We start from the raw sequence: 44478 nt of genomic DNA, 5'->3' as shown, positions 1-44478 counted from the left end.
CCAAACCAAACCGGGTCAAGCATTTCAAGCACAACCGGCTCTTGGTCTTCATCAAAACGATCAACGACAGCGATAGCTCTGGGATCAAAGTTCATCTTCGAACTTTGCCCAATGGCGAAGCGCATCGTCAATGCGGGGCTACAACCTTCTTGGCTGACTTTTACCTTGTGCGAACAGGGTCTCGCTTTCAAGCCATTCTCGCTCAGCCTCATGAAGGAGATTGGCAAACGCGCGCAAATATTGTTGTGGCCTATCGATGTTGAATTGATCTTCAACGCATACGTCGCGAAGTTCTAAGATCGAGATCTCAATGCCGGCCTTTGGAACGTCAGTCCATAGGTCATCGGCCACTTTGAACGCCGAACGCCAGTCAGAGCGTGAGAGGACAGACCAAGGCCAGGGAGACGGCGTGGCGACTTCTGGCAAGATCGCTTCGCTCTCCACCCAGCGTTGAAGAGAAAAGCGTGCTTGCCCGCCTTGCCCAAACGCCTGATCGATCAACGCCCTAGCACAGATTTTCTGCCAGGCGAATTGGCGCTGCTGGCGGCACCATGCCCGCCAAAGCTCTCGTTCTGATCCAAAAATACAGTGCCCGTTTCCTACCCGGTAAAGTCGCGAGCCATTGATCACAGTCAGTGACAAACACTCCTTCCCGCACACCATGCGCCGATCCAGTCGAGCACCTTGTTCTTCGAAGTAGGCGTCCAGCGAATGAGGCTTAGTATTTCGCCGAATCGAATGTCGAGCCGCCGCCATGGAGGATGGCACTCTACTCCCAACATCGTTCGATCCGTACATTCACCACCTCCACCCAGAAACCTAGGGCGAAAGTGGGGCCTGTCAATGGTGCTTTAATCACTCCCGCCCGGCTGCGCCAGCTGTTCATGGAGAAGCGCGTTCAGCGATTGCCCCGCCCTAATGCACCGATCCGAAAATTCATTGGTATTGTCGATCGACCACACGTGGCCATGACGAAATAGCCGCTGAGCCCGATCAGGAGCCGTGCCGGGCCTGGCGTGAAGCAGCCCGTTTCGCAGCTCCCACGACAGCTCCAAACTCCTCTGCTAACGGAAGGATGGGTTCACCCAGCACTTTGTTAGATAGGTCTCTCGCAAGCTTCTTCAAGTTACCGGCCGTCATGCTTGCCGTATTATTCCTCGGCTTGATCGCCCCACAAATTCTCCCACTATGTGCAAGACAAAAAGATGCTTCGGAACTCCATGCGTTTGCATTTATGGATCGTCATGACTAGGACTGATCCCCAAGAATCTTGTTGGCACTGATCAGATTTTAGCGCTTGCGAATAAATGCGTAGAGATCCTCGTAAACCCAGCTAAAAGTTAGATTTGGCTCCCTATGATTCGCCAATCTGCTTCAAGTTTGCTTTCAGGCGTGTTGCAGCGGCTTGCTCATTGACCTGCCAAATCTCAGCAAGGCTAACCACAGCCTGCGCGGCCTCCCAGGGCCAAATCGACCGAGAATCCATCTTAGCAAAAGGTCCGTCCGACTCAGTAAGAATACGGTCCTGCGGTATAGCCGCAGCAAGTTTTCTACCTTTCTCGCCGCGCAGCATTGCAGGCCCAACGCTAAACCAGCACCCCATCTCGACTGCGCGATCCAGCTCGCGTTGAGTGCCTGAAAACCAATGCAGGATCGGAACACCTGATTTTGGATGCTTTTCAAGCATATCCAAGACCGCCTTTGTGGCCCTCCTGCTATGCAGAGACATGACCCTACCATCAACCCCCTCGCACAAATCCAAAATTTGTTCGAACACAGCCAGTTGCGTATGCCAGTGCTGTTTCAACTCCGGACTGCCGTCCAATCCGATCTCTCCGACATATCTCACTCGACCTATGAGCTTCTCAAATAACGGCAGCTCAAACTTCCTTTCGTGCGCAATCTGCGGGTGCAAGCCTAGGCTGGTACGTATACGAGGGGCAGCGCCAGCCAGGGCAGAAGTTCCTTCCCAAGCTGACGGCGTTGTGGTTACTGACAAAACATACAAACCTCTCTCGACGCATTGCGATACAACCTGACGAGGGTCGGCATACAAGTCTAGGTGGCAGTGAAAATCGATCAATGCAACCCTACCGATTGATGCAGCGCCATCAATTCACCAAGCCCTCTCTGTATCACATCTCGAAGAGGTGCTCGTGGCCCCGCATGCGGGTAAGACAATGCGGAACGCAGCCATGCTTCCAAACCTTCGCTATTGACTCGCGAGATGGCCATTGCAACCGATCTCACATCATCGAAATGCGCGTAATCCGCTTCTCGACGGCCAATGTCCTTGAAGACGTAATCGGTAGGATCTGGCTGCCCCCAGGCCAGGTAGGCTGAACGACGAATTTGACATGGAATACAACGCCCGCATTGATTGTATCCATATCGACGATAGCGTCCGCAGCTTACGGAAGACGCTGCCAAATTACGTAATAAATCCTGATCTGCGCACTCGCGCGACATCTCACCCTTCGTTTTGTGCTGATATGGGTTAATCAAATTGACGCGCAAACCTGCGGCATCTAGCACTGACTGAACGCCATGAAGGAACTCTGGATGAGCTGTCCTGGTGCTCAGACTGCCAAGCCGCGTCCCTGTCAGTGGCGGATTGAGTGCAATGAAACCATTCTCACAGATGAACAACGGAACTTGCGCCCCATCCTGGTAAGCCTGCAAAGAGGTCGCAGCTAGAACTCCGAATGCCAGAAAGATGATCGACCGAGCACGCTGTGATGGTTCTCGACTCCCATCAGAAGGCGGGCTCGCATTGTGATTCAGAGGGAGATGTTTGAAACCTACGGCCTCAGCAAAACTGTGCTGATTGTGGCCATCGCCAGGCACTGTATTGCTGACCGCGATTGATCGACGCCCCGATTCAGCGAGGTCAATAGCACCGATTAGACTATCCATCCCCCCCGAGAGCAGACACACGCTGTCTTCAGTCGGTCGGAACAGTTCGTCCGGAGGATCAGGACGCCGCCCTTCGCCAACAAACTCCAACGTCCAGAGGTCTGTCGACAAGAACCGAAGCGCCGCTTCGATTGTGTGCGCCTCGGAGTTCCAGAAATCTGGCTCCCCAACTGCTGTTATCAAATCGATTTGGCGAGTCCAGCCATCAGGACTTCCCGCCCTATGAACACTAAGATCCGCCACGACGACAGAGAGGGCAAGCGAAAGAAAGTCCCATGCTCTTGGAGCAGGCGCATATCGCAAACGCTGTATTCGTGTCTCGATGGCCGCGCCTGCACTCCCAACAGAGCGAGCCCCATCAGCGTGCCGATCTGGCTGACCGTAGAGAATTAGTTGAAGATCGGAGACAGCTGGCACTGCAACGCCCCGAGGGGCAGAGAAGATTTTCATTCCATGTATCCCTCGAAAACTTCAAAAGTGTCCCTGAGCGCTTCTCTTACCGCTTGCGACACGTTCGCATCCGTCAGCCCTCTCCCAGACTCGCGTAGCTTACGAAACGACGCGGACACTGTTTGCCTCACGTAGTCTTTGACCTCCTTCAAACGGGCAAGCCCCTCACTAACCGTGGGAGCGTTGTCTTGAATATGCTGGCCGACATCTAGCTCAAAGCGTTGAAAAACGTCGTATGCAACGAATCGTTCAATCGCGAACTCTCGTTGGTCCATCGACAGTTCCATCAGATCTGCATCCTGATATTGCGTCAGCAAGTCGGTAAGAGCGTCTCGGATGGCCGCGCGTGAAGCTTCGGCATCTTGTGTTCCATCGACGGGTCGAACCGCATCTACTACACGATCCATCACCTCTTCGGCGGATCTACCCGTCAGGAGAGATCGTTCAAGAAGCGTGCCTGTCTGCGCGAAACCACCAGCGCCTAGACCTGCCAGCGCATTGCCGAGCGCATTTGCAGTGCTGCCAGTGCTACTCATACGGCGGGACGCTGTTGCAGCTCCTCCATAGCCAGAGCGCACATAGTGTTTGACGGCTCGTCTTAAAGAGCGGCCATCGCCGTTTCTAGCAAAATCCCCCAGGTTCCGGCGCACACCCGTCCATCGCTGGGGCTGCGCTTGCGGCGACGGAGCGTCCGGTTCAGGTGGGGTGCCTGGTGGAGGTGCAGGTGTGTCGCCACCGCCAGCGGGAGGCGCATCGGCCCAGGGTGGAATCATTGGCCCGCTGGCGGGTGGTCCGCCGCTACTTTGAGAAGTGCCCATCTACTTGACTGTCCTTGTTTTTATGGCTGCCTTTACAGGCTTACTCGTGTCCCCAGCGTCCCAAGCGCCGAATACGTCTTTCGCCCAAGAGTAATCTGCGATTCTCGGAATGATGTTCGGACGGATCTGAGCTACAGGTCGATCTCGCAGAAACGCAGCTAGGCGCGCTCCCAGCGCAGGGTCGGACTCAGCCAGCGCCACGGCAGATTCAAGAATGGCAGGAACGCCCCATTCCTGCTCCTGGCGCGCCTTCTCTAACACGCGATCCATTAGCACGGTCGTCTCTGCCCGAGCTAAGCCAGATAGGCGCGCCTTCAAGCTGCCTGCCATCTCCGGCTGAGTAAGCAAAGCGGTGAGAACTTCGGCGGCATCCGACGACAAGCGGTCCTCGGGTGAGATTAGCGGCGCATGCTCACGACTTACGTAGAGAGCCCCACGCAAATCAATATCTGATAGTGCAGGAGGCAGTCGCAACCACTCTTCGATGAACGGCGCCTTCCAGGGATCTTGAAGAGCAAACTCGGCACCTGCAATTGCGGATTTTTCCCACTCCGCGAGGAACGCTGGCTTTCCGTTGTCGCTGGTGCTCACCTTGGACACCAAATCTGCGAAAGCCTTACTGTCCCCCAGCCGCTCAAACAACATCAGCTTGGCCAATACTGCTTCGTCAACACCAACGCCTTGCGCGTTGGAAATGGCCATCCGGATGGAGAGTGCGTTTAGAAAGCGCTTGATCAGACGTGGGTTGCCCAAAATTCCCGATGCGCCAACCATCAAGGGCGCGAGCCGGTCAGCCGTGTCTAGCTTACCGACAAGTTCTCCTGGCAAATCCGGATGCAGACCTGCAACGAAACCTCGATCCACCCGATTGCCCTGCCATGTCTTCCGCAATTGCTCGCATACACCCAAACGGATCTTATTCTTATCTTCTTGATCCAAGCTACTGTTGTCTACGAACAATAGCATCATGTAAGCGCGAACTTCCTGGGTGCCCAAAGGTGGAACGCGGATGGGAACCTGAATCAGTTTATCGAAATAGTTGATGACTAGGTCATCGGTGATGCCGTCAAAGTGGCGCCTGACGGCGTGCTTGATCATGCCATCATCCGCTGCAATCACGAATGCGGTGTGGCGAAGAAATAGAAACAATCGGATTGCTTCTAAGGTAGAGATCGTCGTCGGCGGTAAGCACCGATCGAGATCGTCTATCAGAACAACCAGCGTAATTCCTAGCTCTTCTAGCGCCTGTTCAAAGCTGTTGCGTAGCGCTTGAATTTCCTTTGGTGGCGAGATTTCGAGTCGAGGGTCCAATAGACCAGCGACTTCCTTTCCTGCCTTCTTGACTGCTTTATCGGCAGCCTTCAACTCATCCTCGTTGACTCCATCGGCCATATCCCCGGCAGTATTGAACACCCCGCCAAGAACGCCAATTGGCGGCAACCCCAATGTCAATGCCGCCACATCGGTCGCCACGAGCTTGCCAAGGCGAAGCCACCGGATCCTCTTGACGAATTCCGTGACCTTATCCCCCGCCGTCTCACGCTTCTTGGCTTCTTCCGCAAGTTTATCCGCGATGACATCCATGAGTGCAGCACGCGCGTCATCATAGCCTTGGTACAGCCACGCATTGAATTCAACGACGACGAATTCTCTATCGCCTTCCTGTCTCGGCCGGGCGGAGAGCGAGGCATGGGTAAGCTTAATCATAGAAGACTTGCCCACACCCCATGATCCCGATACCCCAATCGATACTGGGCGCCCGTTGGCCTGCGCGATGATCTCTGCAACCGTATCTGCGATTCCAGAGAAGTTAAGAAAATCTCTCTCTGTCTCGTTGTCAGCCCACATGTCCACCTCAACCTTAGAAAATTCAAAGATGTTCAATGACTATTGGAAATTGGCGAGACAACCCTTCCTGTTATTCGCAAATTACTGCTTCAACTTGCGGATCGTCTTGCATGCAAGCAAGCGTCAGACAGACGATTCAAGTTCGCGCAGGCGTAAATGTGCGTACGAAAGATGATGACCTTGCTAGCGCATAAGTTCATAGCGTTGAGCGCGTGATCTGGCCTCAGCCTCCTGATAGCGAAGTTCCCTCAGCACCCGCGCCGTAGCCTCCCCCAGCTCATCGGCCAATGCCTGCTCGCCAATGGCCCCCATCACTTGTTCCCAGAAACCTGCCGCCCGCACGAAACCCAGACGCGGCCCAATGGCGGATCGTCGTCGCGAGGATGAAGGAGTGATGATGGGGGCAACCGGCTGAGGTGCGGGCGCTGGATCCAAGATCTCGGCCAACGCTTCAAGGGGCATCTGGATCAATCCGTCGATCTTGCGGGCGCCCGGATAGCGCCCTGACTGCATCCCTTCACGCACGCGCTGCACCACCCCTCTCGTGCTCTGACCACGAAGCACATGTGCGACCTCTTCGGGCCGAAGTGCATATCGCTGCGGATACAACTCTCGAAGCGTTTGAAGCGCGCTTGCAGACATGTGCGATGGGCCATCCCTAGACTCATTACAACTGTCTTATAGCGCAGCCTAGGAGACCTTGGAAGCCGTGGCAATGCTGTGGCGAACAAGCGCTGTTAGAAGCTGCTTTAGGTTGTCTAGACCTGCGTCGCGCCCATTGAGTGGTCAGCCGTAGGCCTTATGAAACAGTAGGTTAGACCAGATAAAGGTAGACCCTCAATTTCCCCTCTTCCTTAGGAGGGGGACGCTCTATCCAGCTGAGCTACGGGGCCAAGGGCGGCATTGTCGCACGATCGTTGCGATTGCCAAGCCGGTAGGTGGCCGGCGGAGCCTGCTAAAATCGCCGGCTACCGTGTTGCGGATGGCTCGGCCACCGCGACCGCCACTGTTTCCAGGAGATCCCATGTCCGCTGACCTGCTCAAGGCACTCGACCTCGCTGCGTCCAATTCCGGCACCTATCTTGGCGAGGCGACCTGGTCGCAGGCCGCCGGCGCCGGGTTGCTGCAGCCGCTCAATCCGACCACCAACGCGGTGATCGCCGAGGTGCAGGCCACCACGCCGGAAGACTACGAGCTGATCGTCCAGCGCGCGCAGGCAGCCTTCAAGGTGTGGCGTACCACGCCGGCGCCGCGTCGCGGTGAGGCCGTGCGCCTGTGCGGCGAGGCGCTGCGTGCGCACAAGGATGCGCTCGGTTCGCTGGTGGCGCTGGAAATGGGCAAGAGCAAGCCAGAAGGCGACGGCGAAGTGCAGGAGATGATCGACATCGCCGACTTTGCCGTGGGCCAGAGCCGCATGCTCTACGGCTACACCATGCATTCGGAGCGCCCCGGCCACCGCATGTACGAGCAGTACCAGCCGCTGGGGCTGGTGGGCATCATCAGCGCGTTCAACTTCCCGGTGGCGGTGTGGGCCTGGAATGCGTTTTTGGCGGCGATTTGCGGCGATATCTGCATCTGGAAGCCGTCCAACAAGACGCCGCTGACCGCGATTGCGACGATGAAGATCTGCAACGCGGCACTGAAGGACGCCGGCTTCCCGGACATCTTCTTCCTGATCAACGATGCCGGCACGGCGCTGTCGGAAAAGCTGGTCGAAGACACCCGCGTGCCGCTGATCAGCTTCACCGGTTCGACCCAGATTGGCCGCGTGGTGGCAAAGAAAGTCGCCCGTCGACTGGGCCGCTGCCTGCTGGAACTGGGCGGCAACAATGCCATCATCTTGGACGAAACCGCCGATCTGAAGCTGGCCATCCCGGGCATCGTGTTCGGTGCCGTCGGCACTGCCGGGCAGCGCTGTACCACCACGCGCCGCCTGATCGTGCACGCCTCCATCTATGACACCGTGCTGGCGACGCTGGTCAAGGCGTACAAGCAGCTCGACAGCAAGATCGGCGACCCCACCGACCCGGCAAACCTGATGGGCCCGCTCAACAGCCAGGGCGCCGTTGCGCAGTTCCTGGACTCGATCGCCAAGGCCAAGGCGGCCGGCGGCACCGTCGAAGTGGGCGGCACGGCGATCGATCGCCCGGGCAACTTCGTGCTGCCGGCCATTGTCACGGGGCTGCAGAACAGCGACGCAGTGGTGCAGCACGAGACCTTCGCGCCGATCCTGTACGTGATGAAGTACAGCACGCTGGATGAGGCGATCGAGCTGCAGAACGGCGTGCCGCAGGGCCTGTCGTCGTCGATCTTCACCCAGAACCTCAAGGCCGCCGAGAAGTTCCTGTCGGCGGCAGGCAGCGACTGCGGTATCGCCAACGTCAACATCGGCACCTCGGGTGCGGAGATCGGTGGCGCGTTCGGCGGCGAGAAGGAAACCGGCGGCGGGCGCGAGTCTGGCTCGGATGCGTGGAAGGTGTATATGCGTCGTCAGACCAACACCATCAACTACTCCGATTCGCTGCCCCTGGCGCAGGGCATCAAGTTCGATCTTTGATCGAGATTGCATGGCGCGCCGGGCATATGCTCGGCGCGCCGCATGGTCGCAACGAGCCTGTTGCAGCGGCCCGCGCTGCGTAGCCGACGCACACAATCCGGTGGTTCTCGCCATCGCAGCGGCAGTGGCAGCCAGGAAGCGCCGGCGGCGGCAGGCGACGTTCGCCGATCCGGCTCTGTGCAACGTACGCCACCTCTGCACGGGGCGCAGCGTCCGCCGGCGATACAACGCAGGCGCCCCGTGGCACCGGCCCGGCTTGAACCCGCCGGGCCACATGGCGCCCGTTCGGCACCACCGACAGCCAGCGTCCGGCAGGACGCGTCTCGACGGGCATGACCACGCCCTACCCGCACGAGCAGCCATTTCAGCCGCTCCCGCCCGCAAAACCAGCCCCGCAACGACGTTTGGCCGCAAACGGCACGCCTTTTGCCCGGCGGCTCTGGGATAATCATGCGACGCCAGCCTTCGGCTGCCCGCCCTTCAAGGAGTTCATGATGAACGTTGTCGTTCGACAGACCAGCGCCATGGCGATCGTCAGCCTGGTTGCGGGCATTCTCGGCTGGACGCTGATCCCGTTCCTGGGCAGCATCTGCGCCATCATTACCGGGCATCTGGCCCGCGCGGAAATCCGCCGCAATCCCCAGGGTCTGGACGGCGACGGCCTGGCCATCGGCGGCCTCATCATGGGCTGGCTGGCGGTGGCGCTCTGGGTGGTGGGAATCGCGTTTTTCCTGCTGTTCTTTGGCGGCATGGCCTGGCTTGCGGCCGCCAACAGTTGAGCATGGCCACGCCCTCCTCCGCCCAGCGCTTCAACGACCGCGTGGCCGCCTACGTGCGCTACCGGCCCAGTTACCCGCCGCAGCTGCTGCGTTGGCTGCATGACGAACTGGGCGTAACGCCCGCAACGGCAGTGGCCGACATCGGCGCCGGCACCGGCATTTCCAGCCGCCTGTTTCTGGAAGCCGGGCATGCGGTGACGGCGGTGGAGCCCAACCAGGCCATGCGCGACGCGGCGCTGCAGTGGTTGGCGGAATTTCCCAAGTTTCAGGCGATCGACGGCACCGCCGAAGCCACCGGGCTGGCCGATGCCAGCGTGGGCCTGGTGTCTGCGGCGCAGGCCTTCCACTGGTTCGACATGCAGGCCGTGCACGCCGAATGGGCGCGCATCCTGCAGCCCGGCGGGCTGGCGGTGGTGTACTGGAATTCGCGCGAACTGGACAGCACCGCGTTCCTGCGCGGCTACGAGCAGTTGCTGCTGGATTACGGCACCGACTATTCCGCAGTGGCCGAGCGGTATCAGGACGATGCCACCATGCAAGCGTGGTTCGGCGATGGCTTCTGCGCGATGGCGCGCTTTCCGAATGTGCAGCGGCTGGACTTCGAGAGCTTGCGCGGCCGCCTGCTATCGTCCTCGTACGCCCCGCTTGCGCACGACCCACGTCATGCCCCGATGCTCGCCGCACTCCGCACGTTGTTCGATGCATATGCGCACGATGGGCTGATCGACTTCCAATACCAAACCCGCGTGTTCGCCGGGAGATTGAACTGACCCGCATGTATTCGCTTGCCCGCCCCTTCCTATTTTCCCTGGATGCCGAGCGCGCCCACGCGCTGGCGTTGCGCTCCATCGACACCGCCTACCGCACCGGCACCACGGCATTGCTGGCCAGGCGCCCGGTGCCGCTGCCCACTCCGGCCTTCGGCCTGATATTCCCCAACCCGGTCGGGCTGGGTGCCGGGCTGGACAAGAACGGTGAGCACATCGATGCGTTGTTTGCGCTGGGCTTCGGCTTTGTCGAGATCGGCACGGTGACGCCGCGCGCGCAGGAGGGCAACCCGAAGCCACGCATGTTCCGATTGCCGGAATACCAGGCGGTGATCAACCGCATGGGCTTCAACAATCTGGGCGTGGATGCGCTGGTGGCCAACGTGCAGCGCGCACGCCGCACGGGAGGCCTGCTCGGCATCAACATCGGCAAGAACAAGGACACGCCCAACGAGGAGGCCACCAGTGACTACCGTTACTGCATGGAGCGCGTGTATCCGCTGGCCGACTACATCACGGTCAACATCTCCTCGCCCAATACTGCGGGCTTGCGCGAGTTGCAGGAAGAACAATCGCTGCGCCGTCTGATTTCCGACTTGCGCGAAACCCAGGAAGTGCTAAGCGCGCCACACGGCAAACGGGTGCCGATGCTGGTCAAGGTGGCGCCGGACCTCAACGACCGCGACATCGATGCCGCCGCACGCGTGCTGGCCGACCTGGCAGTGGATGGCGTGATCGCCACCAACACCACGGTGACGCGCACGCTGGTGGCCAATCACCCGCTGGCTGCCGAAGCCGGCGGTCTGTCCGGCGCGCCGCTGCTGGGGCAATCCACGCTGGTGCTGCGGCGCCTGCGCGCGCGCCTGCCCGAATCGATTCCGTTGATTGGCGTGGGCGGCATCAACTCCGGCGCCGATGCGGTGGCCAAGATGGCAGCCGGTGCGAGCCTGGTGCAGTGCTACAGCGGGTTGGTGTATCGCGGCCCGCAGCTCATCGGCGAATGCGTCAACGCCATCCGACGCCGTCGCGAAGCACCCAGCGGCGGTGCGGTGTCGCCGTTATGAGCGATGCAGTGCACACAGGCTGGCAGCTGAGCGAACAGGCGCCGCTGCGCGCGCTCAACACCTTCCATGTGGAGGCCACCGCGCGCTGGTTGCTCAACGTCCACGCGCCCGAGGCATTGCCGCAGGCATTGGCCGCGCCCGAGATCGCCGGACAACCGTTGCTGGTGCTGGGCAGCGGCAGCAATGTCTTGCTAGCCGGCGATCCGCCCGGCTGCGTGCTGTGCTTCGACAACCGCCAGACTTCCATCATCGCGCACCGTGCCGACCACGCCATCGTGCGGGCCGGCGCCGGCGTGAACTGGCATGCGCTGGTGCTGTACTCGCTGCAGCAGGGCTTGTCGGGGCTGGAAAATCTGGCACTGATTCCGGGCACCGTGGGCGCCTGCCCGATCCAGAACATCGGCGCGTACGGCGCGCAGGTGGGCGACTTCATCCACGTGGTGGAAGCCTTCGACCGGCATAGCCAGCAGTTCGTGCGGCTGGATGCGGCCGACTGCGCGTTCGGCTACCGCGACAGCGTGTTCAAGCAGCAGCCCGAGCGTTATCTGATCGTGGCGGTGGAATTCAATCTACCGCTGCTGCACGAACTGCGACTGGACTACGCCGGCATTCGCGAGGAACTGGCGCGCATGGGCGCCGAACTGGCGGGCGCGGCCGATGTGGCGCAGGCGGTGATCAACATCCGGCGCCGCAAGTTGCCGGACCCGGATGTGCTGGGCAATGCGGGCAGCTTCTTCAAGAACCCATTGCTGCCGAGCGAACAGATTGCCGCCTTGCAGGCCAGCTTTGCCGACATGCCGGTGTATCCGGGCGAGCAGGCCGGCCAGGGCAAATTGTCGGCCGCCTGGCTGATCGAGCAATGCGGCTGGAAAGGCAGGCGCGAGGGCGATGCCGGCGTGTCGCCCGAGCATGCGCTGGTGCTGGTCAATTACGGCACCGCCACGGGCGCGCAGTTGCTGGATTTCGCGCGGCGCATTGCCGAGTCGGTGCGCGAGCGCTATTCGGTGATCCTGGAACCGGAACCGCGCATCATCGGGGCGCATTGGTGACCCCAGCGCAGTTATCGCGGCGAGCCGCGCTGTGGATGCTCACCAGTACCTTCGCCTTCGGGTTGATGGCAATCACCATCCGCCTGGCCTCAAGCACGATTGCGACGACCGAGATCGCATTTTTTCGCAATGCGTTCGGGTTGCTGGCGTTGTTGCCGTTGATCGTGCGGCCGGGCAAGCCGCTGCCGCGCACGCGACAATTGCCGCAGTATTTCGCCCGCACCTTGATCGGCCTGGCCTCGATGCTGTGCGGGTTTTGGGCGATCGGCCATCTGCCCCTGTCGCAGGCCATCTCGCTCTCCTACTCCACGCCCTTATTCGTCACCGTGCTGGCCGTGGTGTGGCTGCATGAGCAGGTCCGGCTGCGGCGCTGGCTGGCGGTGGCGGCGGGTTTTATCGGCGTCCTGGTGATCCTGCGACCCGGCTCGTCCACGTTCACGCCCGGCTTGCTGATTGCGCTGTTGGCTGCGGTCATCAGCGCCATCGTCGCGATCCAGATCAAACAGCTCTCGCGCAGCGACGACTCCGACACGGTGGTCTTCTACACCTACGTGTTCTGGGTGCCGATGTCGCTGATTCCGGCGCTGTTCCAATGGAACTGGCCGCAGGGCATCGGCTGGGTATGGCTGGTGGCCACCGGCATCTTCGGCACCGCCGGGCAGTTGTTCTGGACGCGCGCACTCAAGCTGGGCGAAGTCTCTGCGTTGCAGCCGATCAGTTTCATGCAGCTGCCGTTGGTGGCGTTGCTGGGTTGGTGGCTGTTCGGCGAGGCGATCGAACGCCACACCGTGATCGGTGCGGCCATCATCATCGGCGCCAATGTCTATATCGCCCATCGCGAAACGGTGCTGGCGCGTCGCGCCGCTACGCATGCACCAGTGGAAGGCGCCAAGCCGGGCGAGTGAACCCGGCATCCCGACCTGCCTGGGCATGATCGCGAATACATCTGGTCCGGACGCCGACATACACTCCAGTCCCAAGCGCAGCGCACGCTGCGTGGCGTAGCTCTGGCAACCTCATCCGCTGTCGTATCATGGAGTTCGCATGCCGGTTCCAAGCAAGACAATCGGTTTGATCGGTGGAATGAGCTGGGAATCCACGCTGCCCTACTACCGCATCATCAATCAGCGCGTCCGCCATGCATGCGGCGGCCTGCATTCGGCGAAGCTGCTGCTGTATAGCGTCAATTTCCACGAGATCGAGCGACTGCAGCACACCGGCGATTGGGATGGCGCTGGCCAGGCGATGGCAGCAGCCGCGCGTGCGTTGCAGGCAGCAGGCGCCGACTTCATCGTGCTGTGCACCAACACCATGCACTGCGTTGCCGACGCGATTACCGCCGCGACGCCACTGCCGCTGCTGCATATCGCCGATGCCACCGCCGACGCGCTGGTCGCAGCGGGCATCAGCCGGGTCGGATTGCTGGGCACGCGCTTCACCATGGAGCAGCCGTTCTATCGCCAGCGCCTGCAGGCACGCGGCCTGGACGTGCTGGTGCCGCCGGCGGAGGCACGCGCACAACTGCATCGCGTGATCTACGACGAACTCTGCCAGGGCGTGATCAAGCCCCAATCGCGCGAATACTTCTGCAAGGTCATGGGGGAGCTCGGCCAGCACGGTGCGCAAGCGATCATCCTGGGCTGCACCGAGATTTCGCTGCTGGTGGACAGCACCGATGCGCAGTTGCCGTTGTTCGACACCACCGCACTGCACGCCGAGGCAGCGGCGCTGGTGAGCGTATCCGGCTGATGCGCAGCGAACGCCCGAACGCGCGCGGTAACCGAAGCCCGCAGGCGTGTTTGCGCCAGGCCTGATGGGTGCCATCGGCAATTGATTGGCGAAACGGCGTAGCGACGGCCCCGCCCGGCAGCTAGCATTGCCTGCTCGGCGCATCAGCAGGCTTCAATGGCAATGCGCGCCACCCGCGACAGGATGCGACTGCATGACCACCCATGCCCCACCGACGCAGCTCACCCGCAGCGATTACAAAACCCTGGGCTTGTCCGCGCTGGGCGGCGCGCTGGAGTTCTACGATTTCATCATCTTCATTTTTTTCGCGAAGGTGCTGGGCGAGCTGTTCTTTCCGCCCGGTATTCCGGAGTGGACGCGGCAACTGCAGACATTCGGCATCTTTGCGGCCGGCTACCTGATCCGGCCGTTGGGCGGCATTGTGATGGCGCATTTTGGCGATCTGCTTGGTCGCAAGCGCATGTTCGCGCTGAGCATCGGATTGATGGCGCTGCCCACACTGGCCATCGGCGTGCTGCCGACCTACGCGCAGATCGGCCTGGCCGCGCCGCTGCTGCTGTTGACGATGCGCCTGCTGCAGGGCGCAGCCATCGGTGGCGAAGTGCCCAGTGCGTGGGTGTTCGTGGCAGAGCACGTCCCCGCGCGGCGCACAGGGCTGGCCTGCGGCACCTTGACCGCTGGCCTGGCTGCCGGCGTGCTGCTTGGTTCGCTGAGTGCCGGCGCACTGAATCGTGCGTTTTCTCCGGAGGAAATCGCCGAGTACGCCTGGCGCCTGCCGTTTTTGGCCGGCGGCATCTTCGGCCTGCTGTCGGTGTACCTGCGGCGATGGCTGCATGAAACGCCGGTGTTCGCCGAACTGGTCGCCATGCGCGCGTTGGCGCGCGAGACGCCACTGAAGGTGGTGCTGCGCGATCACCCGCGCAGTCTGGCAATGTCGCTCTGGCTGACCTGGGTGATCGCCGCTGCAGTGCTGGTGGTGTCGCTGATGACACCCACGCTGCTGCAGAGTGCGTACGGCTATCCGGCACCGGTGGCATTGCAGGCCAATCTTCTGGCAGTGCTGCTGCAGGCGATCGGCTCGGTGGTGGCCGGGGCACTCTCGGACCGTTGGGGCAACGGGCGTGTGCTGCTGGCCGGCAGCGTGCTTCTGGGTATCAGCGCATGGCTGTTCTACCGCTTTGCGGGCGACCCGCGCCTGCTGTTTCCGCTCTATGCCCTGCTCGGCACTGCGCTGGGCGTGCTGGGTGCAATTCCGCGCGTGATGGTCGAGGCGTTTCCACCGGTGGTTCGGCTGTCCGGCGTGTCGTTCGCCTACAACCTGGGCTATGCCGTATTCGGCGGCCTGACTCCGCTGCTGGTGGTGATGCTGCTCAAGCAGCACCCGATGGGGCCGGCGTACTACGTCATCTTGCTGGCTTCCATCGGCGCCATGGTTGGCGCCCGGTTATCGCAACGGGAGCGGATCGGCCGCGGTTAATCGGCAAACGGCACACGCCCGGGCTGCTCCGCCACCGCTCCAGCCGGCGTGCGCCAATGCGGCCGCCGCGCGCCGCGGAACATCACCAGATACAGCCCGACCACCCATACCAGCGCGGCCGACCAGCCGCCCAGGATGTCGGACGGGTAATGCACGCCCAGATAGATGCGCGAGATGCCCACCAGCAGCGCGAACACGCTGGCGACAATGGTCACCGGCCAGCGCCAGCGCGTGTTCCAGGCCAGCGCGATGACCACCGCTGCCAATGTCATCGAGCCCATCGCGTGGCCGCTGGGAAAACTGAACGTGCTCTCCGGCGCGATCGATTCCCACAAGCTGGGGCGATCGCGCTGGAAAAACTGCTTGGCGCCCATGTTCAACAGCGCCGAGCCGCCGAATCCCAGCGCGGCAAACGTGCCCTCGCGCCAACGCTGCAAGACCAGCAACACCAGCACGATGGCGATATCGGCCGGAATCACGCCGTACTGGTAGCCCGCCTTGGAGATCGCACCAAAGAACGCATCCAGGCCGGGCGTGGCGATGCTGCGCATGCTCCACAGCAGCGGCTCGTCGAAGTAGACATTTTCCAGCGCGTGGACTTCATCGGCCAGGTCCACGAACAGCCCGAGCGGCAGCAGCACCCCGGCAAACAGCAACGCCATGCGCCACGCATTGCTACGCAACCATCCCTTGAACCCGGCCGGCGATTCAGCCGGCGCGGCGGACATAGGTACGTTCGACGTATTGATCGATCAATTCGATGAATTCGTAGGCGATGTTTTCGCCGCGCAAGGTGACGCTCTTTTCGCCATCGATGAACACCGGTGCCGACGGTGCCTCGCCCGTGCCCGGCAGCGAAATCCCGATATTGGCGTGGCGCGATTCGCCCGGCCCGTTGACCACGCAGCCCATCACCGCCAGGGTCATGTTTTCCGCGCCGGGGTTGGTGATCTTCCATTCCGGCATCTTGGCGCGCACATGGTTCTGCACCACGCCGGCCAGCTCCTGGAAGAACTCGGAGGTGGTGCGGCCGCACCCCGGGCAGGCGGTGACCATCGGGGTAAACGCACGCTGGCCGGTGGTCTGCAGCAGTTCCTGCGCCACCACCACTTCCTGGGTACGCGACTGCCCAGGCTCGGGCGTCAGCGAGATGCGGATGGTGTCGCCGATGCCTTCCTGCAGCAGCACGCTCAGTGCCGCCGCCGAGGCCACGATGCCCTTGCTGCCGATACCGGCCTCGGTCAGGCCAAGATGCAGCGCGAAATCGCAGCGGCTGGCCATGTCGCGGTACACCGCGATCAGCTCCTGTACGCCGGACACCTTGGCCGACAGGATGATGCGCTCGCGCGGCAGGCCCAGCTCCACCGCACGCTCGGCCGAATCCACCGCCGAGCGGATCAGCGCCTCGCGCAGCACCCGGCCGGCGTCCCACGGGGTGTCGCGTTGCGAGTTTTCGTCCATCAGCTGCGCTGCCAGCGACTGGTCCAGCGAGCCCCAGTTGGCACCAATGCGCACCGGCTTGCCGTACTTGATGGCGAACTCGATCAATTGACCGAACTGCAGATCCTTCTTCTTGCCGAACCCGACATTGCCCGGATTGATGCGGTACTTGGCCAGCGCCTCGGCACAGGCCGGCTCGGCAGCGAGCAGTTGATGGCCGTTGTAATGGAAGTCGCCGATCAAGGGCACTTCGATGCCCATCATGCGCAGCTTGTCGACGATGCGCGGAATGGCGGCAGCGGACTCGGCATTGTTGACGGTCAGGCGCACCATTTCCGAGCCGGCGCGCCACAGATCGGCGACCTGCTTGACGCTGCCGGCGATGTCGGCGGTGTCGGTGTTGGTCATCGACTGGACGACGACCGGATGGCCCCCGCCCACGGTCACGCTGCCGATCTTGACGGCCTGGGTGATGCGACGCGGCCAGGCGGTGGCGTCGGCGGGAGGGGTTGGGCGGGTCACGGCGTCATGCATCGCGCTATTTTAGCCTGTCCGCCGTGCGCTCACAGCTGAAGCGAGAGGCGCACCGATCTCTAGAGCGTGTGATGTACGTTGAGGTGAGTGCGAAGCGTCCGGTGGCGCGTCGAGACAGGGCGTGCGCTGCGGCCCAGGATGGCCGCCTGGGCAAGGCGCGCAACGCGGTATCGGCGCGCCACAGGACGCTTCCCGGAGGGTTGGCCGCCAGCGGAACGCAGCGGGCGGCCAACGCATCTCATCTCAACGTGCATCACACGCTCCAGGCCGATGCGACGGTTTGTCGCAGGCCACCATCTTCCCAAGCGCATAGCATTGCCGTGATGAACAGCTCCGACGCTTCCTTCCTGCGGACCCTCTGCAGCCTGCGCTGGCTGGCCACCGCCGGCCAGGCCGCCACCATCCTGGTCGCCACCGGGCTGATGGGCCTGAACCTGCCGCAGCAACCCCTATGGGCCGGCGTAGCCGCGTTGGCGGTCTTCAACCTGTATGCGCAGCTGCGTGTGGCGCACCGCGGCGCGGTGAGCCCGGCCACCGAGTTCGGCCACATCCTGGTCGACGTGACGGTCCTGACCTGGATGGTGGGCTGGAGCGGTGGCATCGCCAACCCGTTCGGTTCGTTGTTCCTGGTGCTGATTGCGCTGGCCGCATTGGCGCTGCCGCTGAGCTGGGCGATGGCGGTGGCGGCATCGTGCGTGGCCGGCTATGTGATCAGCGCAGCGTTCGGGCTGCCGCTGCCTTATGGCGGCTTCGACCCGCTCAGCCTGCACATGTGGGGCATGGCGGCCAACTTCCTGCTGTCCACCGTGGTGGTGCTGGCGTTCGCGACACGGCTGGCTTTTTCCATGCGCGAGCGCGAACGCGAGATCTCCACCTTGCGTGAGCGCTTTGCGCGCAACGAAGGCATCGTGGCGCTGGCCACGCACGCAGCGTCGGTGGCGCACGAATTAAACACGCCGCTGGCCACCATGACCCTGCTGGTGGACGACATCGCCGACCAGTGCGAGCAAGGCGAATTGCGCGAAGACCTGGATACCTTGCGCGAGCTGCTGGTGCAGTGCCACGAACGCGTCCTGGCCTTGGCGGCACCTGCCGACAACGGCCATCTGAGCCGCGAGGTGGCCGTGAAAGAAGTGCTGGAACAATGGCGCCTGGTGCGCCCCACCATCGAACTGCGCCGCAACGAGGACGCGCCCATGCGCCTGATGCTGCAGCCCGGCGTCAGCCACCTGCTGATGGTGTTGCTCAACAACGCCGCCGATGCGGGCGAACGTGTCGGGCGCCCGCAGATCGATCTGACGCTGCGGGTGGAACACGACCATCTCAGCGGCGAAGTACGCGACTACGGACCCGGCTTCGACACCGCGCAAGCGATGCTGCCGGGCACGCTGTTCAATAGCGGCAAGCACGACGGCATGGGCGTGGGGTTGGCGCTCTCGCATGCCACTGTCGAACGCCTGCAGGGCGAGTTGTGGATGCTGCCCGCCGAAGGCAGCGGCGCGCGCGTCGGTTTCCGTCTGCCCCTCTCCGACCACGAGGCACTCGCATGACAAGTCCCCCGATCCGTACCGGTCTGCTGGTCGACGACGACACATTGTACCTGCGCACGCTGCAACGCAGCCTTGCACGCCGCGGCGTGGAAACGCTCACCGCCACCGATGCAGCCAGCGCGTTGTCCACGGCACGCAGCGCGATGCCGGATTTTGCATTGATCGATCTCAAGCTCGGCCACGATTCCGGTTTGAGCCTGATCCAGCCGCTGCGCGAGATCCGCACCGACATGCGCATCCTGCTGGTCACCGGTTACGCCAGCATCGCCACGGCGGTGGAGGCGATCAAACTCGGCGCCGATGACTACCTGCCCAAGCCGGCCAATATTCCCACCATCATGCGCGCGCTGGGCGAAGAGGATGACGAGTTGCCAGAGCCGGACGAAGAAGAAAGCGCACAGGAAATGATGACGCCGCTCAGCCGCTTGCAGTGGGAGCACATCCAGCAGGCGCTGCACGAAACCGGCGGCAACGTGTCGGCGGCCGCGCGCCTGCTGGGCATGCATCGCCGATCGCTGCAGCGCAAGCTGACCAAGCGCCCGAGCCCGGGGCCGTTACGCTAGCCGTCCCGCCCTGTCGCCGAACCCCACGCGGCATGGACGCTGGGTGGGGAGGCTGACAAGGACGCACATGCAAGCGCGTTCCGCGCCCGTGTGCCGGCCCTGAGCGGCCCGCAGACCGACCGCGTTGCAGTGCCCTTGTGCGTGCCGAAAAACTACCGCGGCCGACTGCAGGACTTCATCTCACAACGGGCCGAACACGCTTGCCCGACGCGAGGTTGCTGTGATGCCGTCGGCGCCCAGGATCAAGTTGCGCCCCCAGGTGCTCAGTTGTGCCGCATTCCAGCCGATCGCGATATCCAGCGACTTCGTGCTGCTGTCGTTGCCCGACCATGACCAGCCCATGTAGCCAACGTTGTAGTCGCGCGCGCGGCGCATGATCGCCGCTTCGTCCACATGCGCGCCGCGATGGTCGCCACCGAATTCGCCGATCACCAGCGCCAGCTTTTTATCGTTGAAGGCGCGCAAGTAATTGTTGATCGTGGCATCGCTGCCGAACACTTCGTACATGTGCACGCTGAACATCAGGTTGCGACGGCTGTCGCGGGCCAGCAGCACAGCGGCGTTGTCGCGCATGTAGAACTGCCAGTCCTGTCCCCAGTTGGGCGCATCCACCATCAAGGCGTGGGTCAATCCATTCTTGCGCAAGGTGGCGATGGCGGTGGCATGGCCGTTGACCCATTCGCTGGCAGTCAGGCTGTTGCCGAACGGTTCGTTGGCGATATTGATGACCACATGGTCTTCGTTGCCGATCAGCGCCTTGCGGATGCCGACCCAGTAATTGGTCGCATTGACCAGATTCGCAGCGGCGGTGTCTTCGCCGTAGCCGGTGGTGTCGTGGACCTCCAGCACGGCGATCAAGCCCAGGCTCTTGCAGCGCGCGATGATGCGGACCACATCGGCCTCCGGTGTGCGCGTCCAGCGGTAGCCGGAACTGAGCACGACGCGCACGCTGTTGGCGCCGGTGGCCGCGATGGCTGCCAATGCCGCATCGGTGCGGCCAGCATACCAGGCATGCGGAAGGTTGACGCCGCGCAGCACCAATGCGTTGCCATTGGACTCGCGCAACTGCGTACCGGACACCGTGAGCCCTGCGTGGGCGGCAGACGACAGCGCCAGACCGGCGACGACGAAGAGCGTGCGTTGTGCAAAAGACAGCAATGAATTCACGATGATTCCAAAATATAAATGACAAGAGCCGCGATGGCGAAGCTCACAGAGCGAGTGAAGACTGCGTCAATTCGTGACACGCATAAGGCGAATGCACATCACAAAAGCAAACATCGGCCAAAGAGCATTGGTCGCATGCGCGATGCAGATGGTTGCGTGGCGTCGGCACCGCTGCGGTCAAAAGGTGATCGGCAGCGCACGCGGGATATTTAGGCGCTGCCACCGGACGACACCTGCGCCATGCGTCAGTGTTAGACACGCATTCCAGCCCCGGCAGACGGCGCACGGCCTGCGACAGCGCCGCGCAGATGACCTTGGAATCGCGTGCGCCGCACGTCTGGCGCGGACACGGCACTGTTCATGCGTCCCAATGCGGCCTGGGCCGCGTGCTGCAACTGAACGGCGCCAATCATCGCCAATCAAGGGATCACGCTTCAGGCCGATACGAGCGCATGCCTTCCCTGCCTGCCTCTGTCGCGTCTCTTCTTCCGCCCACGCTCGACGAGTCCACCCGGCTCGAGGTGCTGCGCGGCCTGTGCCTGCTGGATTCGCCGCCAGACCCGGTGTTCGACACCGTGGCCGCCATGGCCGCGCGCAGCCTGGACGCGGAAATTGCGTTGGTATCGCTGGTGGACGAGCACCGCCAGTGGTTCAAGGCACGCATTGGCCTGGAAGCGCGCGAAACGCCGCGGAGTCAGGCGTTCTGCGCGCATGCGATCCGCTCGGACGAAGTGATGGTGGTGCCGGATGCGCGGCTGGATCCGCGCTTTTGCGACAACCCGCTGGTGATGGGGCCGCCGTTCATTCGCTTCTATGCCGGCGCACCGCTGAAGCTGCGCGATGGCCATAGCATCGGCACCTTGTGCGTGATCGGCACCAGCCCGCGCCCCGGGCTGGATGCAGCAGCGATCACGCAGCTGGAAGGCCTGCGCGACCTGGCCGTGCTGCGCGTGGAAAACCTGCGCAGCACCACCTACCGCGATGGTCCGACCGGGCTGCCCAACCGCGCGCGCTTTAGCGAAGACCTGGATACCTGGCTGTCGCAACGCGACACTGCACCGGCCACCACGGCGGTGGCCATCGATGTCTGCGGCAGCGATTATTTCCGCGATATGGTCAAGGCGCTGGGCTGGGAATACGCAGACGGCTACGTCGCCCTGGCACAGCGTCGCCTTGCCGCCTATCTGCCCGGCGGCACCCTGTTGTATCGGTTGGACCCGACGACCTTCGGCTTCCTGGCGCAGGCGGAAGGCCAGCGTCTGGCCACGCTATGCACCAAGGTCGCCAAGGCGTTCACCGAGCCCTTGGAACATCAGGGCATTCCGCACACCGCGGTGGCTTCGATCGGCGCGGTCTCGCTGCAGTCCAGCTACGGCGCCGCCGATACCATCCGCTCGCTGACCACCTCGGTGGATATTGCGCGCGAGCGCTGCCTGCCGTGGAGCCTGTACGAGCGCAAGCACGATGTTGCCCAGCGCAATACCTTCCGCCTGCTCGCCGCCCTGCCCGCGGCCCTGGACAGCGCCAGCCAGCTGCGCCTGCACTTTCAACCGCGCGTGGATCTGCACGACCACCGCTGCGTCGGCGTGGAAGCCTTGCTGCGCTGGCAGCACCCGATGATCGGCCCGGTGGTGCCGTCGGATTTCATTCCGATGGCCGAGAAAACCGCGCTGATCAACCGCATTACCGCCTGGGTCATCGACAACGGCATCGCGCAGGCAGCGCGCTGGCAGCAGCAAGGCCTGGACTTCAACCTGGCCCTGAACGTGTCGGCCGCCGATCTGGATCGCCCCGGCTTTGCCGGCCTGCTGCGGCGCGGCCTGGATCGTCACAAGCTGGACCCGCGCCGGCTGGAAATCGAATTCACCGAAAGCGCGATGATTCGCCACCCCGACCATCTGGCCGAACAACTGGCCACCATTGCAGCGCTGGGCGTGCATATCGCCATCGACGACTTCGGCACCGGCTACAGCAATTTCAGCTATCTCAAGCAGCTGCCGGCCAGTTCGTTGAAGATCGATCAATCCTTCATCCGTTCGCTGCCGGACAGCCGCACCGACCGCACCCTGGTGCCGGCGATGATCCAGCTTGGCCACAGTCTGGGCCAGCGCGTGGTGGCCGAAGGCATCGAATCGGCGGAAGCGTACGCGCAATTGCGCGCCTGGGGCTGCGACGAAGGCCAGGGCTACTGGATCGCCAAACCGATGCCGGCCGCCGCGCTGGAAACCTGGCTGGAAACGCCGTGGCACGAGCAACATGCCGCGCCGGTCAACCTGCTTGCCGCCAGCTTGGCCGCGGCGCGCGTCTAGGCGCAGCCAGCACACCAACCGCGTCCACCACTCGGCGGCGCAGGCGGTACTTGAGTGGCATCTGCCACGCGGGCGCAGTGGCTGCTGCGGGCCATCCAAACGCGCTTGACGAGGGCGCGCGCCGCCGAAACGGCAGGCTGCCAACGCAGCGCGGCGCGACACCGAGGTGCCGCGCCGCGCTGCGTTTCAAGACATCACTGCTTACCAGAACACGGTGTACAGCACGATCAGAATCGCGATCACGCCCGCCGCGCCGATCTTGAAGCCGGGCGTGGTGCCGTAGGCAACGTCGTTGGTACGGATCAGATCGCGTGCCTGGGTGGCCGGCGTCAGCAACGACACCACCACCGCCAACACCAGCGCGGCCACGAACACCACGCCGATGCGGTCCATGAACGGCAGTTCGGGCCAGGCGAACTTGAGCGCGAACGACAACACCACCGAGCCGATCGCCGCGGTGAGTGCGCCGGCTTCGTTGGCGCGCTTCCAGAACAGGCCGAGCATGAAGATCACCACCACGCCGGGAGTGAAGAAGCCGGTGAATTCCTGGATGAACTGGAAGCCCTGATCGAAGTTGCCCAGCAACGGCCGCGCGGTGAGGATGCCGATCAGCACCGACAGCGCGGCCACGATACGGCCTACGCGCACCAGCTGTTTCTGCCCGGTCTGCGGGCGGAACTTGGCGTAGAAATCCAGGGTGAAGATCGTCGCCACCGAATTGATCTTCGAGGCCAGCGAGGCCACGATCGCCGCAACCAAGGCGGCAAACACCAGGCCCAGGATGCCGGTCGGCAACAGCTGCATCATGGTCGGGTAGGCCTGATCGGGCTTGGCCAGATCCGGCGCCAGCACCACTGCGGCAATGCCCGGCACCACGATCACCAACGGCATCAGCAGCTTCAGGAACGCGGCAAACACCATGCCCTTCTGCGCCTCGCCGATGTTCTTGGCCGCCAGCGCGCGCTGGATGATGTACTGGTTGAAACCCCAGTAACTGATGTTCATCACCCACAGCCCGCCAAGCAGCACGCTCAGGCCCGGCAGATCCTTGTAGAACGGGTTGTCCTTGGTCAGGATCATGTGGAAGTGCTCCGGGTGCGCGCTCCACAGGTGCTGGAAGCCGGCAAGCACCCCGGCACCGTCGCCGATCCGCGCCAGGGTCAAACCGGCCACCAGCAGCCCGCCCAGCACCAGCAGGGTGACCTGCACGATGTCGGTCAGCGCCACCGCCTTCAGCCCGCCGTAGAGCTGGTAGACCAGCGCAAACACGCCGATCAGTGCCAGCGCCAGGGTCTGGTCCATACCGGTGACCTGGCTGACCGCGATCGATCCCAACCACAGGATCGAGGTGAGATTGACGAACACGTACAGCAGCAGCCAGAACACCGCCATCAGCGTGCGAATCCACTTGCCGTAACGCTGCTCCAGAAACTGCGGCATGGTGTAGATGCCATTGCGCAGGAAGATCGGCAGGAAGAACTTACCGACGATCAGCAGCGTCAGCGCCGCCATCCATTCGTAGGAGGCGATCGCCAGGCCGATCGCATAGCCGGAACCGGCCATGCCGATGATCTGTTCGGCCGAAATGTTCGCCGCAATCAGCGAGGCGCCGATCGCCCACCACGGCAGCGACTTGCTGGCCAGGAAGTAATCCTCGGCGCTCTTGCTGTGGCCTGCCTTCTCGCGCGAGACCCACTGCGCAAGCACGAAGATGCCGGTCAGGTAGACCAGCACGATCACGATATCCAACGTCGCCAAACCCACTGCACTCTCCTGTCTGGCTCTGGGATGTGCATCGAACGCCAGACAGGCCTGCAGAATGCCGCCGCAACGCACGGCGTGCGTCACGGCAGCGCGGCGAACCGCAGCTGCAGGCCATCCCGGCCGATCGACGCGCGCGTCCCGCGGCGGCTGATGACACCACCGATCAGGGTGGCCGCTATACCGCGCCGCCAACACTGGCGACGCGCCTGTTTCATCCGATCTCCCGCAGGCGCGCCTACGCCTGCGGGAATGCTGCTTACTTGACCGGGCAGTCGACGGTAACTTCGGCTTCGTTGAGCGCACCCAGCGCCACCTTGGACACCGACAGGTCCAGCGCGGCGGCGCTTTCGATGCTGGCGACCTGGGTCAGCTTGCTCACGTCGGCACCGGCCACTGCAAAGCACTTGAGCGGCACGCCGACGACTTTCCACTGGCCTTGCGGCAGCGCGGCCAGGGTCTTGCGCACATCCACGCGACCACCGCACTTGTCGCCACAGCCCACGCCCAGCCACACCGACGCGGTCACGGCGCTGTCGCGGCGCAGGGTCAGCTGCAACTGCACATCGCCGTTGCTCTCACGCGAGACGTCCACCGGCTTGGCGGACACCAGCAACACGCTGGAGGCGGTGCTGCCGGACCACACCAGACGGCGCGCATCTTCCTGCGCCTTGTGATCGACTGCGCTCATCTTCAGGCTGCCATCGGACAGGCCCACCGGCAGCGTGGTTGCCGGCATGTTGGCCTGGCCGGCGTTGGACAGCTGCATCGCGATACCCAGTGCCGGCTTGCCGCGCACGAAGTACATCCCGCCTACCGACTGCTCTCCGGACACGCCCGACTCTTCCGGCAACGCCGCCAGGTCGCCCTTGTCGGCATAGGTCAGGCCAAAGCCGAACTTGAACTGCGGGTCGTAGTCCTTCTGGCCGACGTTGTTGGCGAACTGCACCGCGGTCTTGGGCCAGGAGAAGCTGAGCTTGCCCTTGAAGTCGTTCTGCACCGAGCCATCGGCCTTGCGCAGCAGCACGTCGGCAATGCCCTCGCCTTCGGAACCCGGCAACCAGGCAGCGACGAACGCGTCGGAGGCGTTGATGTACTGGTTCATCCACAGCGGACGCCCGCTCAGGAACACCGCCACCACCGGGATGCCGTCGGCCTTGAGCTTCTTGATCAGGGCCAGTTCGCTTTCGTCGCCCGGCTTGTACAGCAAGGTGGCGATATCGCCCTGGAATTCGGCGTACGGGTTTTCGCCGAACACCACCACGGCCACGTCCGGCTTGGTCTTGTAGGCGCCGTCCACGGCCAACTCGGCGCTGCCGCCGGCGGCCTTGATCTGCTTGTCCAGGCCTTCCCAGATGGTGGTGCCGTTGGGGTAGTCGCTGCGCTTGGTGCCGGTGCCCTGCCAGTTCAGGGTCCAGCCGCCGGACTGCTTGCCCATGTCGTTGGCGCCATCGCCCACCACCAGCACGCGCTTGGTCGGATTCAGCGGCAGGATGCCGGCCTGGTTCTTCAGCAGCACCAGCGACTCACGTACCGCCTGGCGGGCGATCGCACGGTGTTCGGGTGCGCCAAGCAATTCGTACTTGCCACCGAGTGGGCGCTTGGACGGCTTGCCGGCCTCGAACAGGCCCAGGCGCATCTTCACACGCAGGATGCGGCGCACGGCATCGTCCAGACGCTCGGCCGAAATCTGGCCGGACTTCACCGCCGCCAGTTCGGTTTCGTAGATACCCTTCCAGCTGTCGGCGGCCATCGCCATGTCGACACCGGCAATGAACGAGGCCGGGCAGTTCTGGTTGGTGCAGCCCTTGACCTGGCCGTGGCCATTCCAGTCGCCGACCACGAAACCGCCGAAATTCATCCGGCCCTTGAGCACGTCGGTCAGCATGACCTTGTTGCCGTGCATCTTTTCGCCGTTGAAGCTGTTGAACGAGGCCATCACGCTCTGTGCGCCAGCGGCAATCGCAGGCGGATAACCGGCAGCGTGGATATCGCGCATGGTGGCTTCGGACACCTTGGTGTCGCCCTGGTCCTTGCCGTCGGTGGTGCCGCCATCGCCGACGAAATGCTTCACCGAGGAAATCACGTGGCTGCCGTCCAGGAACTGCGGCGTGCCCGGCACGCCCTGCACGCCTTCGACCATCTTGCCGGCAAAGCTGGCCACCACGTCCGGCGATTCGGAATAGCCTTCGTAGGTGCGGCCCCAGCGGTCGTCCTGCGGCACGGCCACGGTGGGCGCGAAGGTCCACTCCATGCCGGTGACGCGGGTTTCGGCAGCGGTGACTTCGCCGATCTTCTTGATCAGGTCCGGGTTGCGCGTGGCGCCCAGGCCGATGTTGTGCGGGAACAGCGTGGCGCCGACGATGTTGCTCTGGCCGTGCACCGCATCGATGCCGAAGATGATCGGAATCGCGTTGCCGCCCTTGGAAGTGTCCATCGACGCTTCATAGAACGCGTCGGCCAGCTTCAACCATTCGGCCGGGCTGGCGTTGTACTTGCCGCCCGGATCGGAATTGCCGCCGGCCAGCACCGAGCCGATGCGGTACTTGCGCACGTCATCCGGGGTCATGCTGGCGATATCGCCCTGGATGGTCTGGGCGACCTTCTCTTCCACGCTCATCTTGGCCATCACATCGGTGATGCGCTGCTCCAGCGCCGCGTCCTGCGGGAACGGCCACTTCGGCGACGGCCACTGATCCGGATGGATGGCGGTCGACGCCTCGGCAGGTGCGGCGGCCGGGGCGGTCTTGCTCGCTTCGGCAGCAGTGTCCTTGCCTTGGCAGGCGGCCAGCATCAGCACCGCCGCAGCGGTGGCCAGGCAGAGGGCGCGACGCGCGACGGGCGCGGCGGTACGACGGAGCAGCTTGTCCAAGATTCGTTTCTCCAGGGTGGTTCTCCCACGGCGACGCGTTGCGCCGCAGGCCATTAGGCGGCGTACGCTTGCGTGATTCCCCTACCCTGTCAACCACAGCTGCCCGTATGCCGAATACCGGGCAACTTATTGGCCGCGGCTATAGCATTGGAATACCGGCAGCACCTGTGAAACCGCGCAAAACCACCCAATCCGCTGCCGCGTCTGACAGCGCGAGCAGATGCACTTTGCTGCATCGCACCACCCGCCGGTCTGACCAATGCGCAGCATCGGCGTGTCAAGGGAACCTGGCAGCGCTCGCTTGCCACGACACGTTCGAACCCAGGCCAACGGGTGAGCCTGCTGTCAAACAAGTGTCATACCAGCGGCCTAGCGTGACCGGCTTGGCGATGCGCCATTGCCATCGTCGATCGTCGCCTTTGCCTGGAGTTTCGATGTCCCCCTCCCCCGACCCCTCCCGTCGTCGCCTGATGCAATTGCTGGCGGCCGTTCCCCTGTTGCCGCTCGGCAACGCCAGCGCTGCCGCCCTGCAACAGCTTGGCGGTGCGGCGTGGGCCGCGCGCCCGTTGCGGCCATCGGAGAACCCGCCCCGCCTGGTCTCGGCCACCTTCCACGGCATGCCGGCGCCGAGCCTGGCCGACCCGGCGGCAATGGCCACCACCACGGTCGGTTCGGCACTCAGCGTGACCCGCAGCGACGGCAGCACGCAGCGCTACGCACTGGCCTACCACCCCTTCTTCATCACCGGCGATCAGGTGCCGGACGGCAACGGCGGCACCGTGCTGGCTGGCGGGTACTACGACATCCAGCATCGCCCGATCATCGACCGCTCCAAACCCGGTGCCGAACGTCCGTTCTTTTCCGATTGCCCGGACGGCTCCTCGCTACTGACCCTGCCCAATGCCAAGGTGCCGGGCGTCAAGGGCAACCACGTGTTCGCAGTGGTGCAGTTCGAATACACCACCCGCGACCAGGCCGGCAACGACACCAACCGTCACCTGCCTGCGCCGATCGCCGTGTTGACGCTGGATCAGGACCCGGCCACCGGCAAGCTCTCGCTGGTGAAGTACCACAACGTCGACACCGCACCGGTCCATGGGCTGTGGACCACCTGCGGCGCCAGCCTGTCGCCGTGGAATACCCACCTGTCCAGCGAAGAATACGAGCCCGATGCCACGGCATTGGCCGGCAACACCCAGTTCCGCAGCTACAGCACGCATCTGTACGGCGACCCGAATAAAGCCAATCCGTACCACTACGGCCATCTGCCAGAAATCACCGTGCACCCGGACGGCACCGGCAGCGTGCGCAAGCACTACTGCCTGGGCCGCATCTCGCACGAGCTGGTGCAGGTGATGCCCGACCAGCGCACCGTGCTGATGGGCGACGACGCGACCAACGGCGGGCTCTTCATGTTCATCGCCGACCGCAAGGCCGATCTCTCCGCCGGCACGTTGTATGTCGGCAAGTGGCACCAGACCTCGGGCATCGGCCCGGGCGCGGCCACGCTGCGCTGGATCAAGCTCGGCCACGCCACCAGTGCCGAGATCCAGGCCATGGCCGACCGCCTCACCGCCGCCGACATCCTCGACGTGCACCTGAGCGACCCGGGCGATGCTTCGTTCACCAAGATTCCGTTCAACGGCACCTTCAACTGGATCCGCATCAAACCCGGCATGGAGAAGGCTGCCACGTATCTGGAAACCCATCGCTATGCCGCGCTGGCCGGCGGCAGCCTGGGCTTCACCAAGCTCGAAGGCACCACCGTCAACGCACGCGACAAGGTCGCCTACATGGCGATGTCCTACATCGTCACCAGCATGCTCAACGGCTCGGGCGATGTGAAAGTGCAGGGTCCGGAAGCTGGCGCGGTGTACGCCTTGAACCTGCGTGGCGGCCAGCGCGACAGCCAGGGCGCCCCGATCCACAGCGATTGGGTGCCGATCGACATGGCCGCCCCGGCTGCCCTCACCGGCCACAACCTGGCCAAGGCCGACGCACTGGGCAACCTGGCCGACCCCGAACGGATCGCCAACCCAGACAACCTCAAGTTCTCCGAATCGCTGCGCACCTTGTTCATCGGCGAAGACAGCAGCCTGCATGTCAACAATTTCCTGTGGGCCTACAACGTGGACAGCGGCACGTTGACGCGCGTGCTGTCGGTGCCGGCCGGCGCCGAATCGACCGGCCTGCACGCCGTCGACGAGATCCACGGCTGGACCTACGTGATGAGCAACTTCCAGCATCCCGGCGACTGGGAAAGCCCGCTGCACGACACCGTCAAGGCCACCCTGGATCCGTTGGTCCGCGCCAACTACAAGGACCGCTTCGGTGGAGCGGTGGGTTATCTCACCGGCGACCCGGTGGCCGTGCAGTTGAGCAAGGCGTAAGCGCTGCCGTTTCCAGTTGCGGCGCTGGATGACGCGACAGCCGACACGTGCAGCGGGGCATTCCCGCTGCTGTCGCAGACCGGTAGGAGCGCGCACGGGCACGAGGAGCGTTGCCGATGTGGCCTGTCGCGCGCCGGTGCGCTCCTACGGGTACGGTCGATGGGTCTCTGGCTACGTCGGTGAGACGGATCTGACGCACGTGCCTGAGTGCGCCGCTCAGCACTGCCGTAACTCCAGCGCCGTCATCACGATGGGCTTGGCCCAATCGGGTACCTGCGCCAATTGGTCCGGCGTCTGCGGGTATTGCAGGCCGCTGCGGTCCAGTTCCAGTACCAGCATGGGCGATGCCTGACCCGCGGCATCGGCCGGTGCGCTGTTGTCGTAGACATGCAGCACGGCCAGATCGGGCAGCAACGCGATCAGGTTGGCCCGCGAGGCATCGTAACGCTCGCGGATCTTGTGTTCGGGAATGGCATGTCCGCCAGCCGCAACCCGCGCCGCCACGCGCTCGATGTGCAGCTCCACCGTCGCCAACCCGCAGAACCAGACCGCCACCGTGTGCTGGGCACAGGCTTCGCGCAGCAGGCGCGGAATGGTCGTGGCGCCCAGCGTGGTTTCGAAGGCGAAATCGCTGTTATCGGCCATGGCCTGGCGCAGCCGCCGTACGCCTTCCTGCCAGGCCTGCGCGTTCGCTTCTGCAGGCGCCCAGCCCTGCTCCACCAAGTCCCTGGTGAAGGCGTCCGGGTTGAACCAGGTGGCGCCGTCCTCTTGCAGAAAACGACCCAGTAACGAACTCTTGCCTGCACCATTGACGCCAGCCAGCACCAGAAGATTGCCCATCGCTTACAGCGACGGGCCCAAGGCGACCTTGCGGCCGCGGCGCGCCGGCGTGGCGATCGCCTTGGCCACGCCCGCACCCTCGGTCGCTGCGGCAAGATGCGCGTCGAACTTCGCCTGCAAAGCCTGCAGCGACTGCGCGCGCGCCGAGGTTGCGGCCGCCGCACTCGCCTGATTGACCAGGCGCCGATACGCCTCGGCATCCACCACTACCGCTTCGGGATGATTGTGGTTGGTGATCACCACCGCCCCGTGCGAGCGCACCTTGCGCATCAGGCTGGGCCAACCTTTTACCTTGATGTCGGCAGCGGGGGATTTTTCGAGATCGGGCAGATCCTGGAAGCGCGACATGGGGGCAGTCCGGACGGAGTGTTGGCGATCAGCCTACTCTCAAATTCCCAATTTAGGAAATTTGTCCATTTTGACCTCAACGCAGTCGGCCATGTCGTCCAAAACAAGACGGGGCCCGCAGGCCCCGTTCTCTGTCTGTGCGATGCGCAACTGCTCAGCCGCGCAACTTGCTCAGAAGCTCGCGTGTCACCGGGTCGGCCACATCGGCCGCTTCGCCCTTCAGCGCCGGCAGCAACTGGCTGGCCAGCTGCTTGCCCAGCTCCACGCCGAACTGGTCGAACGCATTGATGCCCCACATCACCGATTGCACATAGACGCTGTGCTCGTACATCGAGATCAGCCCGCCCAGTGCCTGCGGGGTGAGCGCATCGAGCAGGATCACCGTGCTCGGGCGGCCGCCCGGGTAGCTGCGATGCGGGTCGCTGCTGTCCTGGCCATTGGCCAGCGCCTCGGTCTGCGCCAGCACGTTGGCCATCAGCGCGACATGGTTTTCCGCGTACGGGTCGTCGTTGTGCACGGTGCCGATGAAATCGGCCGGCACCACGCTGGTTCCCTGATGCAGCGCCTGGAAGAAGCTGTGCTGCACATCGGTGCCCGCGCCGCCCCACCACACCGACACGGTGTCGCTGTCCACTGCCGAGCCGTCGAGCTTGACGCGCTTGCCCAGGCTCTCCATCACCAGCTGCTGCAGGTACGACGGCAGCAGCGCCAGGCGCTGGTCGTAGGTCATCACCGCGTGCGTGGCGCTACCGAGCAGGTTGCGGTTCCACACTGCGGTCAGGCCGTGCAACACCGCGACGTTTTCTTCCAGCGGCGTGTTGAGCACATGTGCATCGAACTGCGCGGCGCCTTCCAGCAGTTGTTCGAAACGTTCGAAACCAATGGCCAATGCAATCGGGAAACCCACTGCCGACCACAGCGAGTAGCGCCCGCCCACCCAATCCCACATCGGCAGCACGCGGCCCGGTGCGATATCGAAGGCCTTGGCGGCGCGCTCGGGGTTGGCGCTGACTGCGTACAGCCGCTCGCTGCCACCGAGCCAGGCATGCAGGATGCTGCCGTTGAGCAGGGTTTCCTGGGTGCCGAAGGTCTTGGAGATCAGGATGCCGGCGGTGCGTGCCGGATCCAGCGTGGCCAGCGTGCGCTGCATCGCCGCACCGTCGACGTTGGAGACGAAGTGCACGCGGAACCGCGCCCCACTCACCGGACGCAGTGCATCGGCCACCAGCCGCGGACCCAGGTCCGAGCCACCGATGCCGACACTGACGATGTCGGTGACCTCGGTCGCTTCCAGCTGCTGGATCAACGCACCCATGCGTTGGCGCACTTCTGCAGCGGTGGCGTAGGCCTCCGATGCCACGGGCGCGTCGGTCAAATCGCCGCGCAATGCGGTATGCAAGGCCGCGCGTTGTTCGGTGACATTGACCTGCTCGCCACGGAACAGGCGCTGGAACGCGCCGGCCAGATCGCGCTCGCGCGCGATGGCGAACAACGCATCAAGCGCGGCGCGGTCGTACTTCTGCCGCGCGAAGTTGAAATACAACGGACCGACTTGCCTGGCGTACTGCGTGGGCCGCTGCGGCTCGGCGGCAAGCAATGCGGGGATGGCAGCGCCGCGCAGGCGCTGGGCGTGGGCGTGAAGCGCGTCGAATCCGTTGGTCTGTGTCATGCGGCCTGCGTGGGGATGCTGTGGTTGGTGTGGGAGATCGCGTTGTGCGCGTTCACATATACCAGATTGGGCTTGAAGGTCTTGGCTTCGTCTTCGCTCATGCTGGCGAACGCCGCCACGATGATCAGATCGCCCACCTGCACGTGACGCGCTGCGCCGCCGTTGAGCGACATGATGCCGCTGCCCTCTTCGGCGCGGATGGCATAGGTGCTGAAACGCGCACCGTTGGTGACGTCCCAGATATGGACCTGTTCGAATTCGCGGATGCCGGTCGCTTCCAGCAGCAGGCCGTCGATGGCGATCGAGCCTTCGTAGTTGAGCTCGGAATGGGTGACGGTGGCGCGGTGGATCTTGGCTTTCAGCAGGGACAGATGCATGGACGGAAGGCAACGACAAAAGGAAAGCCGGCATTTTAGCGGAAAGCGCCCGCCCCCCACCGGATTGCGCGGCCGCCGGTGGTGAGGGCTTCAGGCCCGCGCAGCGCGAACAAACGCGCGCCCCCGTTCGCTGGCGCTCCGGACCGCTCAGACGCCGCATCGCTGCGTCGGCCTGCTCAGAATTCCAGGTTGTCGATCAGACGCGTGTTGCCCAGGCGAGCCGCGATCAAGGCCACGCGCGCGCCGGTGTAGCTGTCGCCCGGCTCGCTGAGGTCAGGCAGCCGCACCACCGCGTAATCGACCCGGAAACCGGCCTGTTCCAGCGCTTGGCTGGCGGCATCTTCCACCTGCGCACGCGGCGTGCCGGCGGCGTAGCTGTCGCGCATCTGCAACAGCACCTTGCGGATCGTGGCCGAGATCGGGCGATCTTCCGCCGACAGATACTGGTTGCGTGAACTCATCGCCAGGCCATCGGCCTCGCGCACGATGCTGCCGCCCAAAATTTCGATCGGAAACGCCAGGTCGGCCACCATCTGCCGGATCACCGCCAACTGCTGGTAATCCTTCTTGCCGAAGGCGGCCACGTCCGGCTGCACCTGGTTGAACAAGCGCGCCACGACGGTGCACACGCCATCAAAATGCCCTGGCCGGCACTCGCCTTCCAGCACATCGCTGACACCGGGCGCGTGGATCGGCGTAGCCAGCGCGGTGCCGAGCGGGTACATGGTGTCCACATCCGGCAGCCACAGCGCATCGCAGCCTGCATCTTCCAGGCCGCGCAGGTCGGCCTCGGGCGTGCGCGGGTAGCGCGCAAAATCTTCATTCGGGCCGAACTGGGTCGGGTTGACGAACACGCTGGAGACCACGCGGTCGGCGTATTGGCGCGCCAGCATCACCAGCGAATAATGCCCGGCGTGCAGGTTGCCCATGGTGGGCACCAGCGCCACGCGCAGGCCCTCGCGCTTCCAGCCATTGACCAGGGCGCGCAATGCGGAAAGATCGGTCAGGGTCTGGATCATGCGGCGTACGCGTGCTCTGCATCGGGAAAGCTGCCGTCGCGCACGGCCTGCGCATAGGCGCGCACCGCGCCGGCGACCGAGCCGCCTTCGGCCAGGAAATCCTTGACGAACTTGGGCCGGCGGTGGCCACTGTCCAGCCCAAGCATGTCGTGCATCACCAGCACCTGGCCGTCGCAGCCGGGGCCGGCACCGATTCCGATGGTGGGAACGCTAAGGTCGGCGCTGATCTGCGTGGCGATCGGTGTCGGCACGCATTCCAGCACCAACAAGCTCGCACCGGCATCGACCACCGCCTGTGCGTCACGACGCAGCTGCTCGCCAGCTTCGCCGCGGCCCTGCAACTTGTAGCCGCCAAACCGCAGCACCGATTGCGGCGTCAGGCCCAGGTGCGAACAGACCGGGATCTCGCGCTCGACCAGGTAACGGATGACTTCCAGCTTGTGCCCGGCGCCTTCGATCTTGACCATTTCCGCGCCGGCCTGCAGCAGCTGGGTGGCGGCATCCAATGCACGTTCAGGGGTGGCATCGGCTTGGAACGACAGGTCGGCCACCAGCAAGGCGCGATCGAGCGCACGGGCCACCGCGGCGGTGTGGTAGACCATGTCGGCGGTGGTCACCGGCAAGGTGGAATCGTGTCCCTGCACCACCATGCCGAGCGAATCGCCGACCAGGATCAGGTCCACGCCATGGGCGTCGAAGGTGCGCGCGAAACCGGCGTCGTACGCGGTCAACATGACCAGTTTTCGACCCTCGCGCTTGGCCTGCGCCAAGGCGGGCACGGTCCAGGGCTTGCTGTCGGCGTGGCTGCTCATGAAGTCATTACGTGGGGTGATAAGCCGGCCATTATCTACCCAATCGGCTCCAGCCCGCAGGTATCGATGGCGCGCAGGGCGCGCCGCACTGTTCCATGCCCCGGGATGATCGCCTCCGGCGCCAGCTCCGACAGCGGCAGCAGGGCGAAGGCGCGCGCGTGCAGATGCGGATGCGGCACCTGCAACTGCGGCAGGTCGATCACCTGATCGGCGTACAGCAGCAGGTCCAGGTCCAGCGTGCGCGGGCCCCAGCGCTCGCCGGCGCGACGCTCGCGGCCGAACGCCTGTTCGATGCCGAGCAAGGCCTCCAGCAACGGCAGCGGCGCAAGACCGGTGCGCAGCTGGGCCACAGCATTGATGAAATCGGGCTGGTCTTCGCGGCCCCAGGCCGGCGTGCGATACAAACGCGAAGCGGCGATCAGCGTGGTCTGCGGCACGGCGCCCAGCGCGGCGATGGCCGCGCGCACGCTGGCCTCGGCCTGGCCCAGGTTGGCACCCAGGCCGACAAAGGCGGTCTGCATGCCCTACTCGCCTGCGGGCGCGCCGGTCCGACGGCGGCGTCGGCGACGCTTGCGCGGTGCGCCCTCATCGCCGTCTTGGTCGGCCTGCGCCGATTCGATCGCATCCACCAGCTCCTGGCCGGACGACTTCTGCGCCTCGCGCCAGAACTCCACATCGGCCGCGTGATCGGGCGATGCGAACTGACGCAGCACCAGGAAATCGAACGCCGCGCGGAAGCGCGGATGCGACAAGGTGCGGAACACCCGCTTGCGCTGACGCGAGGAGAAGCGCGTCTGCAGCAACCAGATTTCCTGCATCGGCAGCGAGAAACGGCGCGGCAACGCGACGCGCTCCAGCTGATGCAAGGTGACGCGATCGGCCGCACGGCGCTGCGCATCTTCCGGTTGCACGCCTTGCGCCTGCAGAGCCATCAGGGTGCGGCAGAACGCCGGCCACAGCAGCAATGCAAACAGGAAGGCCGGCGACACTGGCTCGTCGTTGGCCACGCGTGCATCGGTATTGCGCAGGCCTTCCAGCACCATGGCGCGCAACGCACCACTGCGATTGGACTTCAATGCCGCCGCGCTTTCGGGAAACAGCACGCCGAGCAAGCCATAGCGCTCCAGGCCTTCGAAGCTGGCCACACCGTGCCCGGACAGAAACAGCTTGAGGATTTCTTCGAACAACCGCGCAGGCGCAGCTTCGGACAGCAGCCCGGCCAGACGCGGAATGGGTTCGGCAGTGCCGGCTTCGATGTCGAAATTCAACTTGGCCGCCAGGCGCACCGCGCGCAGCATGCGCACCGGATCTTCCTGGTAGCGCAGCTCGGGGTCGCCGATCAACTTCATCAGGCGCGCCTGCACGTCTTCGAAGCCACCGCAGTAATCGCGTACCGAGAAATCCTCGATGGCGTAATACAGGGCATTGCAGGTGAAGTCGCGGCGGATCGCGTCGTCTTCGATGGTGCCGTAAACGTTGTCGCGCACCAGCCGGCCGTTATCGAGTTCGCGGTCGCCGCTGCCATCGTCGACGTTGGCGCGGAAGGTGGCCACTTCGATGATTTCGCGACCGAACACCACATGTGCCAGACGAAAACGGCGGCCGATCAGACGACAGTTGCGGAACAGCGCCTTGACCTCTTCCGGCGTCGCGTCGGTGGCCACGTCGAAATCCTTCGGGTGGCCGCCGACCAGCAGGTCGCGCACCGCACCGCCGACCAGATAGGCGCCAAAGCCCGACTCGCGCAGGCGGTACAACACGCGCAACGCGTTGGGGCTGATGTCCTTGCGCGAGATGGTGTGCTGGTCGCGTGGAATGACGCGCAGCGTGAACGGAGATGTAACTGAGGGTTCGATGATGGCGCTTCCGTCTTGTGTTGCAGGATTGCCCAACGGCTATTACCTCACTATACTAGCGCGCTGCACAAGACGTGACAAAAGCGCTCCCTTCGTCTAATGGTTAGGACGTGGCCCTCTCAAGGCTAAAACAGGGGTTCGAGTCCCCTAGGGAGCACCACGATCGGTCTGACTGCTAGACGCCAGAGCCCCGCAATGCGGGGCTTTTGCGTTGTGGCGCAGGCCCTTTGCATGTGCATTGGCCTGCGTGCCATCGCGCAGGCCGCAACCATCTCCGCCTCGCATCTAGCCCGGTCAGGACCGCAGGAGCCCGGGATTGGTCGAGGTTGGTTACCGCCTCCGCGGCGCCGGATTCCATCTCAAAAATCCGCAATGCGGCAGTGCGTTGTCGGGATGCAATACGGCCAAGGCCCTCAACGCGCCCCAGCCAACACGCATGCAGATTCGGGGCATCGCATGGCAAGCGTCAGACGATGTGTCGATCTCAGGGACGCAGCTCAGATCAGCCACATCAGCACACAGAGAACGGGCCTCATCGCTGCGCGCTCGCCGGTACGCATTCGCTGCGCGGTGACGTGAGTGGAGGTGTTTCGCCCGTGCACCATGCGTGCCGGCCGCCCTGGGAATTTGCAGTGCATTGCATCTGCTCACATGGTCGTCGGCCCAAGCACCGCGTCGTCGCTGTCGGTTTCGGCGACGGCGTCGTGGGCATGCAGGCTTTCCAGATGGCGTACCGCCACATGGAAGGCCGCATAGTGCTCTGCCAGCTGCTGGCGCAGGCGCCGCGCCGCATCTTCGACATACATCAGGTTTGCGCCATTCAAGCGCGCAAATGCCTGTTCGTCGGGTCGCCGCACTGCAGCCTGCACCGGCGTCGCCAACGCCTGCTCGCACAGACCGACCAGTTGCCGGATGGCCAAGCGCTGCGCATCGGCGGGCAGCTCAACGCGTACCTGCGCCACGCTGCGTTGGCTATGCGGCGTGGCGTAGGAACCGTGGTCCTGCAGCCATTGCGCAACCTCGTCCAGCGCCAACGCATCGCGCCCGGCATGTTGCTGCACGAATGCATCGCTCAGCAGCTGCCGCGACAACGCTGCCGAACAGGGGCAGGTAGAGGCGTACAACACCTCCGCCTGGAGCTGGATCGTGGTGCGCCCTGCACTGCATTGCGCGGCGATGTGCACTGGATAGGCACGCCAGCCACTGAGCCCCTCACTGCGCAATGCCGGCGTGCGCAACATCAGTTCGCCGCTCAGCGTCAGCCGAGCGGCGCGGCTCGCGCAATCGGCATGACTTTCGATCAGCGCCTGCAATAACCCCGAGAGCATGGCCGGCGACACTGGTTGCTGCAGCTGCGTATCCAGCAGGCGGTACAGCCGCGACATGTGGATGCCTTTCAGCTCTGCCCGCGGCAGATCGACCTGCACGCTGGCGCGCGCGGCAAGCTGGCCGCCACCGGCCTCCAACTGCACGGGAATGGCGATGTCCTGCATGCCCACCCATCGCAGGGGCGCGCTCAGCGTTGATGGTTCGGTCACAGCAACATCGGGAAGCGTAGCGGACATCGGGATCTCGTCGAAGATAAAGGTGACGACCGCGCCTCAGGCGCGACCAGGAAACGCAGCGAAGTAGTCGTCGATTCCCGCATGCAATGTCTGCGCGAGTTCGTCCTGATGCGTATCGCTGCACAGGCGGCTGCAATCGTCGCGATTGCTCATGAAGCCGGTTTCCACCAGCAGCGACGGAATGTCCGGCGACTTCAACACCGCAAAACCGGCCTGCCCCACCTGGTGTTGATGCAGGCGCGTCACCTGCTGCAGGCGTTCCAACATCAACGTGCCGAATGCCTGGCTGCTGGCGATGGTGCCGCTCAGCGACAGATCGGCCAGCACCTGCGACAACACCGGATTGCTCGGCACCCGCAGCCGGCGCACGGTGTCTCCCATGTCGTCGGCAGCGTTTTCGCTATCGGCGATCCAGCGCGCCAGTGCGGAGCTGGCGCCAGTCTGCGACAGTGCAAACACCGAGGCGCCCTGCGCTTGGCGCGTTGGTGCGGCATCGGCATGGATGGAGACGAACAGGTCCGCATTGTGGCGATGGGCGATCAACACGCGCTCGTGCAGCGGCACGAAGCGGTCATCGCTGCGGATCATGGTCGGCCGGTAGCGCGCATCGGACGCCAGGCGTCGATGCAACCGCCCGGCGACCGCCATGGCGACATGTTTTTCGTAACGCGCATCGGCACTGACCGCCCCCGGATCCTTGCCGCCGTGGCCGGCATCGATCGCGACCACGTAAGGGCGCAGGCGTGAATGAGCCGGCTGCGGTGGCTCTGTCTGCCCCGTCGCCGTTGCTGCTGGCGCGCCATCGCTCGTGGACAACACTACGCTGCCAGGCATAGCGGCAAGCTCCAGCACCAGCGCGCCGGCTTCCCAATGCAGGTTGGTCGAACATGGCTGCTGCAGGTCGAGCACGACGCGCAGGCCATCCAGATGCGGCGCACTGCGTATGCGGGTCACCGCAGCGCCGCCCGGTATCGGATCAATGCGCGGCGACTGCGACGACACGCCAGGCAGATCGATGACCACACGCTCGGGACCGGTCAACCGGAAACTGCGATAGGCAACCTGTGCGCCCAGCTCCAACCGAAGGCGCAGCAGCTCGCCCTGCTGCCGCATGCTGCATGCCCGTAAGACGGGAAGTCCTTGTGCAGACCCCAACGCCGGCGAAAGCATCAACACTGCAGCGGCGCCCTGCAGGAGGTGACGGCGCTTCATGCGCGCACCTCAAGACCCGAGCAATCGACCGGACACCGCAGACCGCAGCACTGACTGCGGCGCGATTCCAGACAACACATCCAACACAACGGGAGATAGGACACGGGAGGCAAGACTGCGCGGCGGCGATGATTTGTTATAAAGTAACATTAATTCCGCGAAAGAACGTCAGCTCTTCCTATCCTGCGCGCTTGCGTTCATCTTCTTGTCCCACAACCGGAAGGCGCGCACCACCCGCGACACTCGATTTCTTTAGCACTGCAATGAGTCGCTTATGCACCCCGGTGACCCATTCGATCCGAGACGACTCGCCGACTATCGTGCATTTAAATGGAAAACCTAATAATTTCCAGGTGGGCGGGTTACGCATTTCGAATAAACCGCTACTTGCCACAAAGTTATATGACTTTAAAAACCTGCCTTCTCAATTTCTACAACCGTGGCATCAAGTCCATGCAAGTGGGGACACACAATGTATGACGAATCCTGTCAGCTCTCGGCATTCCACAGTATACAAATAAAAGGTAGCAAGAATTATGGAAGTCAACCAGGAGAGTTGACACCCAGATAGCGTCAACACATTGACGCAAGGCAAGTGCAGCAACTTTTGACTTAGTCACTCACGAAACTACGGAGAAACACGTACCGTAGGCATGCCTGAATTGCAGGCGAATGTTTCCCGTGAACGGGAGAAGGCGAAGTCATGGAAGTGAAGGCAAAGCTGGCATTTAAGACCCTAGGCGCCGCCGCCATCGCGATGCTGGCGGTTACCGGTTCAGCAAGTGCATGCTGCCCAGGCGATGGAACAGTTGCCACGCTGGCTGCCACGGGCCTGGGCGCGTCCGTGCCCGACGCAACCAATCTTGCAGTAGATCCAACCTGGCGGATTTACGAATTTCAACGCGAGGGCATGCTGTATCTACAGATCAACGATGCAGCTGGCGTAGTGCGTGGCGCGGTTGGTCGCGCAGGCGAGGCTCTGTGGGTGCTGCCGATGGGTAAGGACGTCAATCGTGTGATGGTTTCGACGTTGACGGGACCAACGCTCGCAAAATTGGTTTATCAGACCGATAACTTCACGGTGCATCTCATCCCGGGCACTGCTGGAGAGCGCTGGATTGTCACACGGACAAAGTGATCGAGACGGGCTCGGCGACTAGCAGACTCAGGGCTCGCGTATGGCGGCGGCGAAACATGCCGCCATGCGCTTTCAGTCGCGCCCGCAATTCGGCACCCGCCTCAGTTGTGTCGCGCTGCACTACATCCAGCAATGAACTGTCAGCGAAGATTCTGATAACAACGCCCTGTGAACCACCACTTTTCCATGTGCGAGCTTGCACAAGGTGCCGCTTAGCTTGGGGAAGCATTTCGAACGCGTTGAGAGCGCACCTATACGCTGCCAGCTGCAAGCCAAGTGATAGATCGCCACAATTACCACGCAGCGCGTGATGGATCTCAGTGTTATAAAACCGTGCCAGTACGGGTGAGCGCAGCGCCTGGTACACCCCATGCGTTTCGATTTCTAGCGGATATAATCCCCCGACATACTCATGCAGCAATCGCGACTCGATGACTCCTGCTCTGGTCATTTCCATGGCTGCTGCGTGATGCCCACGCTCACGCAGTTGAGCGACACAATCCTTGCGTAACCGGTTTATATGAACATTTATATCCGAATAATCCACAACGCGATTGCGAAGGGTGCGCTCTGCAGCCAGATAGCCCGCCTGAGCAAACTGCAATGCGGCCAGTTGTGCCTGCTCCTGGCTCCCTGCCTGCGTGTATGCGGAGGCCAACCGTGAACCGAGGACAAAGAGTCCCGTCGCAATCACTGCAATCAGTAGCTGGACACTGAACAATTCGGAGTCATATGCGGCGATTCCGTACTTCGACCTAGACAACGCTGCAATAAGGTTTGCCAGCAAGGCGCCAGCCGCGGCTCCCCGCCAGCCATGACGGAGCGTCAGAACGATTGCTGGCCCAGTAAGCGACGCCATCAAAACCTGTCGTAGGAGTGGCTCAGGAACAACATTGGCGGTGCAAAACAATGCTGCCATCGCAAATCCGGCAACTGCACTGTCACGCACCAAATCGTCGCGAAGATAGCTTTCAGCACGCCGGTACCAAAGCAAACCCGGCAGCAAAAACATCAAAATGCCGAGGTATGAACCCAGCCAAGTCCTCAACAGAATCTCAAGGGGAGAGCTAGCTATCGGGCCACCAAGCGTGACATTCAACGCCATGCCACACAACGTACTCCACAAAGCGAGAATCGCCATGATGGGAAGAATGCGATTACGGGTAATGACGTCTGGTGTATGACGGCGAATTCCCGACACAGCGAGGGCGACCGCAGGCGCGAGTAGGAAAGGACTCAGGTATGCCCAAATCGGGGCGTAATCCCTTGTCTCCAACATCGGGACACGCAACCAGAGCATTGCGGCGGCATCCCCCACTAAGAGAAACGGCCAACGACGGTATGGCATGAATAAAAGCGACGCAGCCCTCAGGCCAGCCGGTAGATACCATTGATCAACAGACAGATGCCAGACAAGCAAGTAGACAACGCAATAACCCAGACTGAGCAGAAGCCCTTCAGCCAGCTCTCTTGCTACTGCCATACAACCACTCCCTGGTTCGTCGACGAATTTTGTCTAGTGTGAAGCCATTTGCCACGCCGCGTATAGCTGAAGCGCACAGATCGCGAGAGTGATAAGCGCAACAGCTCTTTGCGCCATCCCTGCCCAATATTCTTGCACTTCAGTGGTGCGATTGGTGACTGTCGTTACCTCGCCTCTCACTTGACTCACTCAACAAAGAAGGCCGCGCAGTGCGCGGCCTTCTTTGTTTTCGATGCCGATATCGGCATAAATGCCATCAGCCCTCCATCTGCTCCAACTCCTTGCCCTTGGTCTCGTAGACGTACTTGAGCACGAAGAACACCGAGATGAAGGCGGCGACGGTGTAGATGCCGTAGGCACCGGCCAGACCGATACTGCCGAGCAGGATCGGGAAGCTGACGGTGATGGCGAAGTTGGACGTCCACTGCGCGGCACCGGCAATGGCCAGGCCCGAGCCGCGGATCTGGTTGGGGAACATTTCACCCAGCATCACCCACATCACCGGGCCCCACGAGGCGTTGAAGAACACCACGTAGACGTTGGCGGCCACCAGGGCGAGCATGCCCATGGCATCGGACATCGCAAGCTTGCCGTTGGGATCCAGCGAGGCAGTGGCAAACGCGTAGGTCACCAAGGCCAGCGAGACGGCCATGCCGGCCGAGCCGATCCATAGCAGCGGCTTGCGGCCGATCTTGTCCACGAGCATCACCGTGACCAGGCAGGCGCCGATGCTGAGGCCGCCGGAAAGCACGTTGATCAACAGCGCATCCTGCTCGGAAAAGCCCACTGCCTGCCACAACACCGCGCCGTAGTAGAACACCACGTTGATGCCCACCAGTTGCTGGAACACCGCCAGGCCAATGCCGATCCAGACGATGGGGCGGATCTTGCCGGTGGCCTTGTTGATCAGGTCGGAGAACTTGGGCTTGTGCTGGTCGGCCGCCATCGAGGCGGAAATCTCGCCCAGCTTGGTCTGCGCGGCGGCGTTGCCGTACAGGCGCTTGAGCACCACCAGCGCCTGCTCGCGGCGCCCCTTGACCACCAGGTAGCGCGGGCTTTCCGGGATAACCAGCAGCAGCAACAGGAACAGGATGGAGGGAACCGCCTGCATCCAGAACATCCAACGCCAGGCGGCCTGCCCGGCCCAGAGCGGCTCGGTGGAAGCGCCGGCGGCGTTGGCCAGCAGGTAGTTGCTCAGAAACGCGCAGAACAGCCCGCTGATGATGGCGATCTGCTGCATCGTGGCCAGCCGGCCGCGATAGCGCGCGGAGGCGACCTCGGCGATGTAGGCCGGCGAAATGACGCTGGCCGCCCCCACCGCGAAGCCGCCCATCACGCGGGCGAAGATGAAGAAGCCGGAACTGTGCGAAGCACCGGCGCCGATGGCCGAGAGCAGGAACAGCGCAGCGGAAATGATCAGGACCGCGCGGCGGCCCCAGCGGTCGGCCAGGCGGCCGGCAAAGAAGGCGCCGATGGCGCAGCCCAGCAGCATCGAGGCGACCTCGAAGCCGGTCTCGGCGGCGGTGGATTGGAAGGTCTGTTTCAGGCCGTCGACGGTGCCATTGATCACGCCGCTGTCGAAGCCGAACAGGAAGCCACCGATCGTGGCCACGCAACTAATCAGGATGATGAAACGGGTGTTCTCGCCGGCATCGGGGGCGCCGTCAATGGAAACACTGGACATGGGTTCACCTGGGAACGTGCAAGGGAGCGTCCACGGGGGTGGCCGCCATCGGCCGGCGACGCAATGCGCCGCCGGCCACGGGACATCAACGCGTCAGATACTGATTGATCAGGTTTTCATACGCTTCCTGGCGGCCGCTGAGTTGCTGGGGCGCATTGCTGGCCGCGTGCTTGGCCAGATCGGCCAGCGTGGTCTTGCCTGCGGCAAAGTCCGCGCCGGCGCCGCTGTCGAAGCTGGCGTAACGCTCGGCGCGCCACTGTTCCAGCGGCGAGGCGGTCAGCAGCGCGTTGGCCACTTCCAGCCCGCGTGCGAACGCGTCCATGCCGCCGATGTGGGCCAGGAACAGGTCCTGCGGGTCGGACGATTCGCGACGCACCTTGGCATCGAAGTTCAAGCCGCCCGGTGCCAGCCCGCC

At 63.3% G+C, this 44478-nt stretch carries 37 protein-coding genes, 1 tRNA gene and 1 pseudogene; 14 read left to right on the top strand and 25 right to left on the bottom strand.

Annotated features, from left to right (window positions below; all coding sequences use genetic code 11):
* Positions 1–138: 138 nt before the first annotated feature.
* The 6 genes from LN450_RS14300 to LN450_RS14275 form a co-directional block, all read right to left on the bottom strand.
* A complete protein-coding gene (locus LN450_RS14300) occupies positions 139–642 on the bottom strand; it encodes a hypothetical protein (protein WP_155270882.1) in 504 nt (167 codons plus the stop codon).
* A gap of 712 nt (positions 643–1354) precedes the next feature.
* The gene (gene qatD, locus LN450_RS14295) at positions 1355–2083 is read right to left on the bottom strand and encodes a Qat anti-phage system TatD family nuclease QatD (protein WP_011269864.1); all 729 of its coding nucleotides are present in this window, start codon (positions 2081–2083) and stop codon (positions 1355–1357) included.
* Positions 2080–3366 carry a Qat anti-phage system QueC-like protein QatC gene (gene qatC / locus LN450_RS14290; protein WP_005916301.1) on the bottom strand — a complete coding sequence of 429 codons (1287 nt, stop codon included), beginning with the start codon at positions 3364–3366 and terminating at the stop codon, positions 2080–2082. The genes qatD and qatC overlap by 4 nt, the downstream gene beginning before the upstream one ends.
* Complete coding sequence (gene qatB / locus LN450_RS14285) at positions 3363–4139, bottom strand: Qat anti-phage system associated protein QatB (protein WP_303046226.1); 777 nt, start codon at positions 4137–4139, stop codon at positions 3363–3365. Before qatB ends, qatC begins: the two co-directional genes overlap by 4 nt.
* A gap of 45 nt (positions 4140–4184) precedes the next feature.
* A complete protein-coding gene (locus LN450_RS14280; RefSeq protein ID WP_005916294.1) occupies positions 4185–6068 on the bottom strand; it encodes a KAP family P-loop NTPase fold protein in 1884 nt (627 codons plus the stop codon).
* Between the two features lie 147 nt (positions 6069–6215).
* Positions 6216–6545, bottom strand: a complete 330-nt coding sequence (locus LN450_RS14275; protein ID WP_005916287.1) for a hypothetical protein — start codon at positions 6543–6545, stop codon at positions 6216–6218.
* Positions 6546–7056: 511 nt separating this feature from the next.
* On the opposite strand from LN450_RS14275, the gene amaB reads away from it, so the two are divergent.
* From amaB to LN450_RS14235, 8 genes are all read left to right on the top strand, one after another.
* Positions 7057–8589, top strand: coding sequence for an L-piperidine-6-carboxylate dehydrogenase (gene amaB / locus LN450_RS14270; RefSeq protein ID WP_011347159.1), 1533 nt, complete (start codon positions 7057–7059; stop codon positions 8587–8589).
* Between the two features lie 494 nt (positions 8590–9083).
* A complete protein-coding gene (locus tag LN450_RS14265; protein WP_011347158.1) occupies positions 9084–9368 on the top strand; it encodes a DUF4190 domain-containing protein in 285 nt (94 codons plus the stop codon).
* A 2-nt stretch (positions 9369–9370) separates the two neighbouring features.
* Entirely contained in the window at positions 9371–10138 is a 768-nt protein-coding gene (locus LN450_RS14260) for a class I SAM-dependent methyltransferase (protein WP_008571242.1), read from the top strand.
* A gap of 5 nt (positions 10139–10143) precedes the next feature.
* The gene (locus LN450_RS14255; protein WP_011347156.1) at positions 10144–11199 is read left to right on the top strand and encodes a quinone-dependent dihydroorotate dehydrogenase; all 1056 of its coding nucleotides are present in this window, start codon (positions 10144–10146) and stop codon (positions 11197–11199) included.
* Entirely contained in the window at positions 11196–12248 is a 1053-nt protein-coding gene (murB, locus tag LN450_RS14250) for a UDP-N-acetylmuramate dehydrogenase (RefSeq protein ID WP_011347155.1), read from the top strand. Before LN450_RS14255 ends, murB begins: the two co-directional genes overlap by 4 nt.
* Positions 12242–13153 carry a DMT family transporter gene (locus tag LN450_RS14245; RefSeq protein ID WP_039418409.1) on the top strand — a complete coding sequence of 304 codons (912 nt, stop codon included), beginning with the start codon at positions 12242–12244 and terminating at the stop codon, positions 13151–13153. The genes murB and LN450_RS14245 overlap by 7 nt, the downstream gene beginning before the upstream one ends.
* A 139-nt stretch (positions 13154–13292) precedes the next feature.
* The gene (locus LN450_RS14240; protein ID WP_011347153.1) at positions 13293–13997 is read left to right on the top strand and encodes an aspartate/glutamate racemase family protein; all 705 of its coding nucleotides are present in this window, start codon (positions 13293–13295) and stop codon (positions 13995–13997) included.
* Positions 13998–14190: 193 nt separating this feature from the next.
* Positions 14191–15474, top strand: coding sequence for an MFS transporter (locus tag LN450_RS14235; RefSeq protein WP_011347152.1), 1284 nt, complete (start codon positions 14191–14193; stop codon positions 15472–15474).
* On the opposite strand, the gene LN450_RS14230 is transcribed toward LN450_RS14235, so the two are convergent.
* Positions 15471–16202: a phosphatase PAP2 family protein gene (locus LN450_RS14230; RefSeq protein ID WP_008571247.1), complete on the bottom strand. Its 732-nt coding sequence runs from the start codon at positions 16200–16202 to the stop codon at positions 15471–15473. The two genes, LN450_RS14235 and LN450_RS14230, sit on opposite strands and share 4 nt — an antisense overlap.
* Positions 16183–17448 (bottom strand): flavodoxin-dependent (E)-4-hydroxy-3-methylbut-2-enyl-diphosphate synthase, encoded by a 1266-nt coding sequence (ispG, locus tag LN450_RS14225; protein WP_003481991.1) that lies wholly within the window; start codon positions 17446–17448, stop codon positions 16183–16185. Before ispG ends, LN450_RS14230 begins: the two co-directional genes overlap by 20 nt.
* Positions 17449–17771: 323 nt before the next feature.
* Between ispG and LN450_RS14220 the strand changes: the two genes are divergently transcribed.
* Both LN450_RS14220 and LN450_RS14215 read left to right on the top strand, forming a co-directional pair.
* On the top strand, positions 17772–18998 hold the full coding sequence (locus LN450_RS14220) for an ATP-binding protein (protein ID WP_008571249.1): 1227 nt from the start codon (positions 17772–17774) through the stop codon (positions 18996–18998).
* Positions 18995–19561, top strand: coding sequence for a response regulator transcription factor (locus LN450_RS14215; RefSeq protein WP_011347151.1), 567 nt, complete (start codon positions 18995–18997; stop codon positions 19559–19561). Before LN450_RS14220 ends, LN450_RS14215 begins: the two co-directional genes overlap by 4 nt.
* A gap of 180 nt (positions 19562–19741) precedes the next feature.
* On the opposite strand, the gene LN450_RS14210 is transcribed toward LN450_RS14215, so the two are convergent.
* Entirely contained in the window at positions 19742–20728 is a 987-nt protein-coding gene (locus LN450_RS14210; RefSeq protein WP_039419179.1) for a cellulase family glycosylhydrolase, read from the bottom strand.
* A gap of 452 nt (positions 20729–21180) precedes the next feature.
* Between LN450_RS14210 and LN450_RS14205 the strand changes: the two genes are divergently transcribed.
* Positions 21181–23037: a putative bifunctional diguanylate cyclase/phosphodiesterase gene (locus tag LN450_RS14205; protein ID WP_039419182.1), complete on the top strand. Its 1857-nt coding sequence runs from the start codon at positions 21181–21183 to the stop codon at positions 23035–23037.
* 201 nt (positions 23038–23238) lie between these two features.
* Here LN450_RS14205 and LN450_RS14200 read toward each other — a convergent pair whose 3' ends face one another.
* From LN450_RS14200 to LN450_RS14195, 3 genes are all read right to left on the bottom strand, one after another.
* Entirely contained in the window at positions 23239–24801 is a 1563-nt protein-coding gene (locus LN450_RS14200) for a sodium/sugar symporter (RefSeq protein ID WP_011347148.1), read from the bottom strand.
* An 80-nt stretch (positions 24802–24881) separates the two neighbouring features.
* Positions 24882–25016, bottom strand: a complete 135-nt coding sequence (locus tag LN450_RS23190) for a hypothetical protein (RefSeq protein ID WP_008571254.1) — start codon at positions 25014–25016, stop codon at positions 24882–24884.
* Positions 25017–25057: 41 nt separating this feature from the next.
* Complete coding sequence (locus LN450_RS14195; RefSeq protein ID WP_039419191.1) at positions 25058–27670, bottom strand: glycoside hydrolase family 3 protein; 2613 nt, start codon at positions 27668–27670, stop codon at positions 25058–25060.
* 434 nt (positions 27671–28104) lie between these two features.
* Here LN450_RS14195 and LN450_RS14190 point away from each other — a divergent pair, with 434 nt between their 5' ends.
* Entirely contained in the window at positions 28105–30060 is a 1956-nt protein-coding gene (locus LN450_RS14190; RefSeq protein ID WP_011347146.1) for a PhoX family protein, read from the top strand.
* Positions 30061–30276: 216 nt separating this feature from the next.
* Here the strand turns inward: LN450_RS14190 and LN450_RS14185 are convergent, their stop codons facing one another.
* The 8 genes from LN450_RS14185 to pcnB all read right to left on the bottom strand — a co-directional run bounded on the left by LN450_RS14185 (position 30277) and on the right by pcnB (position 37017).
* The gene (locus LN450_RS14185; RefSeq protein ID WP_011347145.1) at positions 30277–30900 is read right to left on the bottom strand and encodes an ATPase; all 624 of its coding nucleotides are present in this window, start codon (positions 30898–30900) and stop codon (positions 30277–30279) included.
* 3 nt (positions 30901–30903) lie between these two features.
* Complete coding sequence (locus LN450_RS14180) at positions 30904–31248, bottom strand: type II toxin-antitoxin system prevent-host-death family antitoxin (protein WP_011347144.1); 345 nt, start codon at positions 31246–31248, stop codon at positions 30904–30906.
* 154 nt (positions 31249–31402) lie between these two features.
* Positions 31403–32917 carry a glucose-6-phosphate isomerase gene (gene pgi / locus LN450_RS14175; RefSeq protein WP_011347143.1) on the bottom strand — a complete coding sequence of 505 codons (1515 nt, stop codon included), beginning with the start codon at positions 32915–32917 and terminating at the stop codon, positions 31403–31405.
* Entirely contained in the window at positions 32914–33294 is a 381-nt protein-coding gene (gene panD, locus LN450_RS14170; RefSeq protein ID WP_008571260.1) for an aspartate 1-decarboxylase, read from the bottom strand. Before panD ends, pgi begins: the two co-directional genes overlap by 4 nt.
* A gap of 176 nt (positions 33295–33470) precedes the next feature.
* Positions 33471–34313, bottom strand: coding sequence for a pantoate--beta-alanine ligase (gene panC / locus LN450_RS14165; RefSeq protein ID WP_011347142.1), 843 nt, complete (start codon positions 34311–34313; stop codon positions 33471–33473).
* Positions 34310–35125, bottom strand: coding sequence for a 3-methyl-2-oxobutanoate hydroxymethyltransferase (panB, locus tag LN450_RS14160; protein WP_228892821.1), 816 nt, complete (start codon positions 35123–35125; stop codon positions 34310–34312). The genes panC and panB overlap by 4 nt, the downstream gene beginning before the upstream one ends.
* A 35-nt stretch (positions 35126–35160) precedes the next feature.
* Positions 35161–35646 (bottom strand): 2-amino-4-hydroxy-6-hydroxymethyldihydropteridine diphosphokinase, encoded by a 486-nt coding sequence (gene folK / locus LN450_RS14155; protein ID WP_011347141.1) that lies wholly within the window; start codon positions 35644–35646, stop codon positions 35161–35163.
* A gap of 3 nt (positions 35647–35649) precedes the next feature.
* On the bottom strand, positions 35650–37017 hold the full coding sequence (pcnB, locus tag LN450_RS14150) for a polynucleotide adenylyltransferase PcnB (protein ID WP_008571264.1): 1368 nt from the start codon (positions 37015–37017) through the stop codon (positions 35650–35652).
* Positions 37018–37066: 49 nt separating this feature from the next.
* Between pcnB and LN450_RS14145 the strand changes: the two genes are divergently transcribed.
* A tRNA-Glu gene (locus LN450_RS14145) sits at positions 37067–37141 on the top strand.
* Positions 37142–37628: 487 nt separating this feature from the next.
* On the opposite strand, the gene folE2 is transcribed toward LN450_RS14145, so the two are convergent.
* Both folE2 and LN450_RS14135 read right to left on the bottom strand, forming a co-directional pair.
* Positions 37629–38546: a GTP cyclohydrolase FolE2 gene (folE2, locus tag LN450_RS14140; protein ID WP_011347140.1), complete on the bottom strand. Its 918-nt coding sequence runs from the start codon at positions 38544–38546 to the stop codon at positions 37629–37631.
* Positions 38547–38582: 36 nt separating this feature from the next.
* Complete coding sequence (locus LN450_RS14135; protein WP_011347139.1) at positions 38583–39758, bottom strand: N-acetylmuramoyl-L-alanine amidase; 1176 nt, start codon at positions 39756–39758, stop codon at positions 38583–38585.
* A gap of 703 nt (positions 39759–40461) precedes the next feature.
* Between LN450_RS14135 and LN450_RS14130 the strand changes: the two genes are divergently transcribed.
* The gene (locus tag LN450_RS14130; protein WP_011347138.1) at positions 40462–40896 is read left to right on the top strand and encodes a hypothetical protein; all 435 of its coding nucleotides are present in this window, start codon (positions 40462–40464) and stop codon (positions 40894–40896) included.
* On the opposite strand, the gene LN450_RS14125 is transcribed toward LN450_RS14130, so the two are convergent.
* From LN450_RS14125 to LN450_RS14115, 3 genes and pseudogenes are all read right to left on the bottom strand, one after another.
* Complete coding sequence (locus LN450_RS14125) at positions 40880–42379, bottom strand: MASE1 domain-containing protein (RefSeq protein WP_011347137.1); 1500 nt, start codon at positions 42377–42379, stop codon at positions 40880–40882. The two genes, LN450_RS14130 and LN450_RS14125, sit on opposite strands and share 17 nt — an antisense overlap.
* A 256-nt stretch (positions 42380–42635) precedes the next feature.
* Positions 42636–44063, bottom strand: a complete 1428-nt coding sequence (locus LN450_RS14120) for a sugar porter family MFS transporter (protein WP_008571269.1) — start codon at positions 44061–44063, stop codon at positions 42636–42638.
* An 85-nt stretch (positions 44064–44148) separates the two neighbouring features.
* Positions 44149–44478 (bottom strand): annotated as a pseudogene (locus LN450_RS14115) (xylose isomerase); the annotation flags it as partial.

The organism is Xanthomonas euvesicatoria pv. euvesicatoria (genome assembly GCF_020880415.1).
Taxonomy (GTDB): Bacteria; Pseudomonadota; Gammaproteobacteria; order Xanthomonadales; family Xanthomonadaceae; genus Xanthomonas; species Xanthomonas euvesicatoria.
Note: the sequence above shows the minus strand (reverse complement) of the source record. Positions and strands in the feature narration are given on the sequence as shown.

Coding starts and splice junctions, on each gene's coding strand:
- qatC (WP_005916301.1), bottom strand. CDS start 3,366: ATGAAAATCTTCTCTGCCCCTCGGGGCGTTGCAGTGCCAGCTGTCTCC.
- qatB (WP_303046226.1), bottom strand. CDS start 4,139: ATGATTCCACCCTGGGCCGATGCGCCTCCCGCTGGCGGTGGCGACACA.
- LN450_RS14275 (WP_005916287.1), bottom strand. CDS start 6,545: ATGCAGTCAGGGCGCTATCCGGGCGCCCGCAAGATCGACGGATTGATC.
- amaB (WP_011347159.1), top strand. CDS start 7,057: ATGTCCGCTGACCTGCTCAAGGCACTCGACCTCGCTGCGTCCAATTCC.
- LN450_RS14265 (WP_011347158.1), top strand. CDS start 9,084: ATGAACGTTGTCGTTCGACAGACCAGCGCCATGGCGATCGTCAGCCTG.
- LN450_RS14260 (WP_008571242.1), top strand. CDS start 9,371: ATGGCCACGCCCTCCTCCGCCCAGCGCTTCAACGACCGCGTGGCCGCC.
- LN450_RS14255 (WP_011347156.1), top strand. CDS start 10,144: ATGTATTCGCTTGCCCGCCCCTTCCTATTTTCCCTGGATGCCGAGCGC.
- murB (WP_011347155.1), top strand. CDS start 11,196: ATGAGCGATGCAGTGCACACAGGCTGGCAGCTGAGCGAACAGGCGCCG.
- LN450_RS14240 (WP_011347153.1), top strand. CDS start 13,293: ATGCCGGTTCCAAGCAAGACAATCGGTTTGATCGGTGGAATGAGCTGG.
- LN450_RS14235 (WP_011347152.1), top strand. CDS start 14,191: ATGACCACCCATGCCCCACCGACGCAGCTCACCCGCAGCGATTACAAA.
- LN450_RS14230 (WP_008571247.1), bottom strand. CDS start 16,202: ATGTCCGCCGCGCCGGCTGAATCGCCGGCCGGGTTCAAGGGATGGTTG.
- ispG (WP_003481991.1), bottom strand. CDS start 17,448: ATGCATGACGCCGTGACCCGCCCAACCCCTCCCGCCGACGCCACCGCC.
- LN450_RS14220 (WP_008571249.1), top strand. CDS start 17,772: ATGAACAGCTCCGACGCTTCCTTCCTGCGGACCCTCTGCAGCCTGCGC.
- LN450_RS14215 (WP_011347151.1), top strand. CDS start 18,995: ATGACAAGTCCCCCGATCCGTACCGGTCTGCTGGTCGACGACGACACA.
- LN450_RS14205 (WP_039419182.1), top strand. CDS start 21,181: ATGCCTTCCCTGCCTGCCTCTGTCGCGTCTCTTCTTCCGCCCACGCTC.
- LN450_RS23190 (WP_008571254.1), bottom strand. CDS start 25,016: ATGAAACAGGCGCGTCGCCAGTGTTGGCGGCGCGGTATAGCGGCCACC.
- LN450_RS14190 (WP_011347146.1), top strand. CDS start 28,105: ATGTCCCCCTCCCCCGACCCCTCCCGTCGTCGCCTGATGCAATTGCTG.
- LN450_RS14185 (WP_011347145.1), bottom strand. CDS start 30,900: ATGGGCAATCTTCTGGTGCTGGCTGGCGTCAATGGTGCAGGCAAGAGT.
- LN450_RS14180 (WP_011347144.1), bottom strand. CDS start 31,248: ATGTCGCGCTTCCAGGATCTGCCCGATCTCGAAAAATCCCCCGCTGCC.
- pgi (WP_011347143.1), bottom strand. CDS start 32,917: ATGACACAGACCAACGGATTCGACGCGCTTCACGCCCACGCCCAGCGC.
- panD (WP_008571260.1), bottom strand. CDS start 33,294: ATGCATCTGTCCCTGCTGAAAGCCAAGATCCACCGCGCCACCGTCACC.
- panC (WP_011347142.1), bottom strand. CDS start 34,313: ATGATCCAGACCCTGACCGATCTTTCCGCATTGCGCGCCCTGGTCAAT.
- panB (WP_228892821.1), bottom strand. CDS start 35,125: ATGAGCAGCCACGCCGACAGCAAGCCCTGGACCGTGCCCGCCTTGGCG.
- folK (WP_011347141.1), bottom strand. CDS start 35,646: ATGCAGACCGCCTTTGTCGGCCTGGGTGCCAACCTGGGCCAGGCCGAG.
- folE2 (WP_011347140.1), bottom strand. CDS start 38,546: ATGTCCGCTACGCTTCCCGATGTTGCTGTGACCGAACCATCAACGCTG.
- LN450_RS14135 (WP_011347139.1), bottom strand. CDS start 39,758: ATGAAGCGCCGTCACCTCCTGCAGGGCGCCGCTGCAGTGTTGATGCTT.
- LN450_RS14130 (WP_011347138.1), top strand. CDS start 40,462: ATGGAAGTGAAGGCAAAGCTGGCATTTAAGACCCTAGGCGCCGCCGCC.
- LN450_RS14125 (WP_011347137.1), bottom strand. CDS start 42,379: ATGGCAGTAGCAAGAGAGCTGGCTGAAGGGCTTCTGCTCAGTCTGGGT.
- LN450_RS14120 (WP_008571269.1), bottom strand. CDS start 44,063: ATGTCCAGTGTTTCCATTGACGGCGCCCCCGATGCCGGCGAGAACACC.